The following is a 57,671-nucleotide window of genomic DNA, read 5'->3' as shown; positions in this document are numbered from 1 at the left end:
AAAATCCTTTTTCTTTTAAGCCATTGTCAATTCTTTCTCTTTCAGATTTGATGACATCTAAGTCAAACGGATTACCTTTTCTCAGTAAGGTTTTACCTGCTAATTTCTGGATTTCCTGATTAATAAGAGAGGAGTCTTTTTGGAACTTTACATCGCTGATCAAATATTTTGCACCTGGTCTTAATGTATAAATTACTTTGGCTTTTTTATTTTTTGAAACAGTATCATAAGTTGCTCTCGCATTGAAATATCCTTTGTTCTCGGAGTAATTTTCGATGATGTCTTTGTTGAATTTGCGATCTACGTCACTTAATAATACCGGTTTTTCGCCCATTTTATATTTTAGCCAATAATTGAAACCTTTGTCTTTTTTAGGCTCTTTAGCGATGTTGTAAAAATATAATTTAGGTCTTAATCCTAAAAATGTAGAATTGGGTTTAGGTGTCAGATTGGCTTCAAGTGCTGTTTTCAGATCTTTTTTTTCAGTTTTTGAAAGAGTATCATTATCAATTCTTACTTCAGCACCTGTATAAAGCATTTGTCCTTCTTTTAGAAATCTGGTATTGCTGCATGATAAACTGATCGAAGCCAGTCCGAAAGCGAACAAATATTTGAAATATATATAGAAATTATTTTTCATTACTTAAATTCTACCACTTGATTTTTCTTGTTTTCTCTTACTCTTTTATTTTTAGACTTTTGGAAAATTTCACGGAATTTATCATAGTCTAAAGTAATAATAAAACCGATTCCTGTCTCAACGATTTGACCTTGAAGAGCTACCTGATATTCATTTTTACGATAGGCTCGAAGCATATATCTTCCGTCTTTAGAAAGGCTGTAATCTGCTGTGATGTCTCCTGCAATATTGGTCATGTTTTCATTTTGGCGAGCATCTCCTTCCAGACCGAAATTACTTCCTACAGAAACTTTTAGACGGTCATTCAATAGTTTTTTGCTGATGTTTACATTAAGGTCTGTTCGGGTATTTTTTTCTCCTGTGGAATAATCTTCAGAAGATTCTAAATCAAAGTTCAGATCAACCCCTTTTATAAGTCCTGATGCCAGATTATTTAGTTGTTGTGAAAGAATTTTACTTACACTCTGTCTTGCCATAGATTCAGCGGAAATCCCCACGTTAGATTCAAACGGATTTTCACCAATAAATCTGTTAAGTAAAAGTAGCGCAAATACCTGTTTATTCATTTCAGACTCTTGAGTTCTAAGCTGATTCAGTTTTTGTTCAACCATACTCGTGACATTCGATGAAACAGAATTGTTTTTTTCGTCAGTTGTAATATCAAATGTAATTTGAGGTTTTAGCAATTCGCCTTTCATTTTTAATAAGGTATTGAAAGGTATTTTTTGTTTAAACTGATTGGTCTCTGTAGAACTTTGTCCACTTATTTGTTGTTCTACAAGATCAATTGGTGCTGTTTCTGTTTTATAAATAGCTGTAATATCTAAAGTTGCAGCTGTTGGTTCTCCGGTCCAGGTAATGGTGCTTCCTTTTTGGATATCAAACTTACGTTTCAGCATACTTACAGACATTTCATAAGCTCCGGATTCTACCTGATATACTCCTACTAAAGTAGTTTTTCCTGAAGGGTCAATTCCTCCGGTTAATTCGGCTTCTCCCTGAATTTTTACAAAATCACCATTCGCTTTGTCTATAATAATAGACATTTTAGCATCTTTTTTTACTTCAATATTCACACTCACGTCCATTCCTTTGATGCGTTTTTGAGTATTGAGCGAGTCTGCTTTTATGGTTTTATTTAGGACAACCTGATCCTGATCAATGAATTCCACAATTCCATCTCTTTCTTGTAAAGAAGGGGTTGATTGCGGAAGTACAAATGTAAAATCTGTATTGTCTGTAACGGCTAATCTTCCGTCAACTTTAGGAAGGTCCAGATTTCCACGAATTTGCAACGATGCATTTACAGCAAGAGTTCCATACATCATGGCATCATTTGATTTTTCAGAATTCACCAGCTTGAAGTCTCTAGCATTTACATTAAGGTTGAATGCGAAATCTCTGTATGTTTGTGTTAAAACCTGTCCGTTCACAACCAAAGCATTTCCGTCTTTGTCATTAATTTTAAAATTATTAAATTCAATTCCACGACGGGTAAAATTAATTTCGTCATTAAGTTTTCTAAAATCGCTTCCTGTTTTGGCTATTTCTAATCCTACATTATTGAATTTTACTTTTCCTAAAATGTTAGGTTTCTCTGTTGTTCCTGTTATTTTCAGGTTTCCTGAGACATAGCCTTCCGTATTGGTAATGGCATTCATAGAAAAACCTTGTACACTCTTCATTTGAAGTTGGTTGATAGCCATATTCAAATCAAATGTACTTGATGAGGTGTTATAATCACCGATTATTTTTACATCATTGTTGTTTCCGGAAAGTGCAACATCGGCATTTAAAATATTAGAAGAAGTGTTATTTACTTTTGCAGCAATATTTCCGACCAGATTTCCATAAACAATTAAATCAGAGATTTTTAAATCTGAAGTAAAAGTCATGTTTTTCGTTAAGTCTCGAATTTGAGCTGTTCCGTTGATGGTTCCTCTTGCTAAAACGGTATCTTTTTTTATCAGTTCTGTAATAGTTTCAATTTTGAAATCTTTCAACGAAACATTCAGGGGAGAATTAGGAATATTACTTTCTGATTGTAGTGAAATTTCACTCGCTCCATTAGAAAGCCGGAAGTTGTCTGCTAAAATTCCTTTGCTACTGATTTGTATTTTATTTTCTTCATTTACATTCCAGTCTGAATAATTGAGTTTTAAACCATTAGGTTGTAGAGAAATTTCAGTGATGTCATTAATTGATTTAGCATTTCCGGCGATTAAAAACTGAGTTGTGTTTTTTTCGTCTTTAGTGGTAGCGTTGTAACGGATAATATTATTTGCAATATCTCCGTTAATATTTATTTTATTTAAAGCTAAACTTGCATTTTTTAGATTGGCTACATCAATAGCGTATTGTAATGCATTGTTTTCATTGGTTATCTTAATAGAAGCATTTTCCACAGTGTTTTCACCGTATAATAATTGCGGAATTTTGCCTTCTAATTCAATTTTTTCAGAGTCAGCATCATAATTTCCGACTATATTGATGGTTTCAAAGCTCTTTAGATCCGGAACGAATTTTCGAATAATATCATCATTTTTAATCTTTGCATTGAACGTGAAATATTGTCCCTTCTCAATTTTTTGTGTTTTTGAAGGCTTTTGAAACTGATAATATTGATTAAATGTTTGGGCTAATGCTCCGAAAATTTGGGTCAGTTTATATTTTCCTTCCAAATTGATATCTGCAACCTGAGAATTTAAAATAATTTGAGTCGAGTCTTGAGTGGAACTTGCTTTTAAATTAACTTCTTGAACAGGATACACTTCTTTAGTGTCTGAAAAAGCAAAGTTTTGCAAATTTAGATATCCATTAAGATTATCAGGATCTAGATTGGTGAAACCTCCATCTATTTTTCCTGCAATGATCATCGGTTTTTCATAAAATCCTAATTTATTTACATCGAGTTTTATGACTTTACCGTTTACTTTTATGGTAGGATTTTTCTCATTATAAACACCGGAAGCTATTAGTTTTACATTTGCGTTAGGATCTTCAGAATCTAAATTAATATGATAAACCCCACGATTGATTTTTCCCGTAAGGTTCATATTTTGATAGCGATACCCTTTGTATACAGCCGAAGAAACATGTCCTTTAAGGTCAGCTTTTGTATTTTTTAAATCAAAGCTCTCTCCTTTGGCATAAATTTGTACAGAGATGGCTCCAATTTCTTTATTTTGAATGATTTTTCCGATTTGTAAAGCCTGAAGATTGGCTTTTACATTATATAATTCATGGTTTTTTTTCCTCATATCTATTTGAGCATCAAGAGATGCATTTCCCAAAGTAGAGTAGAGGTTCAGATTGGTGTTTACAATTTTTGTCGTTCCTTTCGCAGTTCCTTTAATGCTAAAATTTGAAGGCAGGGAAATATTTGAAGGAATTGTATTTTTGGGAACAAGATTGTAAATTGTTTTTGAGGAAGAAGAAAAATCGGCAATATTTACATCATAGAATAAATGATTAGGATTCATCGCATTTTTGATTCTTCCTGATGCCGCAACTCTTAATTGATCTAAGCCTGAAACTTTTAGATTATTAATCAATACATCATTTACACTGCCTTTTATATTTGCATTTACATTCAGAATGGCATTTGGATATTTATTGAACGGAACGGTATTTTTTAGGTCAGGAACGATGTTTAATATGTCTGCGAAACCAATTTTTGAATCTTTGATATTAGCTGAAATTTTCACATCTCCTAAATTGGAAGTTAATTGTTCAATGGAATTGTAGTTTAAAACAACCTCGTCACGCAATATGGTTTTTGGAGTTTGTAGGTATAAGTCTTTTAAATAGGCCTCTTTTTCTTTGTATACAAAATCTGTATTAAATTTTTGAATATTTAGACCTCTTGCTTCTTTTATTTTGGCTGATTTTACAGTTCCCGCAAAAGTATTGTTCTCCATTTTGAAGCTTTTCATCTCAAGATTCATTTGAGAGAAATTCAGATGATTGAAGTCTATTCCTTGTCGGGTCGGAGCTGCGGCAGTATTGTTGTAAGCAACTTTTACATCATTAAGAACTAATTTTCCTAATAAAAGCTGCATTGCTTTTTCTTTATCAGAATTTTTGGGAATTTCTGTTTTTTCAATCTTTTTTGATGGGGTATTTTCGGTAGGAAGGTAAAGAATTGCATTGATGTTGGCTCCCGAAAGAAAGACATTTCCTACATTGTAGGCATTATTTTCTAGATCAATTTTGTTGATTTTTGTACTTAATTCTTTAAATAAAACTTTAGCGAAAGTCTTAGAATTGTCATCTCCGTAATCGATGTCAAAATTGGTAAGTTTTATTCCTCTTACATCAATTTGCATTGGTTTTTTATCATTAAGAGAATCAACTTTTTGTTCAACTTTTTTAGAAACTTCTTCTATAAGGTCTTGTTTTAGCTTTAATTTTAAACCGTCAAGATTGATATCATTTACAGCATATTTATTATTACTCAAATCAAATGTTTTCACTCGAGTGCCAAAAGATTTGAAATAGATTTTAATATCATTTTTAGATCGTAGGTCATTGAAAGTAATACCAATATCTTTTAAATTAATTTTATCTAAAGAAATAATAAACGGCTTTGAAGGGCTTTCTTCTTTATCAGTGGTTGCAAAGGCATTGATGATATAGTCAAAATTGAATTTTCCGTCAGGTTTTCTTACTACATTCGCTCTCGTTCCCTCCAAATCTACAGAAGTGATATCCGCGGTAGAATTGATAAGTTTGAGCATGTTTAATCCTACATCAAGCTTTTTTACGGCTAAAAGTGTGTCTACGTCTTGTCCTTTTAAATAAAGATTTTCCATAACGAGACTGTTTGGAAATTCTATATGAACTTTTTCGAGACTTACTTTTGTGTTGATTTTTTGTTCAAGATAAACGATAAGTTTGTCTTTGATAAAGTTTTGAACAGCAGGAAGTTTTAAGCTAAATACAAGTAGTGTAAGAAAAACCAATATAGAAATAAAGGTTATTGCAACACGTTTAAATAATTTTTTTTTATTGATTTTTAGCTTCAAAAGTTGTAGGTTTTAAAGCAAAGATAATAAATCATCTGAAAGATTTGTGTTAAAATATCCTTACTGTAATACCTTTTGTACTTAAAAATCCTGCTTTGGTTATTCTCTATGGAATTTAGTTTAGTCAAAGTGAAGTGAATAGTTGATTAGAACAACCAAAGCTTGGATTTTTTGTTTAAAAATGCCTCCTTTTTAATCATCTTTGAGGTATGAAAAGGTTTGCAAAAATGAAAAATTCAAATGTTAGTTTTCAAAAAAGGAGGCATGGCATGGTTTATTTTTCAGGTAATAAACTTCTTATTTTTTATTTTTAATCATTTCCGTTTTCCCATTTTACCTCTTCACCTTGTGGAGCAGCCCCACCTTGTGCAGGTGTAATAGGTGCTGTTTCCTGGTTGATGTGGTAAATGTATGCTGCAATTTTTTCAGCGTCACGTCCTGTAATAGTTCCGTCTTTAATGAATGGTCTCATTGTAGGATTATTTTCAGAACCGTTTTCAAGCATCCAAAAAACATTTTTGAATAAACTTTTTTCTTTTACGTTAATCCAATGTGTATCGGTAAGGTTGGGTCCGATTCCTCCTTTACCTCCTTCTGCGTGGCAGGAAACACAATTGGTTTTAAAAAGTTCTTGTCCTTCTGCAATATTATCTGCGCTGTATTTTGCTGTTTCCAAATCAACTTTAGGTGCTGTTTTTTCATATTCAGCGATAGAAGCGAGCATTGTTTTGGTTTCCTTTGTTAGCTCTGCTTCCGGATGGGCATAATCTGTGAAGGCAAATGCTGCCATATATATTGCACAGAAAATAAATCCGAACCAGAATAGACCCAACCACCATTTTGGTAATGAATTGTCAAGTTCTGTAATGCCATCAAAACCATGGTCTATAAGGATGTCTTTTTCTTCAGTTGCAGATTGTTTTTTGAATGCCGAGTTCCAAAGTTTTTGAAAATAAGGAACTTTTTTCTCCTCCAAAAATTTCGCTTTTTCCTCTTCTGATAATTTTTTGAAATTTTCGTTTTCAACTAAATCTCCGATAGAGTTCATGATGAAAAGCAAAATAATTGCAATTAGCATCAATCCCCAGAAGAAAGGAGAAGAGAAATAATTTGAATCTGAAGCAAACATTTCGAACGCAAGGATAGTTAAACCTATCATTACAGCGATATATACTGATATTGGGGTTCTCGTTTTCATTTTAATTCAATGTTTTTAAATTAATCTGCACTTGCTGTTTGAATTTGCGTTGTTTTAATATCTGTACCTAGTCTTTGTAGGTAAGCAATCATTGCAATGATTTCTCTTTGCTCAAGTGGAACGAACTCTCCACCTTTTGAAGCTTTTTCTTTTTCCATTTGATCTTTAATATCAGTAGCTTCTGAGTAAATTCTTTTTACAATTGCCTGAGACTGGCTATCTGCCCATTTATTAGCAGAATCAATTTCCGCTTTTGTATAGGGTACATCAAATGCATTTTTCATCAGCTTCATTTTGTCAACCATTTGAGTTCTGTCAAGTTTATTGGTAATTAACCAAGGGAAACGAGGCATGATAGAACCTGCAGAGGTAATTCTTGGGTTATACATATGTTTGAAGTGCCAAGAATCTGGGTTTCTACCTCCTTGTCTGTGCAAATCTGGTCCTGTTCTTTTAGAACCCCATAAGAATGGTCTGTCGTAGATAAATTCACCTGCTTTAGAGTACTGCCCGTTTTTACCTTCAAATCTTACGATTTCGTCACGGAAAGGTCTAATCATTTGTGAGTGACAAGAGTTACAACCTTCACGAATATATAAGTCTCTACCTTCTAATTCCAATGGTGAATATGGTTTTACCGCTGTAATTGTCGGTACGCTTTGTTTTAAAGTTAATGTTGGAATGATTTCAACCAAACCTCCGATAGCTACAGCAATGAAAGCTAAGATTGAAAGTATTTTCGGAGTTCTTTCTAACCAAAGGTGAACTCCTTCTCCTTCTTTTCTTGCAGTTCCGATATTTGCTAATGCCGGAGCTTCTGCAGGAACTTCTTTTTGGAATGAACCCTGCTTGATTGTTTTAATTACGTTTACAACCATTAGAATTGCTCCTGAAAGATATAGGAAACCTCCTAAAAATCTCATTTTGAAGTAAGGAATGATAGCTGTAACAGTATCTAGCCAGTTTTTCCATAATAATGTTCCGTCCGGGTTGAATTGTTTCCACATTAATCCTTGAGTAAATCCTGAGATATACATTGGTACTGCATAGAAAATGATTCCTAAAGTCCCCAACCAGAAATGCCAGTTAGCTAATTTTACAGACCAAAGCTTTGTTCTCCACATTACAGGTAGCAAGTAGTACACAATACCGAATGCCATGAAACCGTTCCATCCAAGTGCACCGATATGTACGTGACCGATTACCCAGTCTGTGTAGTGACCAATTTTATTTAGAGATTTCGTAGCTAAAAGCGGACCTTCAAAAGTTGCCATACCATAACAAGTAACAGCGACTACGAAGAATTTAAGGATAGGATTTTCTCTTACTTTATCCCAAGCTCCTCTCAGAGTAAGAAGTCCGTTTAACATACCTCCCCAAGATGGAGCAATAAGCATGATTGAGAAACCTGTTCCCAATGCTTGAGCCCAAGCCGGAAGAGCAGTATATTGAAGGTGGTGAGGACCAGCCCAAAGGTATACGAAAATCAATGACCAGAAGTGGATGATTGACAGTTTGTATGAGAATACCGGTCTATCTGCTGCTTTAGGCAAGAAGTAATACATCAAACCTAAAACCGGAGTTGTTAATACGAATGCTACTGCATTGTGACCGTACCACCATTGTACTAAGGCATCTTTCGCACCAGCGTAAACTGAGTATGACTTCCAGCTTGTAAATGATAACGGAACTTCTAAATTGTTGAAGATGTGTAGCATTGCAACTGCGATCCAAGTTCCGATAAAGAACCAGATAGCTACATATAAGTGTCTTACTCTTCTTTTTGCAATTGTTCCAAACATATTGATACCAAATACTACCCAAGAAATAGTAATCAAAATATCAATAGGCCATTCGTGCTCTGCATATTCTTTAGAAGTGTTGATTCCTAGTAAGAACGTAATAACTACAGCTACGATCATAATTTGCCATGTCCAGAAGTGGATCCAAGATAATGTATCACTATACATTCTTGTTTTTAGTAGTCTTTGCATACAGTAATAAGCACCACAGAAGAATGAGTTACATACGAAAGCGAAAATTACAGCACTCGTATGCAACATTCTGATTCTACCGAATCCTAATGCTCCTTGAGTATTAATAAGACCTTGAATATTTCCACTCCTCAAACTCTGAATTGTTGTATCATCCGTCCCAAATAAAAATTCAGGTAATTCAGGGTAGAAAAGCATGAGTGCGGCCGTAAGTCCTAATAAGAACCCTACGATACCGAATGCGATAGTAGCATACAAGAATGCCCTGACAATACTATTGTCATAATTGAATTTTTGCGTCTCCATAGTTCCAATTGTGTTGTACTGAAGCGATATTTTTTCTATAAAAACCGATTTTTTTGATTAACTTTTATCCCGATTTTATCAAAGAATACAAATATCATGTAACTGTATAATGTTTTGCCAAAGGTATTCACTAACTTTGTTAAAGTCTAATAGGTGAACTTCTAAAATATACCGAAAACTACTAAAATGGAAAGGATGAAAATTTGCAGTCATAATATAAGAAAGATTAGAAGAGATAAGGATTTTACACAAGAATATATGGCTTTCGAAATGGGAATTTCTCAAAAAGCATATTCTGACATTGAGAATTCTAAAGTGAAAATTAATCTTGAAGTTCTTACTAAAATTTCCGAAATTTTAGATATTAAACCATCTGATATCTGTAGTATATCCCATAAATGTGGAACAAGCGAACTTGAAGATAAATATGAAGGTCTTTTGGAATATATGAAGAAAAATAACCTTCCAATTCCTAAGGAATTTGTATAAATCATATTATCTGATGTTTTAAACTAGGGCTTTAATGTTTTTAAATACTCTTTTAGTTAGCTCTAAGATCATTAGTTTTCATATATTAGTGAAAATTTTAATTTTATGAGCGGCGAAAACAAAGAGGAGCAAAACGGTTCTCTGGTTAGAGGTTTAACAAATCGACATATTCAATTAATTGCTCTTGGAGGAGCTATCGGAACAGGATTGTTTTTAGGGATTGGTCCTGCAGCAGTTTTGGCTGGTCCGTCAGTTATTTTAGGCTATGCCTTGGCTGGGATTATCGCTTTTTTTATTATGCGCCAACTTGGTGAAATGGTAGTTCAGGAACCTGTTTCAGGGAGTTTTAGTTATTTTGCATATAAATATTGGGGAAATTTCCCTGGTTTTGCATCAGGCTGGAATTATTGGATTCTCTATATTCTCGTGAGTATGGCAGAACTTACTGCCATAGGTCATTATATTCATTTTTGGTGGCCAGAAATTCCACTTTGGGTTTCGAGTTTGTTCTTTTTTATCGTCATTAATGCTCTTAATCTTGCTTCAGTGAAGGTATACGGAGAAACCGAATTTTGGTTTTCCATTATAAAAGTTGTGGCAATTATTGCTATGATTGTTTTTGGGATTTATTTATTAATAAGTGGAACGGGGGGAGAGACGGCAAGTGTTGCTAACTTGTGGAATGATGGAGGTTTCTTTCCGAAAGGCTTTTTTAATAAAGATGCAAACGGTTTTTCAGGGCTTTTTGCTGCAATGGCAATGATTATGTTCTCTTTTGGAGGTTTAGAACTTATCGGAATTACCGCTGCAGAAGCTAAAAACCCCGAGAAGACGATTCCTAAAGCTACCAATCAGGTTATTTATAGGATTTTGATTTTCTATGTTGGGGCTTTGGTTATTTTATTTTCATTGAGCCCTTGGAGAGAAATTACAGAAGGTACAAGTCCGTTTGTGATGGTTTTTCAAAATCTGAACGGATTTGAGTTTACTATTTTCGGAAAGACGATTCAGTTTAATGTATTGATAGCAAATGTTCTTAATTTAATTGTATTAACGGCTGCTTTGTCTGTTTATAATAGTAGTGTTTATAGTAATAGCCGAATGCTTTTTGGGTTGGCTCAGCAAGGTAATGCACCGAAGTTTTTGACGAAACTGAATAAAAGTAGTGTTCCTACTAATGCTATTATTGTTTCTTCATGTTTTGCGGGAATTTGTATCGTTATTAACAAATTGGTGCCCGAAAAAGCTTTTGAATATCTTATGGCTTTGGTGGTTTCTACTTTGATTATTAATTGGCTGATGATTTGTTACACGCACTTGAAATTTAAGAAAAGTAATATCGAATCGGGAGTTGAGTTGAAATTTCCATCTATATTCTATCCTATTTCAAACTATATTTGTATTGCATTTTTATTAATGATTTTAGTATTGATGAGTATTACGGGAATGGAGATTCAGGTGATTTTAATTCCAGTTTGGTTATTATTTTTGTTTTTAATGTACAAGTGGTATAAGCCTAATTCAAACTAATTATATTTCCTTTGGAAAGATATTTGAATAAAAGATTTTGGAAATAAAAATAAGACAAACCTAAAAAAGGTTTGTCTTATTATAAAGATTTACACAGAATGTAATCTTATGCTTATTTACTAAATATTACTTATTTAAATAAAGATAATGCATATTCTACTTCAGGGTCTTTTTGAGCTTTTAATGCTTTGAGGAAATAATTTGTATCAATTGTGTAATCAGGAATTACGCCTGTGCAATTAGTGATGTTTTCTTTAGTGTTTTCATTGAAAAAAACTTCAGACCTTGGTATAGAAATCACACTTTTGGTATTAGGCAATCTGTAATAGATAAACCAAGCTGCTGTTGTAAAATTACTACAAGAACCTGTCTCTTTTCCAAGAATGAAACCTCTTTTCTCTTTTTTGAACAGTGATGCAAAGTAAGTTGCGGCAGAAAATGTTTTGTTATTAATAATAAGTGCTACATTACCATCGAAAAATAAACCATCTCTAGGATAATTTTTAATATAGGTATCATCTAATCTATTGTTGCCAGAGTAATAATCTCCCTCTGTATCTTTATCAAACCGCTGTCTCATGAAATTATTTTCGTCAATAATATCTTGGTCAGAGTAAAATCTATTTGTTTGTGCTTCTATCAGATAGTCTTTATAATTAATATTAATAACTTTAGTAGCATATCTGTAAGAATTAGTAAATTGTTTCTCTTTTGAAATGAAAGAGTATAATAATGGAATATTATTTATAATACCTCCACTGTTATCACGTATATCTAAGATGAGATTTTTAAGTTTTAGATCTTTTATTATTTGGAAGTTTTTTTTAAGAGTCTCATAAAAGACGCTTTCATCATACCCAAAAGATTTTATCGATAGATAATAGGTGTTTTCGTTTATTTTGTATCCGTAAATACCCTGAGATTGAGTAATAAGATCTATTGGTAATACAGCGTGCTCATTTTCATAATAAAACTGACTGTAATTGATACCATCGGTTGTGATGGTTTTTTCTTCTCCGTTTAAGTTTTTGTATTTGATGGTGTAGGTGTTTGAATTATTCTTACAAATGAACGATATGTATAAGGATAAATCAATATTTTCTACTTTTATATTTCCATCTGATGATAACGGGGCTTTTTTGATGATATCATTAATATTTAGATTGTTTATCTCAAGAATTTGACTTCCGATTTCAATATTATACCTATTATTTCCGTTAACAAACGCATGTCCATTATGAATATATGTTGCTATTGGAAAGAACAATATAGATTGTAAAAAGTCTCCATAATAGTTAGAATCTGTCGTTATGGAAAGATGACCGTCACCCAGTATTTTTGCCGGAGTATTTAAATGAAAGTTGATGTAAGTCGGGTTTTTCTCTATTACTTTTCTTAGAGAATCAACTTTTTTAGTAAATTCTTCTTTACTATGGAATCGGTAAGGATTAGGGTGTTGTTTCTGGATTATTTCCACGAAAATATCAAAATCTTTTAAATAGCCATCTTTAGGGATTTCAGATAGAGAGTATTGTGCAAATCCTAAAATAGAATAGCATACTAAAGCAGTCATAAGTATTCTTTTCATTTTTTTAATATTTTGTAATTATCTAGTTAAGGTTGTTTTTGTGAACTATATTGAAATTTTGTTTATATATAATTGGTTTTTAGGTAAGAGTGTTATTCGTTTAGAATTTTTTATTGTATAGCTTTACTGAAGGTAATATATGAAGTTGAAATAGTAAGCTTTTGTATTTAAATCAATATTTTGACAGCCAAAAATGTACCACAAATAGGGCTATTGCGTACCTGTATATAGTTTGTAGTCACTAATAGTGAAATTTTCTGTTTTTTCTGAAGTTTTTTGTATAGTACAATTATTTTTACCTCTACCTCTTCTATTTTTTAAGGTATTAGATTCATGGGAAACAAAAAACCATCCTGTTGAGGATGGTTTTTGTAGACTCACAGGGATTCGAACCCCAGATGACTGAACCAAAATCAGTAGTGTTACCGCTACACCATGAGTCTGTCTTTGTTTTTAGTGGTGCAAATTTACAGCTTTTTTCTTTAAGTGCAAGAACTTTTTAAACTTTTTTTTAAATTTACTTCGGATTTAATTCATGGAAATTATGCTGATAGACTTCAATAATCTCAATATTAATAATTTATCTTCAAAAACAGAGTTTGAACTTAAAATTAAAAACTTTTTGGAAGATTGGTTTTCAGATTCTGAAACGGTAAAAGTTCAGACTTCAGGTTCTACAGGTACACCAAAAGTTTTTGATATTGAGAAAAAGAAAATGTTGAATTCAGCAATCATGACGTGCAATTTTTTAAGATTAAAAGAAGGTAACACAGCATTGATATGTCTTCCCATTGAATATATTTCGGGAAAAATGATGGTTGTACGTTCTATTGAGAGAAAACTGAAATTGATAGTTGTAGAACCGTCATTAAAACCTCTTGAACATATTGAACAAGAAATTGATTTTTGTGCAATGACTCCGCTTCAGGTAGAAAATTCTTTGGATAAACTACACCTTATTAAAAATTTGATTATTGGAGGAGCTGCCGTTTCAGAATCTTTGAAAAAACTTTTAACTAAAAATCGAAACTTAAAAATCAATTATATTTTCGAAACATACGGAATGTCTGAAACGCTTTCCCATATTGCTTTAAAGCAGGTTTCCCCTGAGCCTGAAGAGTATTTTACAGCCTTTGAAAATGTAGAAATATCAAAAGATGAAAGAGGATGTTTGAAGATTTTTGCACCTAATGTAAATTCTGAAACTTTACAAACTAATGATTTAGTTGAAATTAAAAGTGAAAATCAATTTAAATTTTTAGGAAGAATTGATAATGTGATTAATTCTGGAGGAGCTAAAATTTTTCCTGAACAATTGGAAGCTCTGATAAAAAAAGAAATCTCAAATGAGGTTGTTTTTTTAGGTTTGGAAGATGAAAGTTTGGGGCAAAAGCTTGTTATGATAATTGAAGGTGAGAAATCGAAAGATTTAGTTGAAAAAATTTCGACATTCTCTTTTGATAAAAGTTTTCATAAGCCAAAAGAAATTATTTTTATTCAAAAAATTCCCAGAACTCCGAACGGGAAAATTAATCGACTTGAATTGAAAAATTTATTGTAAAGTCTGTTATCTTTACCATTATAAAAAACACTTTTCTCAGATGAAAGATTTTTCTAAAGAACTTAGTTTTAAAACTTCCCGAAGCAGTGGAGCGGGAGGACAAAATGTAAATAAAGTTGAAACCGCAGTCACTGTACTTTGGAAAGTTGAAGAATCTGTATTTTTTAATGAAGATGAAAAGTTTTTAATTCAAAATAAATTACAAAATAGGATTAATGCTGATGGTTTTCTGTTTTTAACTGTTTCTGAAAGCAGAACGCAATTGATGAATAAAAACAAAGCAATTGAAAAAATTCTTGAAATAGTTGATAAAGCTTTATTTATTCCTAAAAAGAGACAAGCAACAAAGCCTTCTAAAGCTCAGAAACAAAAAAGACTTGACACGAAAAAGAAATTGTCTGAGAAAAAAGAAAACCGAAAGTTCAAGTATTAAAATTCAGTATATTTCTTTACTTTATACATTTGAATTTATAAAATCATATTCTAAACCCTAACTGAAACTCCCTTAACATTGAATAAAAATACTATTTTTGGGGAAAATTTATAAAAATGATTAAAAAACTTGTAACGATAGGATTGTTTTCAATTTCTATTTTGTCATTTGCTCAACAAAAATTTTCTATTATTCCGTCTGTAGGGTATGCCTGGAGAACTGCTAAAACACCTTCCGGACTTTCCCCAGATACAAAAGAATATATTAAGGGATTAAAAAGCGGAGTTAATTTTGACATTTCAGCATACTATACTTTTAACAAAAATATGGGTGTGGGATTGAAGTTTTCAAACTACAGTGCATCAAGTAACGGAAGGTTTTCTTTACAAGATATTAACGGGCAAGTAATTTCTTCGTATGTAACGACAAAAGATAATATTAGCTTTTTTGGTCCGGCTTTCATGATTTCAAATTTTAATGAAGCTACAAAGCATAAGTTATATGCAGACGTAAGTTTAGGAGTTATTACCTATACAACTAAAACTGGAAGTGTAAAAGGAACAGGTTCTAATTTGGGTGCGGATCTTAACTTAGCTTATCAATATGCGGTTACTAAAAATATATATGTAGGTCCAAAATTAGGATTAACAGGAGGAACATTGAGTAAAATGAAATACAACGGAACAACTGTAAACTTTGGAGAGGATGAAAAAGAAGGTTTAGGAAGAGTTTCTTTAAGTGCAGCCGCTACATTCCGTTTTTAAGTTTTATCTTTGCAAAAATTAAAAAAATGAGCAAACCGATTTCAGAATTTATAGAAAAGTATTATCTGCACTTCAATGCAGCTGCATTGGTAGACGCTTCTAAAGGATATGTTGCACACCTTAAAGATGGTGGAAAAATGATGATTACTTTGGCGGGAGCAATGTCTACTGCTGAATTGGGGAAAATTCTTGCAGAAATGATTCGTCAGGATAAAGTAGATTTTATTTCTTGTACCGGAGCGAATCTTGAAGAGGATTTAATGAATCTTGTTGCACATTCTCATTACGAAAGAGTACCTCATTACAGAGATCTTACACCTCAGGAAGAGTGGGCTTTATTAGAAAGAGGTCTGAATAGAGTTACAGATACTTGTATTCCTGAAGAAGAGGCTTTCAGAAGATTGCAAAAGCATATTTACGAAATTTGGAAAGATGCTGATAATAAAGGTGAAAGATACTTCCCGCATGAATATATGTACAAAATGATTCTTTCAGGTGTTCTTGAGCAATATTATGAAATTCCTAGAGAAAATTCTTGGATGATTGCAGCCGCTGAAAAGAATTTACCAATCGTTGTTCCAGGATGGGAAGATTCTACGATGGGTAATATTTTTGCATCTTACTGTATCAAAGGAGATTTGAAATTCTCAACAATGAAATCAGGAATTGAATATATGGCATATTTAGCTGATTGGTACACTAAAAACTCAGGTGGAAAAGGAGTAGGATTCTTCCAGATTGGTGGAGGTATTGCCGGAGATTTTCCAATTTGCGTTGTACCGATGTTGTATCAGGATATGGAAATGCATGATATTCCTTTCTGGTCTTATTTCTGTCAGATTTCAGATTCTACAACGTCTTATGGATCGTATTCAGGAGCAGTTCCTAACGAAAAAATTACTTGGGGTAAATTAGATATTACAACACCGAAATTTATCGTTGAAAGTGATGCTACTATTTGTGCTCCTTTGATGTTCTCTTATATTTTGGAGAATTCTTAATTTGTCTTTAGACTAAAAAATATTTAAATATTAAACGCTTCATTTTTTTGAAGCGTTTTTTTTATACAGAAAGTGCTTTTTCATATCTTTATAAAAGTTCTTATTCAATCAATAAAATATGAATGAAGCATTTAAACAACAGGTTTGGGAAGTTACAAAGCTTGTTCCGAAAGGAAGAGTGACAAGTTACGGTGCAATTGCGAAGGCAGTTGGTTATCCTAATCATTCCCGACATGTAGGAAAAGCAATGGGAGGTTGTCCAAAAGATGTTCCTGCTCATCGTGTGATTTCCAGCTCAGGAACTTTGTCTGTGCCGGAGTTTCAGCCTAGATTGGAGGCTGAAGGAATTGTGGTGGAAAATTTCAGAATTAAAAACTTCAAAAAGTTATTTTGGGATCCTATTAAAGAATTGTAAATGATATTTTTTAGAATAATAAATTTCTAGTGAAATAAAAATTTCGGGGCGACAAAGTCGCCCCGAAACTCAATATAAAATAGTTAAATTATTTATTTAAGTTTTGATAACTTCTTTGGATAAAGTCAGTCAAATCTTTTCCTTTTAATAAATTTTGAGAAAGTTTAGCTAAGTCTAGAGCGTATTTTATCAACCCTTCTTTCTCTTCTTTATTCTCAGTTTTCAAAATCTGACTGGCAAATTCACTATTGGAATTCACAACAAGATTATACATTTCAGGGAAACCTCCCATTGCGAACATTCCGCCACCTCCTGTAGCCTGCATATCTTTCATTCTTCTCATAAATTCAGGCTGAGTAATGGTAAATGGAGCATCATTACTGTCTAAATCTTCAAGCTGAACAGTGAATTTTGTATCGTTAATAGTTTCTTCAACGTTTTTCTTCAAAGATTCTTTTTCTGTTTCATTCAATTTAGAAATGATAGGCTCGTCTTTTTTAATCAAATTATTGATGTGGTCGGCATCAACTCTTGCAAACGAGATTTTATCTTTTGAAGTTTCCAATTTTTGGATAACGTGAGGAATAATTGGTGAATCTAAAAGAAGAACTTCATATCCTTTGTCTTTAGCTGCCTGAATATAGCTGTGCTGCTCATCTGCATTTGAAGCATAAAGAATAACTAATTTACCATCTTTATCGGTTTGATTAGGCTTGATTTTCTCTTCTAATTCATTCCATAAGTAGTATTTTTCGTCAGTTGTCGGATATAATGTGAATTTATCTGCTTTTTCGGCGAATTTTTCCTCTGTTACAATACCGTACTCGATAACCACTTTAATGTCATTCCATTTCTTTTCATAATCTTCACGATTTTCATTGATTAGAGAAGACATTTTGTCGGCAACTTTTTTGGTGATGTAAGAAGAAATTTTCTTCACAGCTCCGTCTGCCTGTAAATATGAACGTGAAACATTCAACGGAATATCCGGAGAATCAATAACACCACGAAGTAACATCAAGAAATCCGGAACGATTCCTTTCACTTCATCTGTTACGAATACCTGATTTTGATATAATTGAATTTTGTCTTTTTCAATATTAAGATTATTGTTCAGTTTCGGGAAGAATAAAATTCCTGTCAGGTTAAACGGATAATCAACGTTCAGATGAATATTAAATAAAGGCTCCTCAAACTGCATTGGATACAATTCGTGGTAGAATTTCATATAATCTTCATTCGATAGTTCACTCGGAGCAATTGTCCAAGCCGGAGTAGGGTTGTTGATGATATTATCAACTTCTTCTGTTTCTGCAACAGCATCTTCAGGAGCATCTTCAGGTAAAGGTTTTGTCTGAGTTTTAGTTCCAAATTTAATTGGAATAGGCATGAATTTATTATACTTTAATAACAATTCACGGATTTTTCCTTCTTCTAAAAACTCTGTTGAATCTTCTGCAATATGTAGAATGATTTCTGTTCCTCTGTCTGTCTTATCAGTTGTTTCTTCTAATGTAAATTCAGGGCTTCCGTCGCAAATCCAACGAACTGCCGGTTCATCTTTGTAAGATTTTGTTAGAATTTCAACTTTTTCAGCCACCATGAAAGCAGAATAGAAACCAAGTCCGAAATGACCGATGATTCCTGAATCTTTGGCTGTGTCTTTATATTTCTCTAAAAACTCTTCAGCACCCGAAAAAGCAACCTGATTGATATATTTTTCAACTTCCTCACCTGTCATCCCGATTCCTTGGTCGATGATATGAAGGGTTTTATTTTCTTTATTGATTTTTACTTCAAGTTTTGGATTTCCATATTCAACTTTGGCTTCACCAATACTTGTTAAATGTTTTAATTTTAAAGTGGCATCAGTTGCATTTGAGATTAATTCTCTCAAGAATATTTCGTGGTCACTGTAAAGAAATTTTTTGATAAGCGGGAAAATATTTTCCACAGATACATTAATATTTCCTTTAGTCATAATAATTTTTGTTTTTTAAATTTGGTTTATTATTCTCAAAAAAAATACCGTTTGAAGTAAAGTGACAATTTGACATTTTTTGAAAATAATTATGTGAAAATTTAAACAAAAAAGACAGCCTAAAAAAGCTGTCTTTAAATATTGTTAACTGAAAAAACTATTTGTTTTTCAATTCTTCTTTTATTTTGTTTTCCAGTTCTTCAGAAAGTTCAGGATTGTCTTTTAGAACTTCTTTTACGGCATCTCTACCTTGTCCTAATTTGGTGTCTTCATAGCTGAACCAAGAACCGCTTTTCTTTACAATTCCTTGTTCTACCGCCTGATCCAAAATTTCTCCAGTTTTAGAAACTCCTTCACCGTACATGATGTCAAATTCTGCTTGTTTAAATGGTGGAGCAACTTTGTTTTTCACAATTTTCACTTTTACACGACTTCCTATTGCTTCATCTCCTTGTTTAATAGGAGCACTTGCTTTTCTGATATCTACTCTTACAGAAGCATAGAATTTTAATGCATTACCACCTGTTGTTGTTTCAGGGTTTCCGAACATTACTCCGATTTTTTCTCTTAACTGGTTGATGAAAATTACGGTGCATTTTGTTCTTGAAATAGTTGCAGTCAATTTTCTCAAAGCCTGAGACATCAATCTTGCATGAAGTCCCATTTTAGAATCTCCCATTTCTCCTTCAATTTCCGCTTTTGGAGTAAGAGCAGCAACAGAGTCAATGACAACGATATCAATCGCACCTGAACGAATAAGATTGTCAGCAATTTCCAAAGCTTGTTCTCCGTTGTCCGGTTGAGAAATAATTAGGTTTTCTAGGTCGATTCCTAACTTTGCAGCATATGTTCTGTCGAAAGCATGTTCGGCATCAATAAAAGCCGCAATACCTCCTGCTTTTTGAGCTTCTGCAATCGCATGAAGTGTTAAAGTTGTTTTACCCGAAGATTCAGGACCATAAATTTCAATAATTCTTCCTCTAGGATATCCTCCAACTCCTAATGCAATGTCTAATCCTAAAGAACCAGAAGGAATAACTTCAATTGTATTGTCAACAGAGCTGTCTCCCAAAGTCATTACAGTTCCCTTTCCGTATGTTTTATCTAGTTTGTCAAGCACTAGCGCAAGTGCTTTTTTCTTATCATCAATATTACTCATGTCTATTAAAATAATTTCTCAAAAATACACAATTTAAATGTCAAAAACTAATATTATTTGTTTCTGAAAATTGTTTTTATAGTAAAAAAAACATAAAAATTTAATATCTAATCTATTTAAAAACAAATGGTTGTTGTCTTTTTTTAGATTTAATGAAAATTTGAATTTTTTGTTATATTCAAATAATCTTCCAATACTTTCATTTGGTCTTTATTTCCTTTTTCTATTCTTGTTTTTCTGCTTACAATTGTATCGTAAATTTTATTAATCAATATTTTTGAATAAGGAAATACGTTTTTTCCTGATACTTCAGGAATTTGCAATCTCTTGCAAACTTCATCATCTAGCAAAAACCATGTACAGCAAATGTGTAAATAACGCAAATTTCTTCTTTGAAATTGATATTTTAAAATCGGATTTTCCAGAGATTCATTTAATAAAGAATGAGCGAGAAGAACAGAGTCTTTATCAGATGGAGGCTGTATGGAAGTCCATAAGTAGAAATATTCTGTAGCTTGTTTTTTGTCGTTGGGTAAAAGTTCTTCCGGTATTCCTAATAAATATCCAACGTATTTCCAAAGGTGAAAAAGTCCTTTTTCTTCCTCAGTTGAAAATGTGTTTCCCAATTTTTTTAAACTATGAAGAAAAACCAGGCTAAATCCTATATATGTTGCCATCATATCCCATGAATTGATAGGTTCGCCCCAGTTTTCGGTGTCCCAGTTTTTGTAATGTTTTTTGATGGAAAGTCTGGCGTAGGAATGAATTAATCTAGTTTTGATGGCAAATTCGTAACCTTTTTTATGAATTTCTAAAGCATCATATCTTGTTACGTTTACCCAAAAATCCAATGTTTCTGAAAGACGTTTTACAGCACCTTTTTTTAAGGCTTCTGTTGCAATCAGAGGTTTGCTGAGGTAAGCATAATCATAACCACCAATTAAACAATAATCTCTCAGTGAAATTAAAGAGTCAATATTTCCTCTCATACACAGTTCAGCACCTTTTTTCAATAAATTATAATCAAGCCAATTTGGGATTTTCTGAGTTTTAAGAAATAGCTTTTTTACACTTTCATGAACGTGATCATCTTCAGAAACTCCGTTTCTTATATAATGCTCGATTTGGCGGGTTGCTTCATTGAATTTTTTTGTGAAATAAACATCTTTCACAACTTCGTCTCCCAATTGATCTCCTTCAAAATAAAATGGAGAAAATTTATCAAAGTTATCGAAGCAAACTTTTGCTCCAGAAAAGTCGATAAGTTGTTTTCCATTACCTTTTATCCAGAAATTTTTGAAATGTTCGGAATCTTTAAAGCGAGGCTGTAAAATTGTTGTTTTCATTATGAATAAAAATACAAGTTTTACACCGAAATTATTTCTGACTTCCGTCAGTTTGAAAAAATAAAAAAGTATAAATATTTAGAATGCTAAATAAGCCCCCACTCAAAGGCCTTTCTTACAAGTTCTTTGCTGTTTCGGGAATTGGTTTTCGCTAGAATATTTTTACGATGAGTACGAATGGTATGTTCTGATAAAATGAGACTTTTTGCAATTTCAGCCCCCGAATATCCTTTGCCTATCAATGAAAGGATTTCTTTTTCTCTTTTGGTGAGATTGGGAAGAGCTATTATATCATTTGGTCTCACGAGTATTTGGTGATAGTCATCTCTTGTTCCAATTCCTGAAACAACTACAACAAAATTGTTTTGTTGTGTTAAATGATGGATATTTGTGTGAATATTAATCGCCTGCAATAATTTTCCGTTTTCGTCTTTTAAACTGTGAATCGCCTGGTGATGAAATAGTTGGTAACTCCCATCTCCAACTTTCATACGAAAACAATAGCTTGTTTTTAAATTTAACTGATGTTCAAACCCTATTTCTTTCATTTTATCTAGAGTAAGGCGCTCTGCTTCCAATACAAAAGGAATGTCATCAGGATGAATAAGGTCGATAATCTGCTGAAGAGAGTTTGGGTATTCTTTCAATCCGTGTATTGAGAGAACTGTTTCATTGAAATTAGATACAGAACCGTCTGCAACATTAATAATGTAATAATAAAAATTTCCGACAGAAAACATTTCTGCAATAATTTTCTGTATAGCCGGAGCTGCAGTAACTACAAAATTATTACTGAGAGCGTCAGGAAATTCATTCCATACAGCGGTAAGTTGATGTTGTTTTGACTTCATAAAACAGTCTTTGCAGAGATTGTTAAAAATACTTAAAATTTCTTTAAAATACCACAAAAGGGTTATTTTTTTGTAATCATAAAATTCTAAATTTTACAAAAACTCTATATTATGAAAACAGAAATTTCAAAGCTGTTTATTTTTTCCTTTCTGTTTTTTTGTTTTTTTAGTTTCGCACAAGAAAAAGGTATTGTAAAACTGCTTAATAATGCAATAAGCAGAGACTTGAAGATAGAGGTTGATAATAATTATTTTGAAGATAAATTGAGGGTTGTAACAGCTTATAAGATTGATAATGATGTTCTTTCGGTAGAATTTGAAGTCAAGAAGAGTGTAGGTTCTTATGTGGAGAAAAGAGAAGTTTCTATTTCTGATATATTATTTATCGGGAAAGATATTAACGTAATTTTTGGAACAAAAGAAAATGCGGTAAAAGTTACAAGAACTAGAATAGAAGATGGAGGGTATAAGCAAAAGGAAGAAAGTTCAAGTGATTTATTTTTTACAGGAATTCGAAACATGAAAAATAATGAAACTCTAGGAGAATCTTTGAAAAAGGTCTTTAAGAAAGCGGGATATGCCGTTGAGCTTAAGTATTGGTATGATTGAATTGATATATGCTTATAATAAATAATACAATTACTAAAAAAATACTTTTTATTGACTTGTTAGACCTTCAGAAAATAGATTATAACACTAAGAAATTAATTGAAAAAAAACTAATATGAAACCGACAATGATGTTCTTGTTGCTTATGGGAGCAACGATATACGTAAATGGGCAAGCTAAAAAAAGCGTGAAGAAACCGGCAACCAAAACAGTTAGTTCAAAATTTGGAGCATTGGCTATTGATAGAAGCAATGGTTTTTACTACGGATTTTCTTATGATTATGCCAATCGTGCAGAGGCAGAAACCAAAGCTAAAGAAGAATGTGCTAAAAAAGGTGGAAACTGCTCTGTTGTACTCACTTTTTCCGGAACAGGGTGTGCTGCATATCGAACAATAGATGGGAAAGCAGGGACGGCCTATGGGTGGGGAATAGCAGGAACTAAGGAAGAAGCCGATGCAATAGCCTTAGCTGAAGCCCAAAAAAGAAGTAATGGAGTTAATCCTTCTAATTTTGTTTGGAGTTGTAACTCCGTCAATACAGGAACGCTTAAAGAAATTTATAATGCTAAAGACGAAATCATTCCAACGATAAAAATTGGTAATCAGGAATGGGCAGCAAACGATTTGGATGTTACAAAATTTAAAAATGGCGACAAAATTCCTTATGCAGCCACATATGAAGAATGGAGAGCTGCCGCAGATGCCAAAAAACCTGCTTACTCTATCGTAAATTCAAGAAAAGTATATAATGGTTATGCTTTGCACGATAAAAGAGGTCTTGCTCCGAAAGGGTTTCATATTCCGACGGATGAAGAGTTTATGAAATTGATGAACCATTTAGGTGGAATAGAAGTTGCTGGAGGAAAAATGAAAAGTGTGCAAGGTTGGAATAGTCCCAATGATGCGTCGAACTCAAGTAAATTTACAGGTTTACCCGGAGGAGGAAGAGGAACTGTAAACGATAAACATGAAAAATTTATTACTCATGAAGGAGGATGGTGGTCTTCTACTTTTGCTCCGAATGGAAATACATATGTTTATATTATACATCATTCTAGGGGAAGTGTATTTAGAACCGCCCATGGGTACCCTTGGGGATATAATATACGATTAATTAAGGACTAGATAATTAATATATTTTAATTGAAGATGGGTATGTTGATTTTTAGCTTTTTTATAAAAATTAAAAAATACCTCAAAAGGGGTATTGCTTAGTGCTTATTATATTTTAAAATTTGTGTGACTAATAATCATGAGAACTTTTCTGAATTTTTATTTAGAATTTGAACTCTAGATTTTTTAGGTTACCTATTATGACTAATAACCTTATATATAAGTGAAATCTTAGGTAAGAACAAAATGAAAAAAAAGAATTAAAACGTGTTTAGGCTTTTCTTTATTAGTTGTTTGAAAAGAATAAACTAAAATAGCCTCTCAAGTTTTGAGAGGTTTTTATTTTTTTAACATGATTATAAATAGAAAAAACCTTCCAATTTGGAAGGTTTTATATTTAATGAGCTAAATATCTATTAGTTAGATAAAGAAGCTGAATGTACAAGCATATCTACTAACTTATTAGAATAACCCATTTCGTTGTCATACCAAGAAACAAGTTTTACGAAGTTAGGAGAAAGCATAATACCAGCATCTTTGTCGAAGATTGAAGTTCTCTTATCTCCTACGAAATCTTGAGAAACAACAGCATCTTCAGTGTATCCTAAAATACCTTTTAGTTCACCTTCAGAAGCAGCTTTGATTACTGAACAGATTTCTTCATAAGAAGCAGCTTTTTCAATTCTCACTGTTAAATCTACTACAGAAACGTCAACAGTTGGTACTCTGAAAGACATACCTGTCAATTTTCCGTTTAATGAAGGGATTACTTTTCCTACCGCTTTTGCAGCACCTGTAGATGAAGGGATGATGTTATTTAATGCTGCTCTACCACCTCTCCAGTCTTTCATTGAAGGACCATCAACAGTTTTTTGTGTTGCAGTTGTAGCATGTACAGTTGTCATTAATCCTTCTACGATTCCAAAGTTATCGTGGATTACTTTAGCTAAAGGAGCTAGACAGTTTGTAGTACAAGATGCATTTGATAAAATTTTGATATCGTCTGTAAGTTCAGTGTGGTTTACACCCATTACAAACATTGGAGTATCATCTTTTGAAGGAGCAGAAAGGATTACTTTCTTAGCACCAGCATTGATGTGAGCCTGAGCAGTATCTTTAGATAAGAAAAGACCTGTAGATTCTACGATATATTCAGCACCTACTTCATTCCATTTTAGGTTGTTAGGATCTCTTTCTGCAGTTACTCTGATTCTGTTTCCGTTTACGACAAGGTCATTACCTTCTACAGAAACTTCACCTGGGAAAATTCCGTGTACAGAATCATATTTTAACATGTAAGCCATGTATGTAGCATCAATAAGGTCATTGATTCCTACTACTTCGATATTATCTCTTTCTGTCATTGCTCTGAAAACAAGACGTCCGATTCTACCAAATCCGTTGATACCTACTTTAATTTTTGACATAGTATTTTACTTTTTAATTAAAAATTTAGATTGCTAATATTTCTGAAATCAGTAAGAGATCTTTATTGATTTCATTGTGTTTTTTGATTGCTTCTTCAATTGGTGTGTAAACCAAATCATTGGAACGCATTCCTGCCATTACGTTTGATTGCCCTTCCATTAATCCCACTACAGCGCCATAACCCAATCTGCTTGCCAAAACTCTGTCGGCACAGCTTGGTGAACCTCCTCTTTGTATGTGTCCTAAAATGGCTACTCGGATGTCATATTCAGGGAACTCATCTTTTGTTTGTTTAGCAAGGTCATAAATATTTCCTAGTTTTTCACCTTCTGCTACAACTACGATGCTTGAAGCTTTTCCTGTTTTTTCTGCATGCCTGAATGTTGCAAATAGGTCAGACATACTGTCCTTTTTTTCTGGAATTAAAATATCCAGAGCTCCGGTTGCCAATCCGCTGTTTAATGCGATAAAACCAGCATCACGACCCATCACTTCTACAAAGAAAACCCTATTGTGAGACGTTGCAGTATCACGAATTTTATCAATTGCTTCCATTGCGGTATTCAGAGCAGTGTCGTAACCGATTGTATTGTCGGTTCCGAAAATGTCGTTGTCGATAGTTCCTGGTACACCAATTACTTTGATTCCGAATTCTTCATTGAAAATTTTTGCTCCTGTGAAAGTTCCGTCTCCACCAATACAAACCAAACCATCAATTCCCAGCTTTACGCAATTGTCATAGGCTTTTTGGCGACCTTCTTTGGTTTTAAATTCCATGGAACGGGCAGATTTTAGAATAGTTCCACCCTGATTAATTATGTTTTTTACAGAGCGGGGACCCATTTTCAGGAAATCCGCATTGATAAGACCATTGTAGCCTTCTCTCACTCCGTAACATTCTATATTATAATAATTTGCGGTTCTTACTACCGCTCTTAATGCTGCGTTCATACCGGGAGAATCACCTCCAGAGGTAAGAACTGCAATTTTTTTTACAGCACTCTCTTTCATCAAGTAAAAATTTCGAACACAAATTTACAAAAACAAGTTCAGATAATCGCAGTAAGTTTGTAAGAGTTTTAAATATAAGTTATTAAAAACTTCTGAAATTTGTTGGTTTAAAAAAATATCTTGCAGTTTTGGTTTCTGGTGAGTGAATATCCAAATCGTACCATGGCGAAATATTTCTATCAAAAGGATTGGATACTATGTGGATAGATTGAGCAGGAGTAAAGCCTTCTCCTAATAAATATAATCTTTTTCCTTCGTTATTTTGTACTACTCCAGCAATAAAAACTACATGTCCTGGACTTCCTGGTGTTATCAAAATATCTCCTGTTTTTAATTCTGAATTTTTGGTGACAGGTTGGGTCTCCTTGTTTAGTGAAATTGTTCCGGCATAATTAAAAATTAAGTCCAGATAATTTCTGAAATTTTGATAGGAATCATCAAAGTCAGCAGTTTTTCTAAAATTTACATTATTTCCTTTAACAAAAGCTCTGATTCCATTTTTGTAATCGTTCCATGAAACCAAATCTCCGCTTGTAAAATGAAATTTTATCTCATCGAATTTTTTGTTTTTGAATAAATATTCAGCTCTCAAACGAATAACAGCATCTGCACATTGTTGTAAATCTTTATTTCCGGTATCTATGTCAAAAACTGCTTCATGAAGATGTTGTGTAGAAATAGGAGTTTCGTCGTATTTTAAGATTGGACTGCCGTAGGATTTTAGCTTGAAATTTTCAATAAAATGTCCAAAAGAATTTGGTTTTTCTTCAATCCATTGGTAGTCTTTGGGCGCAGGGAATCTTTCTTTTATGGTGTTTTTATCTCTATTGATTGTAACTGAACTTTTCGAAACATATTTTTCAGACTCTGCATTTTCGACAATGATTTTTGGTGTGTTCTTGTCATTTTTACAACTGAAAAATAAGATTGTAATTAATAGAAAATGTATTTTTTTCATCTTGTTATAGAGTTACTGATTGGATTTTAAAATTAATATTTCTCCTTTAAATATTTCCAATATCTTTTTAAAATTTGTAGGAGGGTTAATTTCTGTTTTTCTTTAGCAAAGGAAAGTTTATTTCGTTAATTGAAATCTAAATTTTGGATGCGGTTTTTACTGTGAAATAATTCCAAAATTGATAAATGTCAACGTTTTTCAATTGAAGTTATCAACATATTAAAGTGACAAAATTGTATATTTACAGTCATTAAATGTATGCTATGAATCATAAACCCGTTGAAGGCTTTTCCAAACTGACTAAACAAGGAAAAATAGACTGGCTCGTAAACGAATATCTTGAAGGAAACGAAGAATATCAAAATATATTAAAACAATATTGGAACGAAAACGCAGAACTTCAAAAACTTCATGATGAGTTTTCTGAAAATACGATTTCCAATTTTTATATGCCTTACGGAATTGCTCCGAACTTTTTAATCGATGGGAAATTATTCGCCCTTCCGATGGCTGTCGAAGAAAGCTCTGTAGTGGCTGCAGCTTCCAAAGCTGCAAAATTCTGGATTGATAAAGGAGGTTTTAAAACAACCATCATCAATAATAAAAAGCTAGGACATACTCATTTTATATTTAATGTAGAACCTCATAAATTGCTTCACTTCTTTAATTTCAGTTTAAAGAAAAAATTAATGGAAGCGACTGAAGACATCACTGCCAATATGAGAAAGCGTGGTGGAGGTATTTTAGATATAAAATTGGTTGATAAAACCTCAGAAATGCCAAATTATTACCAGCTTAAAGCTAGTTTTGATACGGTAGACTCAATGGGAGCGAATTTTATTAATTCTTGCCTTGAACAATTCGGAAAAACATTAAAACAGGAAGTTGCCATCAGTGAAGATTTCACTCAGGAAGAGAAAAATTCTTTACAGATTGTGATGAATATTCTTTCCAATTTTACACCTGATTGCATTGTAAGAGCTGAGGTTTCTTGCAAAATTGAAGACTTAAAAGACGATAGTGGAATTTCTAATGAAGAATTTGCCTGGAAATTTAAACAGGCTGTAACTATTGCCGAGATTGAACCTTTCCGTGCGACGACTCATAATAAAGGCATTATGAATGGAGTAGATGCGGTGGTAATTGCAACAGGGAATGATTTTAGAGCAACTGAAGCTTGTGCACACGCATATGCTGCAAGAAACGGGAAATATTCTTCTTTGACACATTGTACAATAGATAATGGTATTTTCAGATTTTGGATAGATTTGCCGATTTCGGTAGGAGTTGTAGGAGGTTTAACAAATCTTCATCCACTCGTAAAATTCTCTTTAGCTCTTCTCGGGAAACCTTCTGCTCAGGAATTGATGAGTATTTTGGCGGTTTCAGGTTTGGCTCAGAATTTTGGTGCTTTACGTTCTTTGGTAACAACAGGAATTCAGAAAGGGCACATGAAAATGCACTTACTGAATATTTTAAACCAAATGGGGGCTACTGAAGAAGAAAAACAATACTTTGTAACGTATTTTAAAGATAAAACGGTAAGTCATCACGAGGTAATTACTGAATTTAATCGGTTGAGAGAAGGAAAGTAAAACTGTTTTAGTAAAAAAATGAAAAAAAGGATTGTTTTCTTCATGTTGATTTCAAGTTTAGGATTTTCTCAGCAGAAAGCTGTGAAGATTACTGATTTGCAACCAAAATCAGAAGATTTCAAATTTCCTTTGGTTTCTTATCCTCAAAATAATTTGGTTGAAAATAAAATCAATACGTTTTTACAGGTAAATGAACTGGAATATGTTCCTAATTCTGAAGGAAATCCATTCAAAAAAGCAGCTACTGCAACCAATTCTTACTCTAATTATGTATATTTCTACGGTTGGGATAAATTGGAAACACCTTCTAATATCTTAACTATAACAATGGATGGAGAGGCAACAGGTGCATATTCTGAAAGTTTTTCCATTTGGCAAAATTTTGATTTAAGAACGGGTAATTTTATTAATGCTCAAGATTTATTTTCTCCGAATTCCATTAAAAAAGTTGAGGATATTATCAATCAAAAAGTAAGAAAAAGAGTTGATGATTTTCTCAAAGATTTACGAGCTGAGAAAAATAAAGAAGATTATCATGAAGACCAGATTTCAATCTATGAAAATTGTTTTACTGAACATACTTTAGAATATATTAATTATTATTTCGGAAAAAATACACTGAAATTTGTTGCGGGAAGATGTTCTAATCATGCAATGAGAGCATTGGATGATTTAGGAAGTCATGTTATTGAAATTCCCTATAAAGATTTAGAAGAATATTGGAGTTCATATGCTTTACAATTATTGTCTGATACAAATAAAGTAGAGAGTACTAGTTTTCAAAATAAATTATATAGAGGAAAAATAGACGGGAAATATCCTATTACAGTTTTAATAAAGAGATTGTATACATCAGATGATGAGAATTCATTTTCTGCGGTGTATTGGTATGATAGAAACAAAAAATTGATTGAGTGGGATGGCAGAAGGTTGGGAAATAAAATTTCTATTATAGAGAATGATTATTTTGATGAGGTAAACAATCACTGGATTCCTAGAGCTTTTATAGAAGCTAGCATTGAAAATAAAAAGATTATAGGTACTTGGCAAGACTATAAAACGAAGAAATATTTAAAAATAGAATTAGAAGAATATTAAAATGAAAACATTAACATTAGTAATAGGCGCTTTATATGGGCTTTTATCCGTTGTTTTGGGTGCATTTGGAGCTCACGCATTTAAAAAGATATTATCTGTTGAAAGATTAGAGAGTTTTGAAACAGGTGTACGTTATCAAATGTACGCTGCTTTTTTCCTTTTAATAGTAGGATATATCTTAAAATTTGAAACCGGAATGGAAAAAGGTATTTCCTGGTTGATGATTTTTGGAACAATTTTATTTTCTTTCAGTATTTATTTCTTGAGTTTTCAAGATTATTGGGGTATGAATCTTAAATTTTTAGGCCCAATTACACCACTCGGAGGTTTTATGATGATTCTAAGTTGGGGCATGCTAATCTTATATTTTGTAAAGAATAAGATATAAGATTGAACGAAAAAATATTTGTTATAAAAATAGGTAAGAAGTAATGGATAAAAATGAAAATTAATAGAAGACGGCGGATTATTAGGACGTTCAATCTTTTGGATCAGCCTATCAAATTTAATCCGTTTGTGTTCAGTCGTACTTTTTTTATGTGGGCAATTACCGGTTTGATTGGTGGAATAATAGCTGGTCTTTATTGGATTGTTCTTGAACATTTTACTGAGTTTTTATCTGGATTCCATGGTTGGATGGTAATTCCTACAATGGCTATTTGTGGTCTTTTAGCGGGATTGGTCATACATTTTATTGGAGATCCGGGTGAGATTCATTTAATAGTTAATAATATCCGTTTCAATAAAGGCAAATTAGACCCCAAAAATAATCCTTCGATGATATTGTCTTCACTTTTTTGTGTAGCATCGGGAGGAAGTTTAGGGCCAGAAGCTCCTTTGGTTCAGGTGACTGGTTCTACAGGAACTTATCTGGGAAAACTTTTTAGATTGAAAGGCGAAGAACTAAGGTCATTGAGTATTGCTGGTATGGCTTCCGGTTTTACAGCATTATTCGGAGCTCCACTTGGTGGAAGCTTATTTTCTTTGGAAATTTTACATCATAAACATGCTGTTGAATATTACAAAGCTATCATACCGGCTTTGGTGGCAAGCTGCTTTAGCTATCTGATGTTTGCTCTGATTATCCATTTAGGGATAGGTTCTGCTTGGGAATTGAAAGATTATCATTATACAGGGGTATATGATTTTGCATATGCGGTGGCTTTTGGGATTGTCGGAACTTTATTCGGATGGATTTTCATTTTTGTTGTTAAGTTCTTCAAAAAGATTTTTGAATATAGAAAACTTCCAATTTATATTAAAACCTTAGTTGGTGGAATCATTTTAGGAACTATCGCTTTTTATTTACCTATTACAAGATATTTTGGACATAATGAAATAAATCAGCTTATTGGAGGTAAGTTTACATTAAATTTTTTGATCATTATTTTAATCTTCAAAATATTAGCAATAGCTATTACTGTAACCTCAGGATGGAGAGGGGGCTTTATTATTCCTCTTTTCTTTGTGGGGACGACTTTAGGCTTAATTATCCATAATTTGTTTCCAACTGTTGATACAACATTGGCTATTGTAAGTTGCATGGCTGCAATTAATGCCTGTGTAACGAGAACACCAATGAGTACAACCATTATTTTGGGAACTTTAACAGGTTTTACTTATTTCGTTCCGATACTTTTTGCGAGTCTCACCGGATATTTTTTAGCTCCAAAGATTCCGTTTATTGGCTCTCAATCTGAAAAATTATCTGAAGAATAAATAAAACTTTGAATGATATGTTAAAAATCAAGTTCATTAAACCTTAATTTTTGAATTAAGAATCTTGAACTTCCGTGTCTTTTTAGTAAATTTGTCAACCTTTAAATTTTAAAATAAAATAATAAAAATAATATGAATCTTCACGAGTATCAATCAAAAGAGATTTTATCAAAGTATGGAGTAGCTATCCAACGTGGTTTTGTTGCGAATAACGTAGACGAAGCTGTAGCTGCTGCTGAAAAACTAACTGCTGAAACAGGAGCTCAGGGATGGGTTGTAAAAGCACAAATTCACGCAGGTGGTCGTGGTAAAGGTGGTGGTGTAAAGTTTTCTCCGAATATGGATAAACTTAAAGAAAATGCACAAAACATCATCGGAATGCAGTTGGTAACTCCACAAACTTCTGCTGAAGGTAAAAAAGTAAATTCTGTTTTGGTTGCAGAGGATGTATATTATCCGGGTGAGTCTGAAACTAAAGAATTTTATGTTTCTATTCTTTTAGACAGAGCTGAAGGTAAGAATACAGTTGTATATTCTACTGAAGGTGGTATGGATATTGAGCATGTTGCTGAAGTAACACCTCATTTAATTCACAAAGAAATCATTGATCCTGCTTTAGGTCTTCAAGGTTTCCAGGCTAGAAAAATTGCTTTCAACTTAGGTCTTGAAGGTAATGCTTTCAAAGAATTTACAAAATTCATTACGTCTTTATATAATGCTTATACAGGAATTGATGCTTCTTTATTCGAAATCAACCCTGTATTGAAAACTTCTGATAACAAAATTATCGCTGTTGATGCTAAAGTAACTTTGGATGATAACTCATTATTCCGTCACAAAGATTTAGCTGAGCTAAGAGATAAGAGAGAAGAAGATCCGATGGATGTTGAAGCTGGTGAAGCTGGTCTTAACTTCGTAAAACTTGACGGAAACGTTGCATGTATGGTAAACGGAGCTGGTCTTGCAATGGCAACAATGGATATCATCAAATTATCTGGTGGTAACCCTGCAAACTTCCTAGACGTAGGTGGTACTGCTGATGCGCAAAGAGTACAAACAGCTTTCGGAATTATCTTGAGAGATCCAAACGTAAAAGCTATTTTGATTAATATCTTCGGAGGTATTGTAAGATGTGACAGAGTTGCTCAAGGTGTTGTAGATGCTTATAAAGCTATGGGTAGCCTTCCTGTTCCATTGATCGTAAGGTTACAAGGAACGAATGCTGTAGAAGCTAAAAAATTAATTGACGAGTCTGGTCTTCCTGTTCACTCTGCAATTACTTTAGAAGAAGCTGCAAACAAAGTAAAAGAAGTTTTAGCTTAATTATAAGTTTAAACTAAATTCATAAAAAAGACCGCTGAAAAGCGGTCTTTTTATTTTCTATTTATCTGAATTTTCTACTGAGTTGGTATCCTCACTTGTTATGCTGATACTTGTAGGGGTTACTAATTGTATTCCGTCTGTGTCTAATCGCATTTTTATTTTTAAATACGCTTCACTTTTTACATGAACGATGTTTGCTCCCACTTTCATCCAAAATCTTGCCTGAAGGTTGAAAACTCCTTGTTTCAAATCTGTGAAAATAACTTCAACGGCATCTGTTCTGTCAACATTATCCATACCTTTAATAACTTCCATCATTCCTTTTTGAGCTTTGCTTACATCTTCATCTGCCGGAATTTCAAAATTTAGAATTATTCTTCGTTGAGGTGAAGCGGTGACATTGGAAAACGGAGCATTAAAAATTACCTGATTGGGAATATAAACCTTTCTTCCGTCATCAGTAATAATTTTTGTAGTTAAAAATCCTATTTCCTGTACGGTTCCTGAATTATTTCCTATTGAAATGTAATCTCCAATTTTAAAGGCTTTATCAATCCCGATAAGCATTCCTGAGAATATACTTGAAACCAAATCTTTTAATGCAACCCCTGCAATTACCCCTGCAACTCCCAAACTTCCGATAAATTTCCAGAGAAAGCCACTGAATCCCATTATTTCTAGGGTAATGAAAGTTCCCATCAGCATGATTAGGAATCGGAAAACACCAATTAAAGTAACTAAAGAACTTTCTTTTTTACTTTTCGGGAAAAACTTATGAAATAGCTTTACCGAAACTTGACTCAGATATTTACTTGTTAAAAGAAAAAAAGTGAAAACTAGAATTCCCACTATTAATTTTGGTGTAAGTTCGGCAAATTTTAAATACCAACTTTCTAATACATTATATACAACTTCGAAGTAACTTAAACCCTCTTTGTTCATGAATAGATTATTTTTAAGTAAAGATATAAATTTTCAAAGAAAAGTTTTGTTATTTCTAAAAAAGTCTACTAAATTTGTAGACTAATAAAAACAAAATATTATGTCAATCAAACTAGGAGATACAGCACCAAATTTTCAGGCAGAATCATCTTTAGGTCATATAGATTTTTATAACTATTTAGGTGATTCTTGGGGAATCTTATTTTCACATCCGGCAGATTATACCCCGGTTTGTACAACGGAATTGGGTTTTACGTCAAAATTAAAATCTGAATTTGAAAGTAGAGGAACAAAAGTAATCGCTTTAAGTGTAGATGGAGTAGAGGATCATCAGAATTGGATTAAAGATATTAATGAAACTCAAAATACAGAAGTGCAGTTTCCTATAATAGCAGATAAAGATAGAAAAGTTTCAGAATTGTACGATTTTATTCATCCTAATGCTTCTACTACGCTAACTGTTCGTTCACTTTTAATCATTGATCCTGATAAAAAAGTAAGACTGATTATTACCTATCCTGCATCTACAGGAAGAAACTTTAATGAAATTATAAGGGTTCTAGATTCTTTACAACTTGTAGATTCTCATAAAATTGCAACACCTGTAAACTGGAAGAATGGTGATGATGTTATAGTTCCGCCAACGGTTTCAACTGAAGAAGCGAGAAAAATATTCCCAAAAGGAGTTACGGAAATTAAGTCTTATTTGAGATATACACCACAGCCAAACACATAGTTCACATAAATTTTTTTGATTTTTTATAGTTTAGTTTTAATTTGTAAGAAAATCGCCTCGGAATTTATTCCGAGGCGATTTCATTTTATTCAATCTTAATGATTAAAGATTATTTTACATCATTAATGATTTGCTTAGCTTTTGAAGTTGGAAGATAGATTTGGAAACCAAGACCAAAAGTAATTTTGTTTGTATATCCACCATTTCCGAAACCAGCGTTTGCATCATATTTTACTAAACCTTCCAATCCAATGTTTGGAGTGATGAAGTAAGAATAACCAGGTCCGAAACCGAAGTTAAGACCATTAGAAGAAGAACCTCCTTTAGAGATTGACATTCCTCCAACACCTACGTTAGCTTCGAAGAACCATCTACCGTGATTTAATAGATTGTTAACTCCTTTCTCACCTGGAGAAAGATAATAACGTCCTAATGCTCCTACGTTATATGTAAAAGTAGTCGGAGCATCTTTAGCACCTTTAAATCCTAAGTCTACATAACCACCAACTGCTACATTGTCTTCGATAAAGTAAGCACCTTTTGGTTGAATTGCAAAATTGTAACCACTTCCTTTGTTTAACCCGAATTCGGCACCTAGTAAGTTACCACCTACCATCCAATTACCTTTCTGAATTTGAGCACTCACAGTAGTAGTAAGACCAGCTACTGCCAATATTCCTGCTAGAATTAGTTTTTTCATAATTTATAAATTTAATAATTAATGTTTATTATTCTAAAATTTGTGAAATTCAAGAAATGTGCCAGAATGCTCAATTTTTTGAAAAATTTGTTAAAATAATGTTAAGGTAAATTTTGTTAAATTGTATTAATTTGAAGGGTTTAATTATTGATTTGATAATTTTAAATAAGCAATAAAATTATTGAAACGATAATTCCAGCAACGGTAAACGCTATTCCTCTTTTAAATATCTTTGTTTTTGGTTTGAACATCCAGAAGCTAGATATAACGAAGAAGAATAGTGAAATTCCAAAGAATACATTAAGTGGTGACAAAGTATCTTTAGATTGTGATTTGTGAAGTTTTGTCATTTTGTCGAGAACAAAAGGAAGCTCTTTTTTCATATATTTTGCTTCTCCTGTTGAAGAATCATAAGTTCCTTGTTTGAATTTCAGAATAGAGCCTTCTGTTTTGGTAACTTCGAAATTTTTGATTTTTAATTCTTTACCTAATTCTTTTTCAGATAAATTTTTGTCTATTATTTTCTCGTATTTTTTTTCCTTTTTAAGAAAATCGGTATCTCTATAAACAAGCAATATTCCGCTAACTGCATAAATAGCCATAATTCCAGCAAGGAAATACCCTAAATAGCGATGTGTAATTCTCATGAAAGTTTTTGTGTCTTTAATCTTATCCATATATAAATAGTTTTTGTTTTTAAATTATAAAAGTGAAAACTGCAAAATTGCAATTTTCACTTTAGTTTTTATAGAGAAATTAATATTTATTTAAATTTTAAAGCTTGTAGGTAAGTGTAAAGTAGTAATTTCTTGGTGTAATTGGGTTTACAGAATAATTCTCATGAACATTATAATTAACCACATCGAACAAGTTACCTACTTTTCCTTGGATTGAGAACTTGTTCCATTCGTATCCTATAGATAATGAAACTGTTGTGTAATCTTTTAATTCAAACATTCTGCTTACTCCGTTTCTTGCTGCTAAACTTGTATTGCTGCCGGTTTTTGTATCGTTCCATCCTGCAATTCTATCACCGATGTAGTAAATACCGGCTCCTACTTTTAACCCTGGTAATGTATTGGTGAATTTATAGAATGCAGATAAGTTTGCTGTTGTAGCAGGAGTTCTCACTAATCTTTGATTTTCAACATAGCCTACTTTGTCAGGAGTATCTAAATATACTGAATTGTTATAAGAAATACCTCCAATGATTGAAAGGTTTGATGTAGGATTACCTGTGATATCTAATTCTACACCACGGCTTCTCATTTTACCTACAAATTCTTTTAAATTCCTAGGATCTGTAGAAGCAGCATTAGTTGCAGGATCTATATAAGTTTGATAATAGTCTCTGTAGATAATCTGATAAAGCGAAAGATTGATAGCAACAGCATTATTCCAAAAGTTTTTCTTAGCACCTACTTCATATTGATCTATTAATGATGGTTTTAATGATTGTAAAGTGAATGCGTCAAGACCGGTATTGGCAGCAAACGAGTTGGTATAAGTTGCAAAAACAGATAAATTATCATTTGGCATATAAACGACACCTACTTTTGGAGATAAGGCTTGGTCTGATGTTGCTGTATTGTTTGTTAATCCTTTAGTCATTGTTGAACTTGGATCAACTATATTGTTTTTAGCTGCCTTGAAATCTGTCTTTATTGTTGGCATATTTTCTATATATGACCAACGTAGACCGGCAATAACCTTAAATTTGTTGGTTAAACTAATGAAATCCTGAGCAAAGAAGCCAACTCTTCTGGTATTAATTCTTGTTTTACTTAATATTGCAGATCCGGGCATATTTCCGGAAGCCCAAGTTGATGGATCGTCAAGATATAATGTTCCTGGTTGTCCATTAATACCTGATGCACCATTTGTCCCAAAATAATAACTTGTACCATAAGCTTTGTTATTATCAGGGTTGTAATAAGTGTACGAATCTGAAGCTCCGTAATCGGCATCCCCACCAATTAATATTTTGTGATTGATTTTTCCTGTATTGAATTCTCCATTTAAATTAACCTGAACAGAAGTATAATTCACTTCGTTATAAGTTCTGTTTAGAGGTCTGTTCCAAAATAGTTTATTATTTTTATCATATCCCCATTGTACCCTTTCCGTAGAAAAATAATCTTTTGTATAATTTTGATACGTTGCAACAGTATTTAATGTCCACTTTTCATTAATTTGATGATTGAATGTAGCCGTTGTAGCTGCTTGTTGAACATTTTGATATTGCCAATCTGTTCCTAAAAAAGAGTTTCTTGACAATAAATCGTTCATTTTGTAGCTATTATCGGTATTTGTTATAGCTCCAATTCCAAAATCTGGTGTAAAATCGTTTTTCAAATAATCAGCTTCAATAATTAATTGAGATTTAGTACCTAAATTAAATAAAAATGAAGGATTGAAATAATATTTTTCAGATTTAACTACATCTCTGAAACTTTCAGCATATTCATAAGCTCCGTTTACTCTGAAAGCAATATTTTTTGTTAAAGGTCCGTAGATGTCAACAGTTGGTTTGTAAGAATTCCAGCTTCCAGCGTTTAATCCGATACTTCCTCCGAAATTGAAACGCGGTTTTTTTGTAATCATATTAATAACACCTCCTGCAGCTGTATTTCCGTAAAGCATTGCATTTGCACCCTTCAAAACTTCCACTCTTTCCAACCCGCTTACTTCAGGGAAGACTCCACTATTTATTCTTCCTCCATTTTTGAAAATATTATCATTTCCTAGAATAAAACCGCGCCCACCAAAACTATCTTGAGAATTTCCTCTTGATGATGTAATATATACGCCGTTTACGTTTTGTAGTACATCGCTCAATTGTTTTGCCTGTTGTTGCTCAATAATTTCGTGAGTAACAATAGAAATAGGTTGAGGAGTCTCCATTACCGTAAGGTTTGATTTTATAGATAATGGTTTTGCTTTGTTGGGATTTCCTGTTTTGTGAAGGTTTACATCTTCAATTGTCTGAATTCTGATAGTATCAGTTTCAGGTTGAAATTTCTTCTGTGCGGAAATAGATGTTGCTATAAATAATAGCCCAAGAGTTACTAGCTGTTTTTTCATCTTTACTTTCTATTTATACTAGTTAAAAATAATGTGCAAATGTATGTAATTCTTTGATATTATTTAGACTTATTAAAAATAAAAAAATGATATTTATCATATCTTTTGATGCTGAAAAAGATATAATAAATACCTTTGCTGAAAATAAGATTATGCAATTGGTAAAAGTTGGACTTTGTGCCTTTGGAATGAGTGGAAAGGTTTTTCATGCTCCGTTTTTGAAAGAGCATCCCGGATTTTTTATGTCTGCCGTAGTGGAAAGAAATAAAGAAGATTCAAAAGAAAAATATCCTGATGCAAAAATTTACCGTTCGGTTGAAGAAATGTTGCAAGATGCAGATATTGAATTGGTTGTTGTGAATACTCCGGTTCAGACTCATTTTGAATATGTTAAAATGTCGTTAGACGCAGGAAAAAATGTTATTGTTGAGAAACCTTTTACCGTGAATGTTTCTGAGGCAGAGGAGCTTGTACAGTTAGCGAAAGAAAAAGGTTTGTTTTTGAGTGTTTATCAGAATAGAAGATTTGATCGTGATTATCTTCAGGTTCAGAAAATGATCAATGAAGAAAAATTAGGGAATATTAAAGAAGTTGAAATTAGATTTGACAGATTCCGTACAGAACCAAGCGGAAAATTGCATAAAGAAAATCCTGATTTGTTTGGTTCCGGATCTCTTCACGATTTGGGTTCGCATTTGGTAGATCAGGCAGTTCAGCTATTTGGTTTTCCTGAAAAACTTTTTGCAGATGTTTTCTCTATGAAAGGAAGTGAATTTGCTAATGATTATTTTGAAATCCTATTTTATTATAAGGACGATTTAAGAGTAAGACTAAAATCTTCTGTTTTTACCAAAGAAGCTCATTATGCTTATGCTGTTCACGGAAGTAGAGGGAGTTTTTTGCAGGAAAGAACGGATAATCAGGAAAATGAATTGGTTGCAGGGGTAGTTCCTGAGTATGGAGAAGAATGGATGCAACCTTTGCAGCAGCCAGACGGAATCCTAAATTTTTTAAATGAAAATAATGAAACAGTAAGATTGGAAACATCAAGTGAAGCTGGAAATTATATGCATTATTATCAAAATATTTATGAGCATATTGTTTTTGGATATTCATTGCCTTCACCTGCTGAAGAAGTGGTTCGAAACATGAAAATTATTGAAGCTGCATTACAAAGTTCAATAGAAGGAAGAGTCGTTAATTTGATATAATAAATTAGCCCTACTGAATTAAATTAATCGAGTAGGGCTAATTATTTTTATTGTTATTTCACATAGATTTATGCTTCACCTAGAATTTCCTGTAATTCTAGCCACCTCATTTCATGATTTTCTAGTTTTTCGGAAATAGTTTCTAATTCAGCAGAGAGTTTTGCTATTTTTTCGTAATCTGTTTCGTTGTTAAGTGAATCTAAAATTTTACTTCTTTGTTCTTCATATTCAGGCATTTCTTTCTCAATCATTTCAAGTTCTCTTTGTTCTTTGAAAGAAAGTTTTCTTTTTTTACCTGAATTTTGCGAGTTTACAGATGGTGAAATTGTTTCTTTAATAGGTTCAGGTTTTGAAGTTGTCGTTTTCAGAGCTTCTTCTTTGCTTTTAGCTTCTCTGTATTCAGAGAAATTTCCTACAAAATCCTTGATTTTTCCTTCTCCTTCAAAGGCTAAAACATGGTCAACAATTCTGTCCATAAAATATCGGTCGTGAGAAACGATAATTAATGAACCTTGAAATTGCTGTAAAAAGTTTTCAAGAACAGTTAATGTAGGTAAATCTAAGTCATTTGTAGGTTCGTCAAAGATTAAAAAATTAGGATTTTGATATAAAATATACATCAAATGCAATCTTCTTTTTTCTCCTCCCGAAAGTTTTGAAATAGGAGAGTATTGCGTTTGGTCATCGAATAAAAATAATCTCAAAAACTGTGATGCAGAAAGACTTTTTCCGTTGGCTAAAGGATAATATTCTGCAACTTCTTTAATGAAGTCAATTACTCTTTCGTCTTCTTTGTATGTTAATCCTTTTTGGGAAAAATATCCGAAAGAAATAGTTTCTCCGGTTTCAATTTCTCCTTTATCAGCCTTTTCAAAACCTTGAATTATATTTAAAAGTGTCGATTTTCCGGCTCCGTTTTTTCCTACAATTCCTACTTTTTCTCCACGTTGAAATTGATAGCTAAAATCTTTTAATAAAACTTTATTTCCAAAACTTTTATCAATATTTTTAAGCTCAAGGATTTTATTTCCTAATCTTTTCATTTCAAAATCAAGCTCAAGACCTTGTTTTCGGGTATCTGTTTTAGCTACTTTTTCCGTTTCGTAGAAAGCATCAATTCTAGATTTTGATTTTGTAGTTCTTGCTTTGGGTTGTCTTCGCATCCATTCAAGCTCTTTTCTGTAAAGGTTGTTGGCTTTGTCAATAGTTGCGTTTAGATTATCCTCACGAATCATCTTATTTTCAAGATAAGTCGCATAAGAACCATTGTGAACATACAGGTTTTTATCTTCCATTTCCCAAATAATGTCACAAACACTGTCAAGGAAATATCTGTCGTGAGTTACGAGTAATAAAGTGATTTTTGCTTTGCTTAAATAATTTTCAAGCCATTCTACCATTTCTACATCGAGGTGATTGGTTGGCTCATCCATTATTAATAAAGTGTGACGATGTTCAGCTCTGGTTTCTGTTAAAAGTTTTGCCAAAGCAACACGCTTGATTTGTCCTCCGGAAAGTGTTCCCATTTTTGCTTCCAAATCAGTAATTTTCAGCTGGGAAAGAATTTGTTTCATCTCATTTTCCAAGTCCCATGCTTTATGAACCTCCATGTCGGCTAAGGCTTTTTCAATGAAATCGTTATCTGTTGAATGAAGAGATTTATGATAATTTTTCAGTGCCATTATGGGGGCTGAATCTAAAGTCATCATAAACTCGTCAATCGTCAAATTGGGATCAAAATCAATTTCCTGGTCAAATAAAACTACTTGTATGTCTTTGTTGATGATTACGCTTCCGTTGTCAGCAATTTCCTTACCCATTAAAATTTTAAGAAGAGTAGATTTTCCACTTCCGTTTTTGGCGACGATGGCTATTTTGTCACCCTCATTGATATTGAAAGAGATATTTTCAAATAAAACTTTGATTCCGTAAGATTTGGTAAGGTTTTCGACAGCAACGTAATTCATTCTATAAAAATTTGTAGCGCGAAAATACAAAATATTAGAGGGATAGAAGAAAAATGTATTTTGTAACATTTTTTGTGTAGATTTGATAATATAACCAAGCTAAATATCAATAACCATGTTGCAATTCAATTTTCTGGCTATTTTAGTAGCAGCTATCGTTCCTCTCATAATTGGGTTTATCTGGTATAATCCTAAAGTTGCAGGAATAGCCTGGATGAAGGCTTCCGGAATGACGGAAGAAAAGATGAAAGGTTCTAATGTAATTATGATTTTTGTTCTGACGATTATTTTGTCTTTTCTAATCTCTTTTTTTATGCAGTTTCTCACTATACATCAGTTTGGAGCTTCAGGAATGATTGGAGGAGATGAATCCCACGCAACTCCTTCTTATTTTGCATTTATGAAGGAGTATGGTATGGTTTATCGTTCTTTTGGACACGGAGCTTTACACGGTTTTTTGGCGGTGTTTTTCTTTGTCTTTCCTATTTTTGCCATTAATTCAATGTTTGAAAGAAAGTCCTGGAAATATGTTTTCATTAATGTAACATTTTGGGCAATTACATTAATGATTATGGGCGGAATTATTTGTGGATGGTATGCCGCTGATGGTTTTAATTGGGTTACACAGAAATAATTAACAATCTTAAAAAGCAAAGGCTACAAAAAGGTAGCCTTTTTTATGTCATATACGTTTAAAATATATAATAGCATTTTTGAATTACCATTGAATTGGAATGCTGTCGTTGGAAGTCGTAATATTATGCTGTCCAAAGAATATTTCAATGCTTTGGAAAAATCTGCTCCGGATAATATGAAATGCTATTATATGGGATTTTTTAAAGATGATGAATTGATTGGAGGAGCATTGTTTCAATATTTAGATTTTCAATATCATTCTACTTTTCAGAAAAATCAGGTTTGGTGTAGTATCAGTAATTTTTTTGCCAGAAAATTTGGAAAAGATGTAATGATTTTAGGGAATAATATGCTTACCGGGCAAAACGGATTTTATTTCGATTCTTCAAAAATTACCTTTGGGCAGATGGTTTCTCTTTTAGATGAAGCTGTTGAGGTGATGCAGAAAGAGAAAAGAAAAACGGCATTGATTATTTATAAAGATTATCAAGCTAGTTTTATCGAATATTTTCAGGGGAAAAATTATCAGGCATATTTTCGGTTTTCAGTTCAGCCTAATATGATTTTGAAATTGAGAGAGAATTGGATAACTTTTGAAGATTATCTTAATGCTTTTTCTACAAAATACAGAACCAGAGCAAAAGCGGCCAGAAAAAAGATTCAAGGTATAGTAAAACGAGAGCTGGATTTGGAGACAATCAAAAAGCATCAGGCAGAAATGAATCTACTTTATCAAAATGTGGCTGAAAATGCACCGTTTAACACTTTTTTTCTTGCCGAAAATCATTTTGAGAAGATGAAAGAATATTTAGCACAAAACTTTAGAATATTCGGGTATTTTTCAAATGGGAAATTGATAGGTTTCTATACTTTAATTCTTAATAATAATGATATTGATACTTATTTTTTAGGTTATGATAAAGCTCTTCAGAAAGAAAAACAATTATACTTGAATATGTTGTTGGATATTGTAGAGTTTGGCATTTGTCATAGATTTGACAAGGTTATTTTCGGAAGAACTGCTTTGGAAATAAAATCTACCATTGGTGCTGAACCTGTTGAGATTTTTGGTTTGATGAAGCATAACAATAAAATTCTGAATCCATATATTGAAAGAATCTTTCTTTCTGTAAATCCAAAAGTTGAATGGATTCAGCGAAAACCGTTCAAATCTGATTTTTGAAAATATCTAAAGTAAAAGAAATTCCTGAAAACTAATCTAAGGTCAATCTTTTTAAAGACCATAAATTTCCGTTGTAGATGTCCAAATCCACTTTTGTATTAATTCCGTGAACGATGCCATTTTCTGTAAACTGCCAAAAATTCCATTCTCCTTCAGGTGTTGGAGTTGGGACATCATTATAATTGGCTAACCAAAGAGGGTAACCATCAAATTCGCCTTTTAAAAAATCTTTGTAGTAATGATAATAGGTATAAATGATTGGTTTTTCGCCATAGGTTTCCTCCACAATTTTGCACCAAACTTTTAAATCTTCAATAAGTTTTTTATTGGTTTTTCGTTTAGGTATTTTTTCAATATCAAGAATAGGAGGTAGGTCTCCACTCTCCAACTTTACATTTTTAAGGAAGTTGTTCGCCTGTATTATGGGATCTTCATCTGCTCTGTAAAAATGATAGGCACCACGAATTAACTCGTGTTTTTTAGCCTGTTCCCAAAATTCTTCAAAATGTTTGTCAGCACTACGGTTTCCCATTGTCGCTCTCATCACTACAAATTCCAGCGGAATGGTTTTATTTCCGATACTCAAACTATCCCATTTGATGTCTTCTCTGTTTTGGTAGTGTGAAATATCAAATCCATAAGTTTTATCAAGATTATTTGATAGAATTTTTTGGATTCTCAATGTCTCAGATTCACTGTTGTGAAGTTTTTTATGGGTAAATTTATTGAAGTATAATGCGTAATAATAACTGATTGATTGTTTTAAGTATATGCCGGTTCCAATCAAGCCGATAATTAAAATCACAAGCATAATTTTGCGACGGAAAAGGTAAGTTTTTCGTCGGTTGTGATGTATCTTTTTGGCGGTTTTTTTGCTATACTTTTTTTGTGACATAAGATTTGCAAAACTAACTTTTTTCACCACTAAATGCTAAAATAAAATAAGTAAATTTGTCTGTTATGGAAACACGCGAAAAGATAATTATAATAGGAGGAGGTTTTGCTGGGCTACAACTTGCAAAAACATTAAATAATAAAAATAAAAAAGTAATTGTTTTAGATCGTGTGAATCATCACATGTTTCAACCTCTTTTTTATCAGGTTGCGTGTGGAAGGATAGAACCATCCAATATTTCTTTCCCGTTCAGAAAAATTTTTCAACAGTCCCGAAATACTCAATTTCGTTTAACAGAAGTTCGTGAAATAGATGCTGCAAATAACAAAGTAATTACTGATGAGGCTGAATTTACATACGATAAATTGGTAATCGCGACAGGCTGTAAAACCAATTTTTTTGGTAATCAGGAGCTTGAAGGTAAGGCCTTCGGAATGAAAAATACTCAGGAAGCAATAAGTATCAGAAACCATGTTTTGATGACTTTTGAAAAATTGATTATTGAAAAAAGCAGAAGCGATGACGGAAACTGGAATATTGTTATTGTAGGAAGTGGACCAACAGGTGTAGAATTGGCAGGTGCTTTTGCTGAAATGAAAAAAGATATTCTTCCAAGAGATTATCCTTATATGAATTTTGAGCATCTGAAAATTATATTGGTGAGTTCTACAGAAAAACCTTTGGCTGTAATGAGCCCTGAAGCTCAGGAAAAATCTGAAAAATATTTAAAGGATTTAGGAGTTACTTTTTTAAGCAAAGAATATGTTACAGATTATGATGGAGATAAGGTTTACATGAAAAGCGGAAAAGAAATCTCGTCTAATAATGTCATTTGGGCAGCAGGAGTTACTGGAAATGTGGTTAGTGGTTTTCCGGAAGATAAACTAATGAAAAACAGGTATATAGTTGATAGATATAATAAAATAAAAGGCTACGATAATATTTTTGCAGTAGGTGATATTGCTTATATGGAAACACCAAAGTATCCTCAAGGGCATCCTCAAGTTGCAAATGTTGCCATTCATCAGGCTAAAAATTTGGGTAAAAATCTCTTAAAAAAGACGAAAAATGAGTGGAAAGAATATGAATATGATGATAAAGGTTCATTAGCAACAATCGGAAAACATCGAGCGGTTGTAGATTTGCCTTTTATGAAATTTCAAGGATTTTTGGCTTGGTATTTCTGGATGTTTTTGCATTTAATGTTAATTTTGAGCGTTCGAAACAAAATAGCTGTATTTTTCAATTGGATGTGGAGCTATTTCAATAAAGATTCGTCTTTGCGATTAATTATTTTACCTAATAAGAAAAACAAAACATTACAATGAGAATTGATATAATAAGCGTACTTCCGGAATTGATGGAGAGTCCATTCAAAACTTCTATTTTGAAGAGAGCGATGGATAAAGGTTTGGTAGAAGTACATTTTCATCATCTGAGAGATTGGGCTGTAAATAAACACAGGCAAATAGATGATGAGCCTTATGGAGGAGGAGCAGGAATGGTAATGATGGTTGAGCCGTTGGATAAATGTATTTCTGAACTTAAATCTGAAAGAGAATATGATGAGGTTATTTACCTTACACCTGATGGAGTTACATTGAATCAAAAAATAGCCAATACACTTTCAATAAAGCAAAACCTGATTTTTTTATGTGGGCATTACAAAGGTATTGATCAACGTGTGAGAGATTTGCATATTACTAAAGAAATATCAATTGGAGACTATGTTTTGACTGGCGGGGAATTAGCAGCTTGCGTTCTCGCGGATTCGGTGATTAGACTGCTTCCTGGTGTTTTAAATGACGAGCAAAGTGCTTTGACAGATAGTTTTCAGGATGATCTTTTATCTCCTCCTATCTATACAAGACCTGAAGTTTACAAAGGCTTGGAAGTTCCTAAAATCTTATTAAGCGGAAATTTTGGAAAAATTGAAGAATGGCGTCATGATGAAGCGGTAAGAATTACAAAAGAAAAACGACCTGATTTGTTGTGATTCTTCCCATGTAAGGTTAAATGAGAATTTTATTCACTTATTTTGGATATTTTTTGAAAATAAAGTCGTAATATAGGATTTTACGATAAACAGAATTCATTAGAATGTGATTTTATCTGAATATAAATAAAAGATTTAATTATATATTTGTATCTAATTTTGATTATAATTTATGTTAGTTTACTTTTAGTGTTAAAATAATTATAATATAATTAATCATATTAAAAAAAAATAATAAATTTACATTTTGAAAATAATGTATATTTTTCAAAAAAAGAAATGCGTGTAAATGGAGTTGTTCACTTTTTATAATGTTGAAAATTTATTTTTGCCTGATCCCAAACCAAATCATAGACTAGACCCAACTAAATCTGGACTAAGAAATTGGGACGAGAGAAAGTATAAGGATAAGCTTTTTAAAATTTCGCACGTTTTTCAATTGATGAAGGAGGAGAATGGTGTTTTACCGTTCATGATTGGGCTCGCGGAAATTTCCGGAAGGAAAGTACTGGAAGAGCTTGTAAAGATGGATCCTTTTAACTCCAAGTATGGAATTGTACATTACAATTCTATGGACGAAAGAAAGGTAGATGTAGCAATGCTATATAATAAAGATGAGATAGAGGTAATTGATTCAGAATCAATCTCTTATGTCTTTAATATTAAAGAAAATAATGTTGAGTATTACGATACAACTAGGGATGTACTCTTTATGAAAGTAAAATATAAAGGAGATATTATTAATTTTTTTGTCGCTCACCTTCCCTCTAAGCGAGAAAAAGATATTAATAAGCCTAAAAGATCTTTTATACTTTCAGAAATTCATGACAGAATTCTGAAGCTTTTAGAAAAGAGTGATGAACATGTTGTATTGTGTGGTGACTTTAATGAAAACCCAGATGATGAAAATTTGATTAGAATTCTCTATGATAACGACAATAAAGTAGTGTTGAAGAACCCTTTTCAAGAGTTGTTCTCTGCAAGAAAATATTCTACTTTTCATTATAAATCTGGACTGCTATTCGATCAGATCATACTGTCAAAATCATTGTTTGATGGTAATAGGGCTTTAAATTTTGAAAAAGCCGGAGTATTTAATTCTGAAAAAATCAGCAGCCGGGACAAAAAGTTCAGTGGTAGACCTTTTCGAACCTATGCCGGGACACGGTATTTGGGGGGCTATAGCGATCATTTTCCGGTTTTTATAAAGTTTAAGATTTGTAGAATTTAAAAACATAGGTATTAAAAAAAGTAGAAAAAAGTATGAAAAATTCAAGTAACATTACTTACCATTTAGATTCAATTGATAAGGAAATTATCTATATGCTAATGGATAATGCTAAAACTTCATTAGCTCACATTTCAAAAAATGTTGGAATCTCTACGACTGCAGTTCACCAAAGAATTAAAAAATTAGAACATGCAGGAGTTATTGAAAATTCAATTTCTTTTCTTAACCCCAAGAAAATAGGGTATAAGGTCATCTCTTACATTGGTGTATTTTTAGACCAACCTAGTCATTATCCTGATATGGTAAAGTCTTTAAAGGATATAAATGAAGTTGTCGAAGCACATTATACAACAGGAAATTATACAATCTTCTTGAAGGTGCTATGTAAAGATAACGATCACCTTATGCAAATTCTTAGTAAACTTCAAAAGTTAAAAGGAGTCACAAGAACGGAAACTTTCATATCTTTGGAGCAAGGTATTTATAGACAATTGAAAGTATAATAGTTATGAACATTGCTCAATATTTGGATTCAACGTATTTAAAAACGCCACTACAATCAGGAATTTCAGAAGAAGAAACATTACAAAAAGATAAAGAACTTACGCAGGAAGCTATTGATAATGGTATTTTTGCTGTAATGATTCGTCCGGATTATGTGTCTGAAATAAAAAAATACATTCAAGAACAAAATTCAAATGTTGTAATAGGAACGGTAATAGGTTTTCATGAGGGAACTTATTCTGTAGACGAAAAATTGGCAGAAGCTTCGAAAGCAATTGAAGACGGTGCAGATGAATTAGATTTCGTTATAAACTATAATGCTTATCTAAAAGGTGATTTAGAATTTGTAAAAAATGAATTTGTAAAATGTACAGAGCTGTGTATGCAAAATCATAAGGTTGCAAAATGGATTATTGAAATTGCAGCTTTATCTGATGAGCAGATTGCAGGCCTTACAGGGGATATTTCTAACTGGGCTGAGGAGAATTTTTCGGAAGGGGATTTACCTAATATTTTTGTGAAATCTTCAACAGGGTTTTATGAAACTCAAAACGGAAAACCAAATGGAGCCACGTTTGAAGGTATTAAAATAATGCTTGAACATGCTGGTAAACTTCCAGTAAAAGCGGCAGGAGGTGTAAGGACTCCGGAGGATGCTGAAAAAATGATTAAAATGGGCGTAAAAAGAATAGGAACTTCTTCTGCTTTAGCTCTAATAAAAAAAAATGAAACAACATCTGAAGGATACTAATTGTTCTAATTCAGTATAAAATAAAAAGCCATCAAAATCTGATGGCTTTTTTTATACTTGTTCTTGATATTGTTTATAGAATTCCTGAGTTTCTTTAATCAGGGAGTCCATTTCTTCTAATGTGAAGATTTCCAAAAATTTCTTTCGGAATTCTTTAAAATGAGGAACACCACGGAAATAATTACTATAATGTTGTCTCATTTCTATTAAACCTAATCTTTCGCCTTTCCATTCTGCACTCCATTCTGCGTGTTGACGAACCGCTAATAATCTGTCTGAAATGGTTGGTTCAGGAAGATGCTCTCCTGTTTTGAAAAAATGTTTGATTTCGTTAAAAATCCAAGGATAACCAATTGCAGCACGACCAATCATTATGCCATCACAGGCATATTTTTGTTTGTATTCCAGAGCTTTTTCAGGAGAATCTATATCTCCGTTTCCAAAAATTGGAATTTCAATATTGGGATTTTGTTTTATTCTTGAAATGTGCTCCCAATCAGCTTCGCCTTTATACATTTGAGCGCGAGTTCTTGCATGAATGGTTAAGGCTTTGATACCTGTTTCCTGGAGGCGTTCTGCAACTTCGTCGATATTAATTGAAGTACTATCCCATCCTAAACGTGTTTTTACAGTAACAGGAAGGTGGGTTGAGCTTACAACAGCTTTTGTAAGGCGAACCATTAAGTCGATATCTTTCAAAACTCCTGCTCCGGCTCCTTTACAAACAACTTTTTTTACTGGACATCCGAAATTGATATCTACTAAATCAGGATTTACCGTTTCCACTATTCTTGCAGACATAGACATTGCTTCTTCGTCACCTCCAAATATTTGAATTCCGACAGGTCTTTCGTAATCAAAGATGTCTAATTTTTTTCGACTTTTAATAGCGTCACGGATTAAGCCTTCTGAGGAAATAAATTCAGAGTACATTAAATCTGCACCATGCATTTTACATAACCTTCTGAATGGAGGGTCACTTACATCCTCCATCGGTGCTAATAAAAGCGGAAATTCCGGCAGTTCTATGTTGCCTATTTTTATCATGGTGCAAATTTACAAAAATTAAAAATGATATTAAGAATATGGTTTTATCGTTTAATTTTTCAGTTTATTATTGTGTTGTATTTTTAATGATTTTGTTTATTCTGGTTTTATAATTATAGTTATGTTTATTTTTTTTTGTGAAAGTTTCAATATTTTATGTATATTTAACATATTAACATGAAAAAAATATCACATGAAGAAAACTTTCTCTTTTATTTTAGGGAGTCTTGCTGTTATTGCTATTAAAGCACAAGTAGAGATTACTTCAACAGCGGGGACCAGTACGGGAACTTATACTACATTGAAGGCAGCATTTGATGCTATTAATGGAGGAACTCACCAAGGTGTTGTTACAATTAATATTACAGGGAATACAACAGAGACGGCTACTGCTATTTTAAATGCAAGTGGAACAGGAGGTAGTAATTATACCTCAGTTCTTATAAAACCAGCTTCGGGAGTTAATGCAACAATCACAAGTGCAGATCCGGTTGCAACAGTGAAATTTAATGGAGCTGATAATGTTACAATCGATGGAAGTAATAATGGGACATCAACTAGAAACTTGACTATTGCTAGTACCTTTGTTGCGACAACAGGAACGACTCCTGTCGTACTTTGGGTGTCTTCTACAGCAACAGATGGGGCTGAGAATATTTCAATTAAGAATACTAATTTTGCGGGATCTACGCCTTCGGGAACTATTGGTGGTATTATAGTTTCGGGAACTACTTTGGCAGCAGCTGAAGTTCCTAATAATAATTTTTCGGCAATTAACAATACATTTGTAAGGGCTCAAAATGGTCTTTTTGCTGTTGGCAATGCAACAAATACAGATACTGGGTGGATTATCAGGAATAATGTTATTGGCTCGACTGTAGTGGCAGATAAAATGTTGTACAGAGGTATTGCAGTTCAGAATGCTAAGAACTTTGAAGTAAGTGGAAATACTGTTACAGGTGTAGCACTGCCTGCCACTTCCACTAATACAACTCAAGGGATTTTAATTGGAGCAGCAGTTACCAACGGTACTATTTTCAAAAATAGAATTACCGATATCAAACAACCAAATACAGGAGGGTATGGAGCTGTTGGACTTTATTTAAATTCTAATGTGGTGTCGTCTAATTTATTGGTTTATAATAATGTAATAAATGATGTTGCGGGAACTGGCTATTCTTTGGGAGGAGCGTTAGGAGATAATGGTAACGGAATTTTTGTAGGAAATGGTGGAGGTTATAAGATATATTATAATACTGTTGTAATGGATACCAATCAAACTAACTCAGGTAGACCTTCAGCATTCAATATTGGTAGTGCTGTGACTGCAGCAGGGGCAATAGACTTAAGAAACAATATTTTCGTAAATAAACAAACGCAGGCAGGAGAAAGGTATACTATATATTCGAGTGCTTCAAATACTGTTTTTTCGAATATAAATTATAATAATTATCATACGACAGGGGCAAATCTTGCTTATATAGGTTCTGCAAGGGCTACTTTGGCGAATCTTCAGACAGGCTTTGGAGGAAATGCCAACTCAATAAATGTTTCACCTGTATTTGTTTCTACTACAGATTTTCATTTAGATACAACGGCTAATGCTGCTCTTGATAATAAAGGGACTCCAATTGCGGAAGTAACAGTGGATATTGATGGAAATGCAAGGAACGCTACAACCCCAGATTTGGGAGGGTATGAATTTACTTCTGTTCTTGCTGTTCAGGAAGTTAATAAGAATAAAACAACTTTAAGCTACTATCCTAACCCTGTAATTGATTATTTATATGTATCAGATGTAAATAAAATTAAAAATATAGAGGTTTATACCTCTTCTGGTCAAAGATTATTCAACGAAAATATAGATTCTAATAAAGGCGTAATTAATTTTACAAAAGCTCCTTCTGGTGTTTATATTTTAAAAGTAAACTCTGAAAGAGACTCACAATCTGTTAAGATTATTAAAAAATAAATTTTGAATATTTAACTAAAAATCCCGGCAAAATTTGTCGGGATTTTTTCTAGATATAATTTTTAAATAATTGTTAGTTTTAAAAACTTGCTTTCACCTGCATACTACCAATGTGAATGGTTCTTTCTCCGGAATTTCTACCTTCATAGTTAAGGTTTAATTGTAAGAATGAGTTTATTGCTTGTTGTATGAAAACGCTCCAAACCTGGTTTTTTCCTGGTTTTAAACCATCAAGCATTTGGTTTCCTACAATACTGAAATTATTCCCCGTGAAATTATTATTAATAAATGAGAAATTCCCTCTGATAGAGGTTTTCTTACGCTCCCATTGAATAGTTCCTGTGATGTCAAATGCTTTTAGTAGTTCTTCACCATCCATTCTCTGTTTTTGGCGGAAAGCAGAAGAAAGCTCAGCCTGAATGGCATCCGTAAATTTATAAGTAGCTTTTGGTTTGGTTTCAAAATTGTTTAAGCGGTAATCTCTCGTCGCAAATAATTGAGATGAATTTTTGATATCATGCACAGAATTTTCCCAGTCGATTCTAAATTCTTTGTTGAACCAATATCCAATATTTACAAAATGAGAGGTTTGTTCTCTTTCTTCGTTACTGAAGTTGGCATTGATGAGGTTGTCGTTTGCAATGAAACGATAATTTCCGTTCCAACCAGATTTTTCAGTAGGGCTAAACTGAACTGACGCCAAAATATTTTGATTTTTAAGAATTTGGTCTTCATTTTTCTCAAAAGGATTTAAAACCAAAACTTTATCCTTTTTATAGAAAGAGTTTTGAGAATTGAGAGAAATATTGAAATTCCAACGTTTTAAAAATTTATTTTCAGAATTAAAAACAATTGACGGATTTACAAATAATGCCAACTGCAATTTATTTTTGTTGGACGGAATATATCGCACCGAATTGGTGTAAACTCTGATGTATTGTGCTAAGTCAGAATATTCGGCAATTTCAAACTCATCAAGCTGTTGAACACCATCACCGTTGTAGTCTGTCCATTTGTAAATACCTTGTCCGTCTGTAACTTTTATATATTGGAATTCTCTTTGAGCTTCCTGTCCGTTTCCTAGCTCATAGAAAGCCTGTAAACGCATACCGTTTCTGAAAAGCTGTTGATTATAAAGTATATTTCCTACCACAAAATCATTGTTTCTGGATACATCTATATCCTGATTCTGATAAAAGAATTTTCTGTAATGAAGCAATACATTTAAAGTAGTTTTTTCGTTTTTAATGAGTTGACTTTCTGCCATGATTCCCAAAATATTATTCATGCTTTGGAGCCTGTTGTCACGCACAGAGTCGTTATCTCTCATGTATAGTTTTGTCAGTAATTTGGTTCTTGTGCTATCTCCGATTTTCTTTTGAACGAAAATTTCTTTCCAACTGAAACTTGTGACATCCATCAACTGAGTGTCGTTATACGTTTTTTCATTATGCTCCATGCTTCCTCCAAAAGCCCAGCTTCCTTTTTTGCCTGTATATTCGGTAGATGCCCCTCCTCTAATAAATTTGGTATTTTGTGTAATAGCATTTGTTGATAAGTAGGATAAGTTTCCTTTTGTGAAGAATTTACCTTTTATCCAGCCAAAATCCAGGTCATTTTTAATCCCCTTGTAAGAGTCTCTTTCATCCAGATAGTTGATACGATAGTTTAATGTAGATTTATTAGTCCATTTGTTTAAAAAGCTGAAAATAAATCTGTTTTGAGTTCTTCCGCTGAACTCTTGTGTTAAGTTGAAATCTCTGGAGAATTCCACATCGTTAATACGGTCTAGAATATGGAATTGTTTATCGATATATTGATATTCAAAACTTGGAGTTCCTTTCCAATTGTTTTTTGTAAACGTTTTATTTCCAAAAATACGACCTGCATATCCCATGTTTTGCTCCGAATCTTTAGAAGAAAATAGGTTTAAATCATAGTTGCTTAAAGAAAAATCAGCCCCGATTTTACCTTCTTTTAAGGCAACTTCGGTATTTAATGAATAAACCTGAGCTTTTTGAGGGGAAGGTAATTTTCTTACAGCTCTGTAGTCTCCCTGATTAGGTCCAACATATTCAAAAACACGACCGTTATTTGTTGTCTGAGTAATTTTATAATCTCCTAGATTTACCCCAAAATAGGTGTATGAAACCTGATAAAGAGTTTCATTGGCATCTGTTGAAAATTCGTAATAATTTCCATTTGGGTTTTGAACCAAGCGATATAAAATTTTATTGACATCATACTCTGTAACCACGCCCGAAGGAGCATACATCATATCAGGGTTGTTTCCTGCGTCTGCTAAAATTTGTTCGTCTTCTTTTGAAAGGTTTAAAGCAAGAGGAGCATTTTTGTTATCATTTTCCATGAACCAATTCAATCCAACCTTGAATTTTTCCCTTTTATGCTCCAATTTTCCGGTAAATAAATATCTTGAATAATTTCTATTGGTATAGTTATATGAAATTGTAATGAAATTCTGTTGGAAAATAGGTCGGAAACTGGTAAACGTTACTTCACCTGTATTGTAATTAATGGTATAATCCTGATTTTCTCCTCGTTTCATCAAAATACCATCAATGAAAACCTGTTCGGAACCGGAAATAAGAGTAATAAATTGTTCGCCATTTTTTCCTGTTAAACGATAAGGGCCTTGGTTACCTTCAACTCCTTGAAAACGAATTCTATGGAATTCACTTCGTGCGACCCCCATGGAAACATCTACAAAAGTTTTGTTTTCTTTTCCAAATTCGGTCTGAAACTGAAGTCCCATGCTTCGTCTTTGATATTTCGCGAAATAATTTTTTGACTCCACCAAATCCAAATGTCCTGCTCTAAGAATAGATTTATCCTTAATGTTGAGTTGCATATAGATTTTGTCAAACTCTTCTAAGGTTTGGGTATATCCGTCTGCCTGAATGGGTAAATTATGATCTGAAATACTTGCTAAAATGGTAACATCTTTAGAAAGACGACCTGAAATTTGCAAATCCATAGAGCTTTGTACAGATTGTCCCTGATTGTTACCAAAAGTTATCCCACGGATAATAGAACCTTTAGAATTGAGTTCTCCTAAAAATCTTTTCTTATCATTTTTGGCAAGTACAGCTTCGTCTACAATGATTCTGTTGCTTGTTCTTACAAAATCTAAGGTGTCTTTAGAAAAAACGTCCTGTTCCAGTTTTGCAACAAGAATGCTGTCTTTTTTTATAGAATCTTCAGGGATGTTCGGGTTTTTCCACGTGAAAACCTGAGCATTCATTGAGAAAATGCCCATAAAAAACATAACGAATATCAGAGAAAAATTCCGCAAGCCTTTAAAATAATTCGTAAAAATAATTAAAAAATACTAACCTTATAGTGTTTTATGTTATTAACAAGGTATTATGTTTTTTATTATTTCAACGCTAATATTTAATAAGTTTTTGTTGATGAAAATCATGTTGAAAACTTTTTTTTGTATGTCGTACATATATTTTATTATTGAATTTATTTTAACTTAATAAATAGGGTATCTGTATTATAGTTATAAATGATTGGGGGTATTTTTGTCATTTTTAATTGTTAAATGCTAGTTTAATAAATTGTTAAATTGCTATATGTGATTTTATTAAGTTGTTTTTTTTTGTAATTTTACAACATATTATTAATAATTAAATTTTTACTTTATGAAAAAGATTTTTACTATTTTAGGAATTGCAGTAGCTATGTTTATCAATGCACAGGATTTTACTGCTACGTATGATTTTGAAGGAACTCCACCTCCAACAAGTGGTGTTTTAACTGGAACAGGAAGTTCTAATCTTACAGTTGGAAATTTTTCAGCGACTGGTTATACACAAACTAGTACAGGTAATAGATTTGCTCATAGTGGTGCTCCCACAGCTACTAATCCTGATTTAACAAAATATTTTCAGGTTACAGTGACTCCAAATGCTGGAGTTAGTCTTTCCATATCATCAATCAGTTTTAGAAGCCAAAGATCAGGGACAGGTCCAAGATCATATATAGTAAGATCTAGTGTTGATTCTTATGCTTCAAATTTGCCAGCATCTATTAATCCTACTAATGCTGAATTAGAAATTACAGGCACAAATGTATTTCATTTTGTAAATGATTGTTCAACATGTGCAGGGCAAAATGGAAATACTGCAACACCTTCTAATATATCTAATCTTACTTCACCAGTTTCTTTTAGATTTTACTTTTTTGAATCTGAAGCAACAGGAGGAACTTTTAGTGTAGATGATGTTATTATTACAGGAACTGCTACAAATAGTTCATTAGGTACTTCTGAAAACTTTACAACTAAACTAGGTTTCGTTAAAAACACTTTCGTTAAAAACAATGAAATCGCTTTTGGAGCAAATGCTAAAGATGTGAAAATATACAATATGCTTGGTCAGGTTGTTAAGAGTGCTTCTGTAAAAGCAGACTCTAATCTAGATGTTTCTGAACTAGCAAAAGGTAACTATATTGTTACAGGTACTGTAAACAATCAACCGGTTTCTCAAAAAATCTTAAAAGACTAATTAATCTTAACAAAGATTTTAAAATATAGCAGTCATCTCATTTGAGATGGCTGTTTTTTGTTGAATAAATTTTTTTAATCGAAAAAAATATCTAATTAATACCAACCTCTTCTTGCAGCATTAATTATAGAACCTAAATTCAGTACCAAAGTATATCTTATACGTTTTGCATAATCTTTGAATGAAGGTTCAAAGCCTAAAGAAGATTGAATAGGGAAGTATACTTCTAAGAAATCAGGGATTACTCTTACTTTGATACCGCTGTCCCAAATAAACTGTGTTGGCTGATTTTTATTTTTATAAATTCCTGCATCTGCATAAACATGAAAAATTTTCCAAACACTTGAATCTACATTAAAAGAGGTGATCCAATGGTTTACTGTTCCTGGAATAAAAGATTTAAAGCCTCCATCAGCTAAGATGTATTGTTGAGAAAGAAGTCCGCTGTTTGCGCTTTCTCCTAATAAAGAATATGAAAAGGCATAGTTTGAAACTCTGGAAATACCGTAATTAAACATATTATTTCTGGTTTCGTTTCTGGTAAAGTATCCAGCAAATAATCTTAAGCTTAATTTTTGTTTTGGAGCAAATTCCCATCGGTAAAAGCCTTCGGCTGTAATTTTATTGAAATCTTCCATCCATTGAGTACTCACGCTCAAGCTTTTTTCATGTATCATTTGGTTATCTGTAAATCCGTACCCCAAACTCCAAAGATTATATTTGTCATAATCTTTTTTGATGATCATTTCTGGACTTAAATCTCGTTCAAAATAATTATAGGAAAAAGCGATTCCGCGACTTACTGTACTTCTAGGATTTTTTCTAAAGTTTAAATTTGAAAAAAATGAAGCTTTTCGATAAGCAAGATCATAATCATAATGGAAATAAGAACCTGAAACTCCCAAAGTGAAACTTCTTATAATGCTTTCAGCAGGTAAAAAAGAATAGGAAACTGCTCCTGAACCTGTCATTTTTCCTGTCCCGGAACTGTACATCGGTGTGATGGAGTAGAGGAACTTTTGGTCAAACAATGACTGATTTTTAAAATTAATTCCAAAAAGGAATTTGTCGTAAGCATTATTAAAACGAACTCTTGGGTTTATATAAATTTCATTGAATTCAGGATTTGGAATGTCCTTTATCAAT

46 protein-coding genes and 1 tRNA gene (2 of these 47 only partly in view) are annotated in these 57,671 nt (G+C 32.7%); 25 read left to right on the top strand and 22 right to left on the bottom strand.

The genetic code is table 11. The features are described from left to right. The 4 genes from tamL to ccoN all read right to left on the bottom strand — a co-directional run. A protein-coding gene (gene tamL / locus OH806_RS02490; protein ID WP_264742096.1) for a translocation and assembly module lipoprotein TamL crosses the window boundary here: on the bottom strand, positions 1-640 show its 5' end (the start). It extends 1,688 nt beyond the left edge of the window; the window shows 640 of its 2,328 coding nt (coding positions 1-640); it begins with the start codon at positions 638-640; its stop codon lies beyond the left edge, outside the window. Beyond that, positions 640-5,667, bottom strand: coding sequence for a translocation/assembly module TamB (locus OH806_RS02485; protein WP_264742095.1), 5,028 nt, complete (start codon positions 5,665-5,667; stop codon positions 640-642). The genes tamL and OH806_RS02485 overlap by 1 nt, the downstream gene beginning before the upstream one ends. Positions 5,668-5,977: 310 nt before the next feature. Next, positions 5,978-6,865, bottom strand: a complete 888-nt coding sequence (locus OH806_RS02480; RefSeq protein WP_264742094.1) for a c-type cytochrome — start codon at positions 6,863-6,865, stop codon at positions 5,978-5,980. Positions 6,866-6,885: 20 nt separating this feature from the next. Beyond that, a complete protein-coding gene (gene ccoN / locus OH806_RS02475; protein WP_264742093.1) occupies positions 6,886-9,165 on the bottom strand; it encodes a cytochrome-c oxidase, cbb3-type subunit I in 2,280 nt (759 codons plus the stop codon). 186 nt (positions 9,166-9,351) lie between these two features. Here ccoN and OH806_RS02470 point away from each other — a divergent pair, with 186 nt between their 5' ends. Continuing rightward, positions 9,352-9,654: a helix-turn-helix domain-containing protein gene (locus OH806_RS02470; RefSeq protein WP_264742092.1), complete on the top strand. Its 303-nt coding sequence runs from the start codon at positions 9,352-9,354 to the stop codon at positions 9,652-9,654. A 105-nt stretch (positions 9,655-9,759) separates the two neighbouring features. Beyond that, positions 9,760-11,184 carry an amino acid permease gene (locus OH806_RS02465; RefSeq protein WP_264742091.1) on the top strand — a complete coding sequence of 475 codons (1,425 nt, stop codon included), beginning with the start codon at positions 9,760-9,762 and terminating at the stop codon, positions 11,182-11,184. A 130-nt stretch (positions 11,185-11,314) separates the two neighbouring features. Here the strand turns inward: OH806_RS02465 and OH806_RS02460 are convergent, their stop codons facing one another. Together OH806_RS02460 and OH806_RS02455 are read right to left on the bottom strand one after the other, a co-directional pair. Further along, positions 11,315-12,772, bottom strand: a complete 1,458-nt coding sequence (locus OH806_RS02460) for a S41 family peptidase (protein ID WP_264742090.1) — start codon at positions 12,770-12,772, stop codon at positions 11,315-11,317. 372 nt (positions 12,773-13,144) lie between these two features. Next, positions 13,145-13,215 (bottom strand) — tRNA-Gln (locus tag OH806_RS02455). Between the two features lie 101 nt (positions 13,216-13,316). On the opposite strand from OH806_RS02455, the gene OH806_RS02450 reads away from it, so the two are divergent. The 5 genes from OH806_RS02450 (at position 13,317) to OH806_RS02430 (ending at position 16,946) form a co-directional block, all read left to right on the top strand. Then, a complete protein-coding gene (locus OH806_RS02450) occupies positions 13,317-14,333 on the top strand; it encodes an AMP-binding protein (protein WP_264742326.1) in 1,017 nt (338 codons plus the stop codon). A gap of 40 nt (positions 14,334-14,373) precedes the next feature. Further along, entirely contained in the window at positions 14,374-14,766 is a 393-nt protein-coding gene (arfB, locus tag OH806_RS02445; RefSeq protein WP_264742089.1) for an alternative ribosome rescue aminoacyl-tRNA hydrolase ArfB, read from the top strand. 116 nt (positions 14,767-14,882) lie between these two features. Beyond that, the gene (locus OH806_RS02440) at positions 14,883-15,530 is read left to right on the top strand and encodes a porin family protein (RefSeq protein ID WP_264742088.1); all 648 of its coding nucleotides are present in this window, start codon (positions 14,883-14,885) and stop codon (positions 15,528-15,530) included. Positions 15,531-15,556: 26 nt separating this feature from the next. Beyond that, positions 15,557-16,531 (top strand): deoxyhypusine synthase family protein, encoded by a 975-nt coding sequence (locus tag OH806_RS02435; RefSeq protein ID WP_264742087.1) that lies wholly within the window; start codon positions 15,557-15,559, stop codon positions 16,529-16,531. 118 nt (positions 16,532-16,649) lie between these two features. Then, a complete protein-coding gene (locus OH806_RS02430) occupies positions 16,650-16,946 on the top strand; it encodes an MGMT family protein (RefSeq protein WP_264742086.1) in 297 nt (98 codons plus the stop codon). 88 nt (positions 16,947-17,034) lie between these two features. Here the strand turns inward: OH806_RS02430 and htpG are convergent, their stop codons facing one another. The 4 genes from htpG to OH806_RS02410 all read right to left on the bottom strand — a co-directional run bounded on the left by htpG (position 17,035) and on the right by OH806_RS02410 (position 22,283). After that, entirely contained in the window at positions 17,035-18,927 is a 1,893-nt protein-coding gene (htpG, locus tag OH806_RS02425) for a molecular chaperone HtpG (RefSeq protein WP_264742085.1), read from the bottom strand. 157 nt (positions 18,928-19,084) lie between these two features. Beyond that, a complete protein-coding gene (gene recA / locus OH806_RS02420; protein ID WP_264742084.1) occupies positions 19,085-20,086 on the bottom strand; it encodes a recombinase RecA in 1,002 nt (333 codons plus the stop codon). 149 nt (positions 20,087-20,235) lie between these two features. After that, complete coding sequence (locus OH806_RS02415; protein WP_264742083.1) at positions 20,236-21,432, bottom strand: oxygenase MpaB family protein; 1,197 nt, start codon at positions 21,430-21,432, stop codon at positions 20,236-20,238. Between the two features lie 86 nt (positions 21,433-21,518). Beyond that, on the bottom strand, positions 21,519-22,283 hold the full coding sequence (locus tag OH806_RS02410; RefSeq protein ID WP_264742082.1) for a LuxR C-terminal-related transcriptional regulator: 765 nt from the start codon (positions 22,281-22,283) through the stop codon (positions 21,519-21,521). Positions 22,284-22,394: 111 nt separating this feature from the next. Here OH806_RS02410 and OH806_RS02405 point away from each other — a divergent pair, with 111 nt between their 5' ends. Together OH806_RS02405 and OH806_RS02400 are read left to right on the top strand one after the other, a co-directional pair. Beyond that, on the top strand, positions 22,395-22,892 hold the full coding sequence (locus tag OH806_RS02405) for a hypothetical protein (protein WP_264742081.1): 498 nt from the start codon (positions 22,395-22,397) through the stop codon (positions 22,890-22,892). Positions 22,893-23,007: 115 nt separating this feature from the next. Beyond that, entirely contained in the window at positions 23,008-24,018 is a 1,011-nt protein-coding gene (locus OH806_RS02400) for an FISUMP domain-containing protein (protein WP_264742080.1), read from the top strand. A gap of 404 nt (positions 24,019-24,422) precedes the next feature. On the opposite strand, the gene gap is transcribed toward OH806_RS02400, so the two are convergent. From gap to OH806_RS02385, 3 genes are all read right to left on the bottom strand, one after another. Continuing rightward, positions 24,423-25,433: a type I glyceraldehyde-3-phosphate dehydrogenase gene (gap, locus tag OH806_RS02395; protein WP_264742079.1), complete on the bottom strand. Its 1,011-nt coding sequence runs from the start codon at positions 25,431-25,433 to the stop codon at positions 24,423-24,425. Between the two features lie 25 nt (positions 25,434-25,458). Beyond that, entirely contained in the window at positions 25,459-26,445 is a 987-nt protein-coding gene (gene pfkA, locus OH806_RS02390) for a 6-phosphofructokinase (protein WP_264742078.1), read from the bottom strand. 82 nt (positions 26,446-26,527) lie between these two features. Further along, a complete protein-coding gene (locus tag OH806_RS02385; protein WP_264742077.1) occupies positions 26,528-27,403 on the bottom strand; it encodes a DUF4846 domain-containing protein in 876 nt (291 codons plus the stop codon). 263 nt (positions 27,404-27,666) lie between these two features. Here OH806_RS02385 and OH806_RS02380 point away from each other — a divergent pair, with 263 nt between their 5' ends. From OH806_RS02380 to sucC, 5 genes are all read left to right on the top strand, one after another. Beyond that, positions 27,667-28,998, top strand: a complete 1,332-nt coding sequence (locus tag OH806_RS02380; protein WP_264742076.1) for a hydroxymethylglutaryl-CoA reductase, degradative — start codon at positions 27,667-27,669, stop codon at positions 28,996-28,998. Between the two features lie 18 nt (positions 28,999-29,016). Continuing rightward, positions 29,017-30,096: a hypothetical protein gene (locus OH806_RS02375; protein ID WP_264742075.1), complete on the top strand. Its 1,080-nt coding sequence runs from the start codon at positions 29,017-29,019 to the stop codon at positions 30,094-30,096. A gap of 1 nt (position 30,097) precedes the next feature. After that, a complete protein-coding gene (locus tag OH806_RS02370) occupies positions 30,098-30,484 on the top strand; it encodes a DUF423 domain-containing protein (protein WP_264742074.1) in 387 nt (128 codons plus the stop codon). Between the two features lie 53 nt (positions 30,485-30,537). Continuing rightward, the gene (locus tag OH806_RS02365; RefSeq protein ID WP_264742073.1) at positions 30,538-31,815 is read left to right on the top strand and encodes a chloride channel protein; all 1,278 of its coding nucleotides are present in this window, start codon (positions 30,538-30,540) and stop codon (positions 31,813-31,815) included. Positions 31,816-31,947: 132 nt separating this feature from the next. Continuing rightward, positions 31,948-33,138: an ADP-forming succinate--CoA ligase subunit beta gene (gene sucC, locus OH806_RS02360; RefSeq protein ID WP_264742072.1), complete on the top strand. Its 1,191-nt coding sequence runs from the start codon at positions 31,948-31,950 to the stop codon at positions 33,136-33,138. Positions 33,139-33,195: 57 nt separating this feature from the next. Here the strand turns inward: sucC and OH806_RS02355 are convergent, their stop codons facing one another. Further along, positions 33,196-34,080: a mechanosensitive ion channel family protein gene (locus OH806_RS02355; protein WP_264742071.1), complete on the bottom strand. Its 885-nt coding sequence runs from the start codon at positions 34,078-34,080 to the stop codon at positions 33,196-33,198. Positions 34,081-34,180: 100 nt separating this feature from the next. On the opposite strand from OH806_RS02355, the gene OH806_RS02350 reads away from it, so the two are divergent. Next, the gene (locus tag OH806_RS02350) at positions 34,181-34,816 is read left to right on the top strand and encodes a peroxiredoxin (protein ID WP_264742070.1); all 636 of its coding nucleotides are present in this window, start codon (positions 34,181-34,183) and stop codon (positions 34,814-34,816) included. A gap of 109 nt (positions 34,817-34,925) precedes the next feature. On the opposite strand, the gene OH806_RS02345 is transcribed toward OH806_RS02350, so the two are convergent. From OH806_RS02345 to OH806_RS02335, 3 genes are all read right to left on the bottom strand, one after another. Then, a complete protein-coding gene (locus tag OH806_RS02345) occupies positions 34,926-35,516 on the bottom strand; it encodes a hypothetical protein (protein ID WP_264742069.1) in 591 nt (196 codons plus the stop codon). Positions 35,517-35,677: 161 nt separating this feature from the next. Continuing rightward, positions 35,678-36,193: a hypothetical protein gene (locus tag OH806_RS02340; protein WP_264742068.1), complete on the bottom strand. Its 516-nt coding sequence runs from the start codon at positions 36,191-36,193 to the stop codon at positions 35,678-35,680. Positions 36,194-36,290: 97 nt separating this feature from the next. Beyond that, entirely contained in the window at positions 36,291-38,600 is a 2,310-nt protein-coding gene (locus OH806_RS02335) for a TonB-dependent siderophore receptor (RefSeq protein WP_264742067.1), read from the bottom strand. A gap of 152 nt (positions 38,601-38,752) precedes the next feature. On the opposite strand from OH806_RS02335, the gene OH806_RS02330 reads away from it, so the two are divergent. Beyond that, complete coding sequence (locus OH806_RS02330; RefSeq protein WP_264742325.1) at positions 38,753-39,811, top strand: Gfo/Idh/MocA family oxidoreductase; 1,059 nt, start codon at positions 38,753-38,755, stop codon at positions 39,809-39,811. A gap of 68 nt (positions 39,812-39,879) precedes the next feature. Here OH806_RS02330 and OH806_RS02325 read toward each other — a convergent pair whose 3' ends face one another. Further along, the gene (locus OH806_RS02325) at positions 39,880-41,778 is read right to left on the bottom strand and encodes an ABC-F family ATP-binding cassette domain-containing protein (RefSeq protein ID WP_264742066.1); all 1,899 of its coding nucleotides are present in this window, start codon (positions 41,776-41,778) and stop codon (positions 39,880-39,882) included. 115 nt (positions 41,779-41,893) lie between these two features. Here OH806_RS02325 and OH806_RS02320 point away from each other — a divergent pair, with 115 nt between their 5' ends. Both OH806_RS02320 and OH806_RS02315 read left to right on the top strand, forming a co-directional pair. Beyond that, on the top strand, positions 41,894-42,412 hold the full coding sequence (locus tag OH806_RS02320; RefSeq protein ID WP_319804057.1) for a DUF1761 domain-containing protein: 519 nt from the start codon (positions 41,894-41,896) through the stop codon (positions 42,410-42,412). A 45-nt stretch (positions 42,413-42,457) separates the two neighbouring features. After that, the gene (locus tag OH806_RS02315; RefSeq protein WP_264742065.1) at positions 42,458-43,597 is read left to right on the top strand and encodes a peptidogalycan biosysnthesis protein; all 1,140 of its coding nucleotides are present in this window, start codon (positions 42,458-42,460) and stop codon (positions 43,595-43,597) included. Between the two features lie 31 nt (positions 43,598-43,628). Here the strand turns inward: OH806_RS02315 and OH806_RS02310 are convergent, their stop codons facing one another. Beyond that, a complete protein-coding gene (locus OH806_RS02310) occupies positions 43,629-44,492 on the bottom strand; it encodes a glycoside hydrolase family 25 protein (protein WP_264742064.1) in 864 nt (287 codons plus the stop codon). A gap of 65 nt (positions 44,493-44,557) precedes the next feature. Here OH806_RS02310 and OH806_RS02305 point away from each other — a divergent pair, with 65 nt between their 5' ends. From OH806_RS02305 to deoC, 5 genes are all read left to right on the top strand, one after another. Next, positions 44,558-45,820, top strand: coding sequence for an NAD(P)/FAD-dependent oxidoreductase (locus OH806_RS02305; RefSeq protein WP_264742063.1), 1,263 nt, complete (start codon positions 44,558-44,560; stop codon positions 45,818-45,820). Next, positions 45,817-46,488, top strand: coding sequence for a tRNA (guanosine(37)-N1)-methyltransferase TrmD (trmD, locus tag OH806_RS02300; RefSeq protein ID WP_264742062.1), 672 nt, complete (start codon positions 45,817-45,819; stop codon positions 46,486-46,488). Before OH806_RS02305 ends, trmD begins: the two co-directional genes overlap by 4 nt. A 289-nt stretch (positions 46,489-46,777) precedes the next feature. After that, positions 46,778-47,719, top strand: coding sequence for an endonuclease/exonuclease/phosphatase family protein (locus OH806_RS02295; RefSeq protein ID WP_264742061.1), 942 nt, complete (start codon positions 46,778-46,780; stop codon positions 47,717-47,719). A 32-nt stretch (positions 47,720-47,751) separates the two neighbouring features. After that, positions 47,752-48,222, top strand: coding sequence for an Lrp/AsnC ligand binding domain-containing protein (locus OH806_RS02290; RefSeq protein WP_264742060.1), 471 nt, complete (start codon positions 47,752-47,754; stop codon positions 48,220-48,222). 5 nt (positions 48,223-48,227) lie between these two features. Then, entirely contained in the window at positions 48,228-48,974 is a 747-nt protein-coding gene (deoC, locus tag OH806_RS02285; RefSeq protein WP_264742059.1) for a deoxyribose-phosphate aldolase, read from the top strand. Positions 48,975-49,025: 51 nt separating this feature from the next. Here the strand turns inward: deoC and dusB are convergent, their stop codons facing one another. Then, positions 49,026-50,021, bottom strand: a complete 996-nt coding sequence (dusB, locus tag OH806_RS02280; protein WP_264742058.1) for a tRNA dihydrouridine synthase DusB — start codon at positions 50,019-50,021, stop codon at positions 49,026-49,028. Positions 50,022-50,214: 193 nt separating this feature from the next. Here dusB and OH806_RS02275 point away from each other — a divergent pair, with 193 nt between their 5' ends. Next, a complete protein-coding gene (locus OH806_RS02275; RefSeq protein WP_264742057.1) occupies positions 50,215-51,993 on the top strand; it encodes a beta strand repeat-containing protein in 1,779 nt (592 codons plus the stop codon). Positions 51,994-52,072: 79 nt separating this feature from the next. Here the strand turns inward: OH806_RS02275 and OH806_RS02270 are convergent, their stop codons facing one another. Beyond that, positions 52,073-55,270 (bottom strand): hypothetical protein, encoded by a 3,198-nt coding sequence (locus OH806_RS02270; RefSeq protein WP_264742056.1) that lies wholly within the window; start codon positions 55,268-55,270, stop codon positions 52,073-52,075. Positions 55,271-55,661: 391 nt separating this feature from the next. Between OH806_RS02270 and OH806_RS02265 the strand changes: the two genes are divergently transcribed. Then, on the top strand, positions 55,662-56,525 hold the full coding sequence (locus tag OH806_RS02265) for a T9SS type A sorting domain-containing protein (RefSeq protein ID WP_264742055.1): 864 nt from the start codon (positions 55,662-55,664) through the stop codon (positions 56,523-56,525). A 95-nt stretch (positions 56,526-56,620) separates the two neighbouring features. On the opposite strand, the gene OH806_RS02260 is transcribed toward OH806_RS02265, so the two are convergent. After that, positions 56,621-57,671 carry the 3' end of a gluzincin family metallopeptidase gene (locus OH806_RS02260; protein ID WP_264742054.1) on the bottom strand. It continues 1,769 nt past the right edge of the window, so the window shows 1,051 of its 2,820 coding nt (coding positions 1,770-2,820); its start codon lies off the right edge, out of view; it ends in the stop codon at positions 56,621-56,623.

Origin of the sequence: Chryseobacterium oryctis, assembly GCF_025971925.1 — a bacterium.
Lineage (GTDB): Bacteria > Bacteroidota > Bacteroidia > Flavobacteriales > Weeksellaceae > Chryseobacterium > Chryseobacterium oryctis.
Note: the sequence above shows the minus strand (reverse complement) of the source record. Positions and strands in the feature narration are given on the sequence as shown.

What these genes read in the sequence shown, in the direction of transcription:
- OH806_RS02290 (WP_264742060.1), top strand. Translation starts at nt 47,752, where the DNA reads ATGAAAAATTCAAGTAACATTACTTACCATTTAGATTCAATTGATAAG.
- OH806_RS02430 (WP_264742086.1), top strand. Translation starts at nt 16,650, where the DNA reads ATGAATGAAGCATTTAAACAACAGGTTTGGGAAGTTACAAAGCTTGTT.
- OH806_RS02335 (WP_264742067.1), bottom strand. Translation starts at nt 38,600, where the DNA reads ATGAAAAAACAGCTAGTAACTCTTGGGCTATTATTTATAGCAACATCT.
- OH806_RS02275 (WP_264742057.1), top strand. Translation starts at nt 50,215, where the DNA reads ATGAAGAAAACTTTCTCTTTTATTTTAGGGAGTCTTGCTGTTATTGCT.
- OH806_RS02350 (WP_264742070.1), top strand. Translation starts at nt 34,181, where the DNA reads ATGTCAATCAAACTAGGAGATACAGCACCAAATTTTCAGGCAGAATCA.
- OH806_RS02465 (WP_264742091.1), top strand. Translation starts at nt 9,760, where the DNA reads ATGAGCGGCGAAAACAAAGAGGAGCAAAACGGTTCTCTGGTTAGAGGT.
- pfkA (WP_264742078.1), bottom strand. Translation starts at nt 26,445, where the DNA reads ATGAAAGAGAGTGCTGTAAAAAAAATTGCAGTTCTTACCTCTGGAGGT.
- OH806_RS02330 (WP_264742325.1), top strand. Translation starts at nt 38,753, where the DNA reads ATGCAATTGGTAAAAGTTGGACTTTGTGCCTTTGGAATGAGTGGAAAG.
- OH806_RS02435 (WP_264742087.1), top strand. Translation starts at nt 15,557, where the DNA reads ATGAGCAAACCGATTTCAGAATTTATAGAAAAGTATTATCTGCACTTC.
- OH806_RS02440 (WP_264742088.1), top strand. Translation starts at nt 14,883, where the DNA reads ATGATTAAAAAACTTGTAACGATAGGATTGTTTTCAATTTCTATTTTG.
- OH806_RS02315 (WP_264742065.1), top strand. Translation starts at nt 42,458, where the DNA reads ATGTCATATACGTTTAAAATATATAATAGCATTTTTGAATTACCATTG.
- dusB (WP_264742058.1), bottom strand. Translation starts at nt 50,021, where the DNA reads ATGATAAAAATAGGCAACATAGAACTGCCGGAATTTCCGCTTTTATTA.
- OH806_RS02305 (WP_264742063.1), top strand. Translation starts at nt 44,558, where the DNA reads ATGGAAACACGCGAAAAGATAATTATAATAGGAGGAGGTTTTGCTGGG.
- OH806_RS02295 (WP_264742061.1), top strand. Translation starts at nt 46,778, where the DNA reads ATGGAGTTGTTCACTTTTTATAATGTTGAAAATTTATTTTTGCCTGAT.
- OH806_RS02265 (WP_264742055.1), top strand. Translation starts at nt 55,662, where the DNA reads ATGAAAAAGATTTTTACTATTTTAGGAATTGCAGTAGCTATGTTTATC.
- OH806_RS02415 (WP_264742083.1), bottom strand. Translation starts at nt 21,432, where the DNA reads ATGAAAACAACAATTTTACAGCCTCGCTTTAAAGATTCCGAACATTTC.
- OH806_RS02355 (WP_264742071.1), bottom strand. Translation starts at nt 34,080, where the DNA reads ATGAACAAAGAGGGTTTAAGTTACTTCGAAGTTGTATATAATGTATTA.
- OH806_RS02310 (WP_264742064.1), bottom strand. Translation starts at nt 44,492, where the DNA reads ATGTCACAAAAAAAGTATAGCAAAAAAACCGCCAAAAAGATACATCAC.
- arfB (WP_264742089.1), top strand. Translation starts at nt 14,374, where the DNA reads ATGAAAGATTTTTCTAAAGAACTTAGTTTTAAAACTTCCCGAAGCAGT.
- OH806_RS02450 (WP_264742326.1), top strand. Translation starts at nt 13,317, where the DNA reads ATGCTGATAGACTTCAATAATCTCAATATTAATAATTTATCTTCAAAA.
- OH806_RS02460 (WP_264742090.1), bottom strand. Translation starts at nt 12,772, where the DNA reads ATGAAAAGAATACTTATGACTGCTTTAGTATGCTATTCTATTTTAGGA.
- OH806_RS02325 (WP_264742066.1), bottom strand. Translation starts at nt 41,778, where the DNA reads ATGAATTACGTTGCTGTCGAAAACCTTACCAAATCTTACGGAATCAAA.
- htpG (WP_264742085.1), bottom strand. Translation starts at nt 18,927, where the DNA reads ATGACTAAAGGAAATATTAATGTATCTGTGGAAAATATTTTCCCGCTT.
- OH806_RS02385 (WP_264742077.1), bottom strand. Translation starts at nt 27,403, where the DNA reads ATGAAAAAAATACATTTTCTATTAATTACAATCTTATTTTTCAGTTGT.
- OH806_RS02380 (WP_264742076.1), top strand. Translation starts at nt 27,667, where the DNA reads ATGAATCATAAACCCGTTGAAGGCTTTTCCAAACTGACTAAACAAGGA.
- OH806_RS02410 (WP_264742082.1), bottom strand. Translation starts at nt 22,283, where the DNA reads ATGAAGTCAAAACAACATCAACTTACCGCTGTATGGAATGAATTTCCT.
- OH806_RS02470 (WP_264742092.1), top strand. Translation starts at nt 9,352, where the DNA reads ATGGAAAGGATGAAAATTTGCAGTCATAATATAAGAAAGATTAGAAGA.
- recA (WP_264742084.1), bottom strand. Translation starts at nt 20,086, where the DNA reads ATGAGTAATATTGATGATAAGAAAAAAGCACTTGCGCTAGTGCTTGAC.
- OH806_RS02320 (WP_319804057.1), top strand. Translation starts at nt 41,894, where the DNA reads ATGTTGCAATTCAATTTTCTGGCTATTTTAGTAGCAGCTATCGTTCCT.
- OH806_RS02270 (WP_264742056.1), bottom strand. Translation starts at nt 55,270, where the DNA reads ATGGGCATTTTCTCAATGAATGCTCAGGTTTTCACGTGGAAAAACCCG.
- ccoN (WP_264742093.1), bottom strand. Translation starts at nt 9,165, where the DNA reads ATGGAGACGCAAAAATTCAATTATGACAATAGTATTGTCAGGGCATTC.
- OH806_RS02365 (WP_264742073.1), top strand. Translation starts at nt 30,538, where the DNA reads ATGAAAATTAATAGAAGACGGCGGATTATTAGGACGTTCAATCTTTTG.
- OH806_RS02370 (WP_264742074.1), top strand. Translation starts at nt 30,098, where the DNA reads ATGAAAACATTAACATTAGTAATAGGCGCTTTATATGGGCTTTTATCC.
- OH806_RS02375 (WP_264742075.1), top strand. Translation starts at nt 29,017, where the DNA reads ATGAAAAAAAGGATTGTTTTCTTCATGTTGATTTCAAGTTTAGGATTT.
- sucC (WP_264742072.1), top strand. Translation starts at nt 31,948, where the DNA reads ATGAATCTTCACGAGTATCAATCAAAAGAGATTTTATCAAAGTATGGA.
- deoC (WP_264742059.1), top strand. Translation starts at nt 48,228, where the DNA reads ATGAACATTGCTCAATATTTGGATTCAACGTATTTAAAAACGCCACTA.
- OH806_RS02480 (WP_264742094.1), bottom strand. Translation starts at nt 6,865, where the DNA reads ATGAAAACGAGAACCCCAATATCAGTATATATCGCTGTAATGATAGGT.
- OH806_RS02345 (WP_264742069.1), bottom strand. Translation starts at nt 35,516, where the DNA reads ATGAAAAAACTAATTCTAGCAGGAATATTGGCAGTAGCTGGTCTTACT.
- gap (WP_264742079.1), bottom strand. Translation starts at nt 25,433, where the DNA reads ATGTCAAAAATTAAAGTAGGTATCAACGGATTTGGTAGAATCGGACGT.
- OH806_RS02400 (WP_264742080.1), top strand. Translation starts at nt 23,008, where the DNA reads ATGAAACCGACAATGATGTTCTTGTTGCTTATGGGAGCAACGATATAC.
- trmD (WP_264742062.1), top strand. Translation starts at nt 45,817, where the DNA reads ATGAGAATTGATATAATAAGCGTACTTCCGGAATTGATGGAGAGTCCA.
- OH806_RS02405 (WP_264742081.1), top strand. Translation starts at nt 22,395, where the DNA reads ATGAAAACAGAAATTTCAAAGCTGTTTATTTTTTCCTTTCTGTTTTTT.
- OH806_RS02340 (WP_264742068.1), bottom strand. Translation starts at nt 36,193, where the DNA reads ATGGATAAGATTAAAGACACAAAAACTTTCATGAGAATTACACATCGC.